The organism is Sporosarcina sp. YIM B06819 (assembly GCF_033485175.1).
Taxonomy (GTDB): domain Bacteria; phylum Bacillota; class Bacilli; order Bacillales_A; family Planococcaceae; genus Sporosarcina.
The window spans coordinates 1-57520 of the sequence record NZ_JAWLIQ010000024.1; the positions used below are offsets into that span (position 1 = coordinate 1).

At 43.1% G+C, this 57520-nt stretch carries 62 protein-coding genes, 1 tRNA gene and 2 pseudogenes (1 of these 65 cut by a window edge); 54 read left to right on the top strand and 11 right to left on the bottom strand.

All coding sequences use genetic code 11. The features are described from left to right. Window positions 1–243 precede the first annotated feature (243 nt). The 10 genes from R2B72_RS14815 to rsmI all read left to right on the top strand — a co-directional run bounded on the left by R2B72_RS14815 (window position 244) and on the right by rsmI (window position 7384). Window positions 244–1680 carry an aminotransferase class I/II-fold pyridoxal phosphate-dependent enzyme gene (locus R2B72_RS14815; protein ID WP_318617450.1) on the top strand — a complete coding sequence of 479 codons (1437 nt, stop codon included), beginning with the start codon at window positions 244–246 and terminating at the stop codon, window positions 1678–1680. 1 nt (window position 1681) lies between these two features. Beyond that, window positions 1682–2314, top strand: coding sequence for a dTMP kinase (gene tmk / locus R2B72_RS14820; protein ID WP_318617452.1), 633 nt, complete (start codon window positions 1682–1684; stop codon window positions 2312–2314). 51 nt (window positions 2315–2365) lie between these two features. Beyond that, complete coding sequence (locus tag R2B72_RS14825) at window positions 2366–2695, top strand: cyclic-di-AMP receptor (protein ID WP_203248937.1); 330 nt, start codon at window positions 2366–2368, stop codon at window positions 2693–2695. A gap of 19 nt (window positions 2696–2714) precedes the next feature. Beyond that, window positions 2715–3155 (top strand): YaaR family protein, encoded by a 441-nt coding sequence (locus R2B72_RS14830; RefSeq protein WP_318617453.1) that lies wholly within the window; start codon window positions 2715–2717, stop codon window positions 3153–3155. A 58-nt stretch (window positions 3156–3213) separates the two neighbouring features. Continuing rightward, complete coding sequence (holB, locus tag R2B72_RS14835) at window positions 3214–4221, top strand: DNA polymerase III subunit delta' (protein ID WP_318617455.1); 1008 nt, start codon at window positions 3214–3216, stop codon at window positions 4219–4221. After that, window positions 4214–5041, top strand: coding sequence for a stage 0 sporulation family protein (locus R2B72_RS14840; protein WP_318617456.1), 828 nt, complete (start codon window positions 4214–4216; stop codon window positions 5039–5041). Before holB ends, R2B72_RS14840 begins: the two co-directional genes overlap by 8 nt. Before the next feature lie 13 nt (window positions 5042–5054). Further along, window positions 5055–5414 (top strand): DNA replication initiation control protein YabA, encoded by a 360-nt coding sequence (yabA, locus tag R2B72_RS14845; RefSeq protein WP_318617457.1) that lies wholly within the window; start codon window positions 5055–5057, stop codon window positions 5412–5414. Between the two features lie 93 nt (window positions 5415–5507). After that, window positions 5508–6257 (top strand): tRNA1(Val) (adenine(37)-N6)-methyltransferase, encoded by a 750-nt coding sequence (locus R2B72_RS14850; protein WP_318617458.1) that lies wholly within the window; start codon window positions 5508–5510, stop codon window positions 6255–6257. Further along, window positions 6241–6528 (top strand): GIY-YIG nuclease family protein, encoded by a 288-nt coding sequence (locus tag R2B72_RS14855; RefSeq protein ID WP_318617459.1) that lies wholly within the window; start codon window positions 6241–6243, stop codon window positions 6526–6528. Before R2B72_RS14850 ends, R2B72_RS14855 begins: the two co-directional genes overlap by 17 nt. Beyond that, the gene (rsmI, locus tag R2B72_RS14860) at window positions 6506–7384 is read left to right on the top strand and encodes a 16S rRNA (cytidine(1402)-2'-O)-methyltransferase (protein WP_318617460.1); all 879 of its coding nucleotides are present in this window, start codon (window positions 6506–6508) and stop codon (window positions 7382–7384) included. Before R2B72_RS14855 ends, rsmI begins: the two co-directional genes overlap by 23 nt. 66 nt (window positions 7385–7450) lie before the next feature. Here rsmI and R2B72_RS14865 read toward each other — a convergent pair whose 3' ends face one another. Beyond that, window positions 7451–7729, bottom strand: a complete 279-nt coding sequence (locus R2B72_RS14865) for an AbrB/MazE/SpoVT family DNA-binding domain-containing protein (RefSeq protein WP_318617461.1) — start codon at window positions 7727–7729, stop codon at window positions 7451–7453. Window positions 7730–8000: 271 nt separating this feature from the next. On the opposite strand from R2B72_RS14865, the gene metG reads away from it, so the two are divergent. The 7 genes from metG to R2B72_RS14900 all read left to right on the top strand — a co-directional run bounded on the left by metG (window position 8001) and on the right by R2B72_RS14900 (window position 14679). Then, complete coding sequence (gene metG, locus R2B72_RS14870) at window positions 8001–9965, top strand: methionine--tRNA ligase (protein WP_318617462.1); 1965 nt, start codon at window positions 8001–8003, stop codon at window positions 9963–9965. A gap of 78 nt (window positions 9966–10043) precedes the next feature. Next, window positions 10044–10811 carry a TatD family hydrolase gene (locus R2B72_RS14875; protein ID WP_318617464.1) on the top strand — a complete coding sequence of 256 codons (768 nt, stop codon included), beginning with the start codon at window positions 10044–10046 and terminating at the stop codon, window positions 10809–10811. 134 nt (window positions 10812–10945) lie between these two features. Continuing rightward, a complete protein-coding gene (locus tag R2B72_RS14880; protein ID WP_318617465.1) occupies window positions 10946–12178 on the top strand; it encodes a ubiquitin-like domain-containing protein in 1233 nt (410 codons plus the stop codon). A gap of 327 nt (window positions 12179–12505) precedes the next feature. Beyond that, the gene (rnmV, locus tag R2B72_RS14885; RefSeq protein WP_318617467.1) at window positions 12506–13063 is read left to right on the top strand and encodes a ribonuclease M5; all 558 of its coding nucleotides are present in this window, start codon (window positions 12506–12508) and stop codon (window positions 13061–13063) included. Continuing rightward, complete coding sequence (gene rsmA, locus R2B72_RS14890) at window positions 13060–13953, top strand: 16S rRNA (adenine(1518)-N(6)/adenine(1519)-N(6))-dimethyltransferase RsmA (protein ID WP_318617468.1); 894 nt, start codon at window positions 13060–13062, stop codon at window positions 13951–13953. The genes rnmV and rsmA overlap by 4 nt, the downstream gene beginning before the upstream one ends. Before the next feature lie 145 nt (window positions 13954–14098). Beyond that, complete coding sequence (gene veg, locus R2B72_RS14895) at window positions 14099–14365, top strand: biofilm formation stimulator Veg (protein ID WP_318617470.1); 267 nt, start codon at window positions 14099–14101, stop codon at window positions 14363–14365. A gap of 134 nt (window positions 14366–14499) precedes the next feature. Continuing rightward, window positions 14500–14679: a small, acid-soluble spore protein, alpha/beta type gene (locus R2B72_RS14900; RefSeq protein WP_318617471.1), complete on the top strand. Its 180-nt coding sequence runs from the start codon at window positions 14500–14502 to the stop codon at window positions 14677–14679. Between the two features lie 99 nt (window positions 14680–14778). On the opposite strand, the gene R2B72_RS14905 is transcribed toward R2B72_RS14900, so the two are convergent. Continuing rightward, the gene (locus R2B72_RS14905) at window positions 14779–15033 is read right to left on the bottom strand and encodes a hypothetical protein (RefSeq protein WP_318617472.1); all 255 of its coding nucleotides are present in this window, start codon (window positions 15031–15033) and stop codon (window positions 14779–14781) included. A gap of 58 nt (window positions 15034–15091) precedes the next feature. Here R2B72_RS14905 and ispE point away from each other — a divergent pair, with 58 nt between their 5' ends. The 10 genes from ispE (at window position 15092) to spoVT (ending at window position 25472) form a co-directional block, all read left to right on the top strand. Then, window positions 15092–15958, top strand: a complete 867-nt coding sequence (gene ispE / locus R2B72_RS14910) for a 4-(cytidine 5'-diphospho)-2-C-methyl-D-erythritol kinase (protein WP_318617473.1) — start codon at window positions 15092–15094, stop codon at window positions 15956–15958. 56 nt (window positions 15959–16014) lie between these two features. Next, window positions 16015–16842: a pur operon repressor gene (purR, locus tag R2B72_RS14915; protein ID WP_318617474.1), complete on the top strand. Its 828-nt coding sequence runs from the start codon at window positions 16015–16017 to the stop codon at window positions 16840–16842. 1 nt (window position 16843) lies between these two features. Next, window positions 16844–17221, top strand: a complete 378-nt coding sequence (locus R2B72_RS14920) for a RidA family protein (RefSeq protein WP_318617475.1) — start codon at window positions 16844–16846, stop codon at window positions 17219–17221. A gap of 161 nt (window positions 17222–17382) precedes the next feature. Next, complete coding sequence (spoVG, locus tag R2B72_RS14925) at window positions 17383–17667, top strand: septation regulator SpoVG (protein WP_318617476.1); 285 nt, start codon at window positions 17383–17385, stop codon at window positions 17665–17667. A 234-nt stretch (window positions 17668–17901) separates the two neighbouring features. Continuing rightward, entirely contained in the window at window positions 17902–19299 is a 1398-nt protein-coding gene (gene glmU, locus R2B72_RS14930; protein ID WP_318617477.1) for a bifunctional UDP-N-acetylglucosamine diphosphorylase/glucosamine-1-phosphate N-acetyltransferase GlmU, read from the top strand. Beyond that, the gene (locus R2B72_RS14935) at window positions 19292–20251 is read left to right on the top strand and encodes a ribose-phosphate diphosphokinase (RefSeq protein WP_318617478.1); all 960 of its coding nucleotides are present in this window, start codon (window positions 19292–19294) and stop codon (window positions 20249–20251) included. Before glmU ends, R2B72_RS14935 begins: the two co-directional genes overlap by 8 nt. A gap of 75 nt (window positions 20252–20326) precedes the next feature. Then, the gene (gene pth, locus R2B72_RS14940; protein ID WP_318617479.1) at window positions 20327–20890 is read left to right on the top strand and encodes an aminoacyl-tRNA hydrolase; all 564 of its coding nucleotides are present in this window, start codon (window positions 20327–20329) and stop codon (window positions 20888–20890) included. 55 nt (window positions 20891–20945) lie between these two features. Further along, window positions 20946–21176: an anti-sigma-F factor Fin gene (locus R2B72_RS14945; protein WP_318617480.1), complete on the top strand. Its 231-nt coding sequence runs from the start codon at window positions 20946–20948 to the stop codon at window positions 21174–21176. Window positions 21177–21313: 137 nt separating this feature from the next. Continuing rightward, the gene (mfd, locus tag R2B72_RS14950) at window positions 21314–24844 is read left to right on the top strand and encodes a transcription-repair coupling factor (protein WP_318617482.1); all 3531 of its coding nucleotides are present in this window, start codon (window positions 21314–21316) and stop codon (window positions 24842–24844) included. A 91-nt stretch (window positions 24845–24935) separates the two neighbouring features. Beyond that, complete coding sequence (spoVT, locus tag R2B72_RS14955) at window positions 24936–25472, top strand: stage V sporulation protein T (protein WP_318617484.1); 537 nt, start codon at window positions 24936–24938, stop codon at window positions 25470–25472. 25 nt (window positions 25473–25497) lie between these two features. Here the strand turns inward: spoVT and R2B72_RS14960 are convergent. Further along, window positions 25498–25749 (bottom strand): annotated as a pseudogene (locus R2B72_RS14960) (ATP-binding cassette domain-containing protein); the annotation flags it as partial. Between the two features lie 369 nt (window positions 25750–26118). On the opposite strand from R2B72_RS14960, the gene splB reads away from it, so the two are divergent. Then, window positions 26119–27147 carry a spore photoproduct lyase gene (gene splB, locus R2B72_RS14965; RefSeq protein WP_318617485.1) on the top strand — a complete coding sequence of 343 codons (1029 nt, stop codon included), beginning with the start codon at window positions 26119–26121 and terminating at the stop codon, window positions 27145–27147. A 186-nt stretch (window positions 27148–27333) separates the two neighbouring features. Here splB and R2B72_RS14970 read toward each other — a convergent pair whose 3' ends face one another. The 7 genes from R2B72_RS14970 to R2B72_RS15000 form a co-directional block, all read right to left on the bottom strand. Further along, window positions 27334–28149, bottom strand: coding sequence for an ABC transporter ATP-binding protein (locus tag R2B72_RS14970; protein ID WP_318617487.1), 816 nt, complete (start codon window positions 28147–28149; stop codon window positions 27334–27336). Continuing rightward, a complete protein-coding gene (locus R2B72_RS14975; protein ID WP_318617488.1) occupies window positions 28149–29180 on the bottom strand; it encodes a FecCD family ABC transporter permease in 1032 nt (343 codons plus the stop codon). Before R2B72_RS14975 ends, R2B72_RS14970 begins: the two co-directional genes overlap by 1 nt. Then, window positions 29177–30211 (bottom strand): iron ABC transporter permease, encoded by a 1035-nt coding sequence (locus R2B72_RS14980; protein WP_318617490.1) that lies wholly within the window; start codon window positions 30209–30211, stop codon window positions 29177–29179. The genes R2B72_RS14975 and R2B72_RS14980 overlap by 4 nt, the downstream gene beginning before the upstream one ends. Further along, the gene (locus tag R2B72_RS14985) at window positions 30212–31258 is read right to left on the bottom strand and encodes an iron-siderophore ABC transporter substrate-binding protein (protein ID WP_318617491.1); all 1047 of its coding nucleotides are present in this window, start codon (window positions 31256–31258) and stop codon (window positions 30212–30214) included. Window positions 31259–31513: 255 nt separating this feature from the next. Then, a complete protein-coding gene (locus tag R2B72_RS14990; protein ID WP_318617492.1) occupies window positions 31514–32188 on the bottom strand; it encodes an ABC transporter ATP-binding protein in 675 nt (224 codons plus the stop codon). A 1-nt stretch (window position 32189) separates the two neighbouring features. Further along, complete coding sequence (locus R2B72_RS14995; protein ID WP_318617493.1) at window positions 32190–33224, bottom strand: ABC transporter permease; 1035 nt, start codon at window positions 33222–33224, stop codon at window positions 32190–32192. Between the two features lie 141 nt (window positions 33225–33365). Beyond that, on the bottom strand, window positions 33366–33536 hold the full coding sequence (locus tag R2B72_RS15000) for an aspartyl-phosphate phosphatase Spo0E family protein (RefSeq protein ID WP_318617494.1): 171 nt from the start codon (window positions 33534–33536) through the stop codon (window positions 33366–33368). A gap of 308 nt (window positions 33537–33844) precedes the next feature. Here R2B72_RS15000 and R2B72_RS15005 point away from each other — a divergent pair, with 308 nt between their 5' ends. From R2B72_RS15005 to R2B72_RS15055, 12 genes and pseudogenes are all read left to right on the top strand, one after another. After that, window positions 33845–35437, top strand: coding sequence for a polysaccharide biosynthesis protein (locus R2B72_RS15005; protein ID WP_318617524.1), 1593 nt, complete (start codon window positions 33845–33847; stop codon window positions 35435–35437). A gap of 5 nt (window positions 35438–35442) precedes the next feature. Then, complete coding sequence (mazG, locus tag R2B72_RS15010) at window positions 35443–36900, top strand: nucleoside triphosphate pyrophosphohydrolase (RefSeq protein WP_318617495.1); 1458 nt, start codon at window positions 35443–35445, stop codon at window positions 36898–36900. After that, window positions 36897–37187: an RNA-binding S4 domain-containing protein gene (locus tag R2B72_RS15015; protein WP_318617497.1), complete on the top strand. Its 291-nt coding sequence runs from the start codon at window positions 36897–36899 to the stop codon at window positions 37185–37187. The genes mazG and R2B72_RS15015 overlap by 4 nt, the downstream gene beginning before the upstream one ends. A gap of 216 nt (window positions 37188–37403) precedes the next feature. Next, entirely contained in the window at window positions 37404–38363 is a 960-nt protein-coding gene (locus R2B72_RS15020; protein ID WP_318617498.1) for a phosphotransferase enzyme family protein, read from the top strand. A gap of 247 nt (window positions 38364–38610) precedes the next feature. Further along, window positions 38611–39084 carry a DUF2975 domain-containing protein gene (locus R2B72_RS15025; protein WP_318617499.1) on the top strand — a complete coding sequence of 158 codons (474 nt, stop codon included), beginning with the start codon at window positions 38611–38613 and terminating at the stop codon, window positions 39082–39084. A 10-nt stretch (window positions 39085–39094) separates the two neighbouring features. Then, window positions 39095–39574, top strand: a complete 480-nt coding sequence (locus tag R2B72_RS15030) for a DUF2975 domain-containing protein (RefSeq protein ID WP_318617500.1) — start codon at window positions 39095–39097, stop codon at window positions 39572–39574. 1 nt (window position 39575) lies between these two features. Beyond that, window positions 39576–39653: pseudogene (locus R2B72_RS18700) on the top strand (transcriptional regulator); the annotation flags it as partial. A gap of 104 nt (window positions 39654–39757) precedes the next feature. Next, window positions 39758–39928, top strand: a complete 171-nt coding sequence (locus tag R2B72_RS15035; protein WP_318617501.1) for a hypothetical protein — start codon at window positions 39758–39760, stop codon at window positions 39926–39928. Window positions 39929–40104: 176 nt separating this feature from the next. Then, a complete protein-coding gene (yabP, locus tag R2B72_RS15040) occupies window positions 40105–40401 on the top strand; it encodes a sporulation protein YabP (RefSeq protein WP_318617502.1) in 297 nt (98 codons plus the stop codon). After that, window positions 40398–40940 (top strand): spore cortex biosynthesis protein YabQ, encoded by a 543-nt coding sequence (gene yabQ / locus R2B72_RS15045; RefSeq protein WP_318617503.1) that lies wholly within the window; start codon window positions 40398–40400, stop codon window positions 40938–40940. The genes yabP and yabQ overlap by 4 nt, the downstream gene beginning before the upstream one ends. A gap of 156 nt (window positions 40941–41096) precedes the next feature. Continuing rightward, on the top strand, window positions 41097–41525 hold the full coding sequence (locus tag R2B72_RS15050) for an FtsB family cell division protein (RefSeq protein ID WP_412177864.1): 429 nt from the start codon (window positions 41097–41099) through the stop codon (window positions 41523–41525). Window positions 41526–41652: 127 nt separating this feature from the next. Further along, window positions 41653–42081: a S1 domain-containing RNA-binding protein gene (locus tag R2B72_RS15055; protein ID WP_318617505.1), complete on the top strand. Its 429-nt coding sequence runs from the start codon at window positions 41653–41655 to the stop codon at window positions 42079–42081. 232 nt (window positions 42082–42313) lie between these two features. On the opposite strand, the gene R2B72_RS15060 is transcribed toward R2B72_RS15055, so the two are convergent. Continuing rightward, window positions 42314–42387 (bottom strand) — tRNA-Met (locus R2B72_RS15060). Window positions 42388–42589: 202 nt separating this feature from the next. Here R2B72_RS15060 and R2B72_RS15065 point away from each other — a divergent pair. The 14 genes from R2B72_RS15065 to lysS form a co-directional block, all read left to right on the top strand. Then, window positions 42590–44986 carry a SpoIIE family protein phosphatase gene (locus R2B72_RS15065; protein WP_318617506.1) on the top strand — a complete coding sequence of 799 codons (2397 nt, stop codon included), beginning with the start codon at window positions 42590–42592 and terminating at the stop codon, window positions 44984–44986. Between the two features lie 92 nt (window positions 44987–45078). Beyond that, a complete protein-coding gene (tilS, locus tag R2B72_RS15070) occupies window positions 45079–46482 on the top strand; it encodes a tRNA lysidine(34) synthetase TilS (RefSeq protein ID WP_318617507.1) in 1404 nt (467 codons plus the stop codon). Window positions 46483–46519: 37 nt separating this feature from the next. Continuing rightward, complete coding sequence (gene hpt, locus R2B72_RS15075; RefSeq protein ID WP_318617508.1) at window positions 46520–47062, top strand: hypoxanthine phosphoribosyltransferase; 543 nt, start codon at window positions 46520–46522, stop codon at window positions 47060–47062. A gap of 109 nt (window positions 47063–47171) precedes the next feature. Beyond that, the gene (gene ftsH / locus R2B72_RS15080) at window positions 47172–49196 is read left to right on the top strand and encodes an ATP-dependent zinc metalloprotease FtsH (protein ID WP_318617509.1); all 2025 of its coding nucleotides are present in this window, start codon (window positions 47172–47174) and stop codon (window positions 49194–49196) included. 107 nt (window positions 49197–49303) lie between these two features. Beyond that, complete coding sequence (locus R2B72_RS15085) at window positions 49304–50068, top strand: type III pantothenate kinase (RefSeq protein WP_318617510.1); 765 nt, start codon at window positions 49304–49306, stop codon at window positions 50066–50068. Window positions 50069–50083: 15 nt separating this feature from the next. Beyond that, window positions 50084–50971 carry an Hsp33 family molecular chaperone HslO gene (gene hslO / locus R2B72_RS15090; RefSeq protein ID WP_318617511.1) on the top strand — a complete coding sequence of 296 codons (888 nt, stop codon included), beginning with the start codon at window positions 50084–50086 and terminating at the stop codon, window positions 50969–50971. Further along, window positions 50949–51875, top strand: a complete 927-nt coding sequence (locus R2B72_RS15095) for a peptidyl-prolyl cis-trans isomerase (RefSeq protein ID WP_318617512.1) — start codon at window positions 50949–50951, stop codon at window positions 51873–51875. Before hslO ends, R2B72_RS15095 begins: the two co-directional genes overlap by 23 nt. A 168-nt stretch (window positions 51876–52043) precedes the next feature. Then, the gene (cysK, locus tag R2B72_RS15100; RefSeq protein WP_318617514.1) at window positions 52044–52970 is read left to right on the top strand and encodes a cysteine synthase A; all 927 of its coding nucleotides are present in this window, start codon (window positions 52044–52046) and stop codon (window positions 52968–52970) included. Between the two features lie 103 nt (window positions 52971–53073). Next, window positions 53074–54483, top strand: coding sequence for an anthranilate synthase component I family protein (locus tag R2B72_RS15105; protein ID WP_318617515.1), 1410 nt, complete (start codon window positions 53074–53076; stop codon window positions 54481–54483). A 16-nt stretch (window positions 54484–54499) separates the two neighbouring features. Continuing rightward, window positions 54500–55354, top strand: a complete 855-nt coding sequence (gene pabC / locus R2B72_RS15110) for an aminodeoxychorismate lyase (RefSeq protein WP_318617517.1) — start codon at window positions 54500–54502, stop codon at window positions 55352–55354. Then, window positions 55354–56205, top strand: a complete 852-nt coding sequence (gene folP, locus R2B72_RS15115; RefSeq protein ID WP_318617518.1) for a dihydropteroate synthase — start codon at window positions 55354–55356, stop codon at window positions 56203–56205. Before pabC ends, folP begins: the two co-directional genes overlap by 1 nt. Window positions 56206–56212: 7 nt before the next feature. After that, window positions 56213–56581: a dihydroneopterin aldolase gene (gene folB / locus R2B72_RS15120; protein ID WP_318617520.1), complete on the top strand. Its 369-nt coding sequence runs from the start codon at window positions 56213–56215 to the stop codon at window positions 56579–56581. After that, entirely contained in the window at window positions 56578–57099 is a 522-nt protein-coding gene (folK, locus tag R2B72_RS15125; RefSeq protein ID WP_318617521.1) for a 2-amino-4-hydroxy-6-hydroxymethyldihydropteridine diphosphokinase, read from the top strand. Before folB ends, folK begins: the two co-directional genes overlap by 4 nt. Before the next feature lie 144 nt (window positions 57100–57243). Further along, window positions 57244–57520, top strand: the 5' portion of a protein-coding gene (gene lysS / locus R2B72_RS15130; protein ID WP_318617523.1) for a lysine--tRNA ligase. Its footprint extends 1214 nt past the window's final position; the window shows 277 of its 1491 coding nt (coding positions 1–277); its start codon is at window positions 57244–57246; its stop codon lies off the right edge, out of view.

Consider the following 57520-nt stretch of genomic DNA (forward strand, 5'->3'; position numbering starts at 1 on the left):
TTCAGCGCCGATGGTAGTTGGGGGTTTCCCCCTGCAAGAGTAGGACGTCGCCGGGCACACGGTCATTACCAATAGGTAATGGCTTTTTTTGTGTTTAATAATAATTAGATTTATAGGTAATAAGTTAAGAAGTCGTTTGATTGTATGATAAAAATTCAAAGTAAAAGCTTTTTCGAGTGCACAGACTGAATAAATCGGGAGTATCCTCTATAATAGAAATAAGTAAAGGAAGTGTAATTGGCAATGGAAAGTCTTAAACGTCCGCTTGTGGAGGCGTTACTAAAATTCAATGAAGCAGACCCAATTTCATTTCATGTGCCGGGACATAAAGGGGGGATACTGTCGGGCTTACCGGCAGTATTACGCTCGGCGCTTCGCTATGACTTCACAGAGTTGACAGGGTTAGATGACCTTCACGAGCCCGGGGGGATTATAGAAGAAGCACAAGAAAGGCTTTCTTCATTCTACGGTTCGGATCAGAGCTTTTTTCTTGTGAATGGTTCGACAGTCGGGAATTTAGCAATGATCTATGCGACATGCTGTGCAGGCGATACAATTATTGTTCAGCGCAATGCGCATAAATCGGTGTTTCATGCGATTGAACTGGTAGATGCGAAGCCAGTGCTTGTTTCACCGGCATGGGACGAGGTCACGAAGACAGCCGGAACGATGACTATTACACAAATTAGCGAAGTGCTGGAAGCGTATCCAGATGCAAAGGCAGTTGTGATTACGCATCCAACTTATTATGGTACGACGGGGAATGACTTGGAGGAGACGATAAGGCTGTGCCATACATATGGAGTCCCGGTCTTAGTTGATGAGGCCCACGGTGCACATTTTGTTGTCGGTGATCCGTTTCCCCGCTCGGCATTGGAGATGGGCGCGGATGTTGTTGTCCATTCGGCACATAAAACTTTGCCGGCTATGACAATGGCTTCATTTCTGCATGTAAGATCTAATTTAGTTTCCTCTGAAAGGGTTGCGCATTATTTACAAATGTTACAGTCAAGTAGCCCATCATATGTATTAATGGCTTCACTTGATGATGCACGGGCCTTTGCGGAATCTTATCAAGAAGAAGATAAGATATTATTTATGCAGAGACGCACGGATTTTATGAAACGGTTAGCAACAATTTCAGGGCTACAAACGCTTGAGGTGGATGATCCGTTGAAGCTTCTCATACGAGTGGAGGGTTATTCTGGCTTTGAACTGCAAAGGGAGTTGGAAACGGAGGGTGTTTATGCGGAACTTGCGGATCCGTACCAAGTGCTTTTTGTTTTGCCGTTGTTGAAGAGGGGATTGAACTACGCGTTTGAGGAAATTGGAAGGAAAATTGAGTCTGCAATTATTCGTTTGAATCAAGCAGACCGAACTGCTAATCCAATAGAAGTACCTTTGTTAGGTGAAGGGGTCTCTTATCTCACATACACTGCTAGGCAACTTAGAGACATAGCGACGGAGTGGATTCCATATGAGATTGCAGTTGGGCGTGTGGCTGCTGCTACAATCATTCCTTACCCGCCTGGTATCCCGTTATTAATTGGCGGGGAAGAGGTCGGGGATGGGCATATTCAATCGTTGAAAAAGTTACTTCAGATGGGTGCAAAATTTCAAGGCGCTATTCGAATCAATGAAGGGCAGATAGTTGTCGTAAAGGAAGGGACGGAAGAATAACATGGTACAGAAAGGTGTTTTCATAACATTCGAAGGGCCTGAAGGTGCGGGCAAGACGACGGTTATTGCAAATTTGTATAATCGGTTGAAGGGTGAAGGGCGGAATGTTATGCTCACACGTGAACCGGGTGGTATTCGCATCGCCGAGAAAATTCGTGATGTAATTCTGGACAATAATCATCAAGAAATGGATGCTAAGACGGAAGCGCTTCTTTATGCCGCTGCGAGAAGGCAGCATCTTGCCGAGAAGGTTATGCCTGCACTACGTGATGGTTACATCGTGTTGTGTGATCGCTTTGTCGATAGTTCATTGGCTTACCAAGGGCATGGTAGAGGGCTTGGAATCGATGCGGTATTATCGATTAATGAGTTTGCAATTGGTGATACGATGCCAGATGCGACAATTTTCTTTGATATTGCCCCAGAGATAGGGTTGGCCCGTATTGCGAAGAATAATGAACGTGAACAAAATCGATTAGATAAAGAAAGTCTTGATTTTCATCGTAAGGTTTATGAAGGGTATCTTGAGATTATTCGTCGTTATCCAAATCGAATTATTAAGACGGATGCTTCACTTTCAGAAATAGAAGTAACGGAAAATGTTTGGAAAATTATATGCGCCCAAGTCATGTAATTTGCAAATTCATGATATAATAGTTGGAAAGCGGAAAAAGGGGAGATTACCGTGAAATTGATTGTGGCAGTTGTACAGGATCAGGATAGTAACCGGTTGTCGGCAGCGTTGACTAAAAATGATTTCCGGGCAACAAAGTTAGCCAGTACGGGAGGATTTCTAAGGTCAGGAAACACAACATTTCTTATTGGTACCGATGATAGCCTTATTCCAAAGGCACTTGAACTTATCCGAGAAAATTGCCGTTCACGGGATCAAATGGTAGCACCTGTTTCTCCAATGGGTGGTAATGCTGATTCCTACATTCCTTATCCGGTGGAAGTCGAAGTTGGCGGAGCGACGGTATTTGTTCTTCCAATCGAACATTTTCATCATTTTTGATGTACAGAGGTGAAGCGAAGTGAAAGTCAACGGTGATTACCGGGCCGGCCTTGATAAGATGAGAAATGACCCATTGCAAACACCGCAAGGCGGAGCAAGGTTCGGTCAAATGGTTGTCAAACAAGAGCAGCGCCTTCATGGTGAACAGATTACTAGGCTTCTCGGTGATATTTCATCAGCTGGAGATCGAATTGCACGATCACGTAATCTACGTGATATGGCTAAATATAAAATGCTTGTTCGACGTTTCCTCAAAGAAGCTGTCGAATCAGGAATGGGACTTAAGCAGTCACATACGTGGAATCGGTTTGGTGAGGGGCGTCGCTTGAAACTTGTCGAGACAATAGACGCGCGGCTGGTGGAGTTAGCAGAAGACTTGTTGAATGAAGAAAAAACATCCATCGATCTGCTAGCGAAAATTGGCGAGATTAAAGGTCTCCTCATTAATCTATACATGTAATCCCGTGTTTTCTGTCGTATAAGAAACGCGGGTTTTTTTAAAACGGGAGTGTGGATTCATGTCGGAAGAATTGAATCATCGGCTTTTTGAAGAACAGAAAATCGTGATGGAACGATTAAGTTCTTCTTATAAAAACGGACGAATCGGGCATGCGTATGTATTTGATGGTGAATTAGGGACGGGAAAAGAATTGGCAGCGCTTTTTTTTGCTAAACTTCTTCTGTGTAGCAATCCCGAAGATTATGTTCCATGTGAAACATGTCATTCTTGTCGACGCGTCACATCCAGTAATCACCCTAATGTAACCATTATTCGACCAGATGGACAAGATATAAAGAAAGACCAGATGTCTACCCTCATTTATAATATGACGAAAAAGGGCTACGAGTCTGGTAGAAAGATTTATATTATTTCAAGGGCAGACCGGATGAATGTTGCTGCAGCGAATACGCTTCTTAAATTCCTTGAGGAACCGGAAGGAGATATCACGGCCATTTTGTTAACGGACTCTTATCAATCGATTTTGCCGACGATTCAATCACGCTGTCAGCGAATTTCATTCCTGCCGCCATCTAGGGAAATGATGATAAAAAGGCTCGTTGAAAAAGGGATTACTTCTTCAATGGCAGCGACGGTTACGATGGTGACGGCTAATCCAGATGAAGCATTTCGTCTGGCCGGTGATGAGCAGTTTGCACACATACGAAAGACAGTGTTAAAATTGGTTGAAGCATCAGATCGACATGTCCATGAAGCGTTATTATTCATCCAATCAGAATGGTCTCCTTTATTGAAAGAGAAAGAAGAAGTTGAACGTGGGCTGGACTTATTACTATATGCTTATCGAGATGTAGTAGCATCGAAAGCGGGTTTGCAGTCAACGCCAGCATTTCCAGATCAACAAGAGCTTTTTAGTAGCCTTTCGATAAAGATGACATATAGCCGATTGTCTACCAATATGGAGGCAATTTTGCAGGCGAAAAAGCAACTGCATGGCAATATGAATCGAACGCTTTTAATGGAACAATTGGTGCTCAGCATGCAGGAGGGGTTACTTGTTGTATAAAGTTGTAGGAGTCCGTTTTAAAAAAGCGGGTAAAATATATTATTTTGACCCAGTAGATTTTATACTCAATGAGGGCGAGTATGTCATTGTTGAGACTGTGCGGGGAATTGAATATGGTAAAGTTGCGGGTCAGATAAGAGAAGTGGAAGAAAATGATGTTGTACTGCCCCTAAAGAAAATCATTCGTCCGGCACAGACGGAAGATCTTGAGAAGGTAGAGGAGAATCGTCTGGAAGCTGAACGAGCTTTTACGATGGGTGTAGACAAGATTCAGGAGCATAAATTAGAGATGAAGCTTGTGGATGTTGAATATACATTCGACCGCAACAAAATTGTCTTTTATTTTACAGCAGAAGGTCGTGTCGATTTCCGAAATCTTGTCAAAGACTTAGCGTCTATTTTCCGAACGCGTATCGAACTACGCCAAATTGGTGTGCGTGATGAGGCGAAAATGCTTGGTGGTATCGGACCATGTGGCAGAATGCTTTGCTGTTCGACATTTCTTGGTGATTTCGAGCCGGTATCGATTAAAATGGCGAAAGATCAGAATTTATCGCTCAATCCATCGAAAATTTCAGGCTTATGTGGTCGCCTCATGTGCTGTTTGAAGTATGAAAATGATGAGTATGAAGAAGCCAAAGCACTTATGCCGGATGTTGGAACGCATGTGAAAACACCTGAAGGGCCTGGTAGGGTAGTAGGCCTCAATCTTCTTGAACGCATACTCCAGGTGAGTTTGACAGATCAAGATCATGTGCTAGAGTACACGTTAGAAGAATTAATGGAGCAACAAAATAATATGGCTCAATTGATGAAATGATGAGGTGGGATAGTTGAAAGAAAGGAACTTTCTGGACAGGGTAATGGAATTTGAACAACAACTCGGCTCCATGCATAAGCAATTTCACGAATTGATTGGATTTGTCGCACAAATGACGGAAGAGAACCATTCACTTCAACTCGAAAACCATCATTTGCGAAAGCGGCTTGAAGAAATGGATGGGCAAACGCAAGCTGCAAACCAACGACAACATCGCAAAAAGCCAAATACAGTAGATATCGGAGAAGGTGTCGACAATTTGGCTCGCCTATATAACGAAGGGTTCCACGTCTGCAATGTCCATTATGGAGGAAGCAGAAAAGGAGAAGACTGTCTGTTCTGTCTATCTTTTTTAAATAAACAAAATGTGTAAAGTGAGCCGATCCTATTGCAATGTAGGCATCGGCTTTTTTATCTGAATTCAGTGGAATGAATGATAGGTAGTATTTATGAGGGGTGCAGGAATATGGAAGAAATTTTACGAGATGATGAGCGTCTCGATTTTTTATTGGCGGAAGACTTGCGTATTATTCAGAGTCCATCCGTTTTTTCGTTTTCGCTTGATGCGGTACTACTGGCAAGGTTTGCTTATGTACCCATCCGTTCAGGAAAGATTGTGGACCTATGTGCAGGGAATGGTGCAATTCCATTATTTTTAAGTGCACGGACGAAAGCTGAGATTACAGCCGTTGAATTACAGGAACGACTAGCGAATATGGCTGAAAGAAGTATTCTTTATAACGGATTGGAAAATAGGATTCAAATCGTTAATGACAATGTCATCGGGATTGCATCGAAAATAGGCTATGAGACATATGATACCGTGACATGTAATCCACCTTACTTTCCAGCAGAAGGGGCAAGTGAGAAGAATTTGTTAGAACATGTTGCCATTGCTCGACATGAGATCCATTTGACACTTGAACAAGCGGTTCAATCTGCAAGTGAATTGTTGAAACAAGGCGGAAAAGCGGCGTTCGTTCATCGACCTGGCCGTTTACTAGATATTGTTACAGCTATGCGTGCCAATCGACTGGAGCCGAAGCGAATTCGTTTTGTCTATCCGAAGGAAGGGAAAGAGGCCAATACACTGCTAATCGAGGGAATTAAGGACGGTAAGCCAGATCTGAAAGTATTGCCTCCCCTCTATGTGTATGGTGCAGACGGTGAATATACAGATGAAGTGAGGCTACTCCTTTATGGACAACAAGGCTAATCATCTGTTTTATGTACTGGAATGCAAGGATGGCTCCTATTACGCTGGTTATACGAATGATTTGGAGAAGCGTGTACGTGTCCATAATGAAGGCAAGGGTGCGAAATACACGCGTGCAAAGAGGCCTGTTCGTTGTATTCACCATGAAAGCTTTGAAACGAAACGGGAAGCGATGCAGGCGGAATATCAATTTAAACAATTAAAAAGAGAAGCCAAAGAGCGGTATATTGCAAAGGAGCAGATGGTAGATGAAGTCACAAAAGAGTGCTGAACCGGGCGGCGGCAAATTATTTCTTGTTGGAACACCAATTGGAAATTTAGAGGATATGACATTCCGTGCGATTCGTATCTTAAAAGAGGTTGATACGATTGCAGCAGAAGATACGCGCAATACAATTAGACTGTGTAATCATTTTGAAATTAAGACACCGCTGATGAGCTACCATGAACATAATATAGAAGTAGGCGGAGAAAAGATTTTGGCGATGCTCGCGGAGGGGAAGTCTGTAGCACTTGTCAGTGATGCGGGAATGCCGTGTATCTCGGATCCAGGCGCGGATATTGCAGCTAAAGCAATCGTAGAGGGGTACGATGTCGTCCCTGTCCCTGGAGCAAATGCAGCCATTAGTGCATTAGTTGCTTCAGGATTAATGCCGCAACCATTTTTATTTTTTGGATTCATCTCCCGCCAGAAAAAAGATCGGACAAGCCAATTGGATGCTTTAAAGCGACGTGAAGAGACGATTGTTCTGTATGAGGCACCTCACAGGCTGAAGGAGACCCTGCGGGCGTTAGAAGGTAGCTTTGGTGGAACACGTCGTGTGACCTTAGCAAGGGAGTTGACAAAACGTTTTGAGGAATTTCTTCGTGGCACGCTTGAAGAGGCAGTATTATGGGCAGAATCAAGTGAGATAAGGGGAGAGTTCTGTATTGTTATCGCAGGCAGCGATGGTGTTATTGAAGAGCAACAAGATGTGTGGTGGAGTGATCTAGATATTCGTGATCATGTCATCGAAGTAATGGCGAAAAAAGAGCTACGCTCAAAAGAGGCTATACGCGAAGTGGCGAAAGAGCGTGGAATGAGTAGACGTGATGTTTACAAGGAATATCATGTAGAGGATGAATGATAGTAACCTCTAAAACGTAAATAATATCCAGAACGGTGAATCGCTCTGGATATTATTGTTGCATAATTATTTTTGGAGGCTTTCTTCAATTTCTTGGATCAATTGTTTTGCGCCTGCTGGGCTTAAAATCAATTTTCCGTCAATTAGACGAAGGTTATCGTCAGACACATCGCCCGTAATTGAGCATGTCATATTTGGCATATACTTTTTCAAGATGATTTTGTCTTCATCAACGTAGATTTCCAACGCATCTTTCTGAGCAATACCAAGTGTACGGCGCAATTCGATTGGAATAACAACACGTCCGAGTTCGTCAACTTTTCTTACAATACCAGTAGATTTCATAATAAGAACTCCTTCCAGTTCAGTAGTTTTCGTCAAAATTCGACATAATTCTCTTGTCTGCTTTTTATCATACCAAGACTTCCAATTAACGTCAATATAACTTTCCCAAAACTATGATAAAAATAATAGTTTATTTACAGGGATAACTAAAAACTATATAAAAAACAATTTTAGTAGCGCTTAAAATACATAACGACTAGGAATATCATTGTATCGGCGGGGTGCATTCGATAGAATAGAAGGTATATTTAATTACACTGGAGGAATATTCGTGGCTGATCAGAAAAATACATTTTATATTACAACACCGATTTATTATCCAAGCGGAAAGTTCCATATTGGTACGGCTTATACGACTGTTGCTTCGGATGCAATGGCACGATACAAACGACTACGAGGTTTCGATGTTCGATTTTTAACAGGAATGGATGAGCACGGGAAAAAGATACAAGAAAAAGCGGAGGAAGCGGGACTCCCGCCGCAGGAATATGTCAATGGAATTGCTGATGTTGCGAAAAAGGTATGGGACATCATGGATATTTCTTATGATGACTTCATTCAGACGACGGAAGAACGCCATAAAGCGATTGTTGAAAAGATTTTTAAGACATTTCTCGACAATGGTGATATTTATAAAGGGGAATACGAGGGCTGGTATTGCGTACCTTGTGAAACGTATTACACAGAGGGCCAGCTTGAAGATAATAACTGTCCAGATTGTGGACGTTCTGTTCAAAAAGTGAAGGAAGAATCGTACTTCTTTAATATGAAGAAATACGCGGACAGGCTGTTGAAATATTACGAGGATCATCCGCAGTTTATCGAACCGGAGTCGCGTAAAAATGAGATGATTAATAACTTTATTAAACCGGGTCTAGAAGATTTGTCTGTTTCTCGTATGTCATTTGATTGGGGCATAAAAGTACCTGGTGATGCGAAGCATGTCATTTATGTATGGGTCGATGCATTGACGAACTATATTACAGCACTTGGTTATCAGTCTGGGGACGATTCGTTGTTCAATAAATATTGGCCTGCCGACGTCCATGTTGTTGGGAAAGATATTGTTCGTTTCCATACGATTTATTGGCCGATTTTCTTAATGGCACTGGATTTGCCGTTGCCGAAAAAGATCTTTGCACATGGCTTTATTATGATGAAGGATGGCAAGATGTCGAAGTCAAAAGGCAATGTTGTGTACCCTGAAATGCTTGTTGAGCGATATGGTCTGGATGCGACACGTTATTTCCTTCTTCGAGAATTACCATTTGGACAAGACGGTGTGTTTTCACCAGAATCCTTCATTGAACGAACGAATTACGATCTTGCCAATGATTTAGGAAACTTATTAAACCGAACGATTTCGATGATTAATAAATATTTCGATGGAGATATTCCGGCAGAGGGGCTTGTTTCGACAGAATTCGATACTAGCTTGACGGATTTCATCACAAAAACGGTGGACAAGTACGAAGCTTCGATGGAAAGTATGCAATTTAGTAATGCCTTGGCTGATTTGTGGGCGCTTGTGTCACGGACGAACAAATACATTGACGAGACATCTCCATGGGTATTAGCGAAAGAGGAGGCGGATAAAGGCAAGCTGGCGTCTGTAATGGCGCATTTGGCTTCATCGCTGCGTCATATTGCGGTTCTATTGCAGCCGTTTATGACGGAATCGCCGAAAAAGATTGTGTCACAGCTTGGTTTGGATGAGTCACAACTTGCTTGGGAGACACTTGGTAGCTTCGATGCCATTCCAGCAGGAACGAAAGTGGTAGACAAAGGTGTACCGATTTTCCCACGCTTGGATTCGGATGTTGAAGTCGTTTATATCCGCGATCAAATGGCTATTTCGGCTCCAGCTGAAAATAAGCCGGCGGAAAAGGCTGAAACGGAAGCTACTGAAGTAGATGAAATTACTTTTGAAGACTTCATGAAAGTCGATTTACGTGTAGCAACAGTGACTGCGTGTGAGAAAATCCCGAAAGCCGATAAATTGTTGAAACTGCAACTGGATCTTGGCTACGAGAAACGACAAGTTGTGTCAGGAATTGCAGAACATTACGAGCCACAGGCGTTAATCGGCCAAAAAGTAATTGTTGTTGCCAACTTGAAACCTGTAAAATTACGTGGTGAATTGTCTCAAGGTATGATTTTGGCAGGGAAATCCGAGGGTGTGTTGAAATTAGCGTCAGTGGACCAGGCATTGGAAAATGGAGCGCAGGTGAAGTAATAACAGATAAAAACGGCGTCCCTCATGGAAACGCCGTTTTTCTTTACAAATAAATGCATAGTGAGGCGAAAAAAATTTATGTTTATCGATACACATGTCCATTTAAATGCGGACCAATATGAAGAAGATATAGAGGAAGTTATCGGACGTGCCCTTGAGGCGGGTGTCGAAAAGATGGTAGTTGTTGGATTTGACCGCAAGACGATTGTAAAGGCGATGGAGCTAGCGGAACAACATGCATTTATTTACGCAGTTGTCGGCTGGCATCCTGTCGATGCGATTGATTGTACAGAGGAAGACTTAGCGTGGATTGAATCACTGGCCGCGCATCCCAAAGTTGTCGGCATTGGGGAAACAGGTCTTGATTATTATTGGGATAAATCACCGAAGGACATTCAGCAGGAATTGTTTAGAAAACAGATTCGACTGGCGCAGAAAGTGGGACTACCAATCATTATCCATAATCGGGATGCGACAGCGGATGTTGTTCGTATTTTGAGAGAGGAAGAGGCGGAGAAAACGGGTGGCATTATGCACTGTTTTGGCGGGAGTGTGGAAACTGCACAAGAGTGCATCGCCATGAACTTTATGATCTCACTTGGCGGACCTGTTACGTTTAAAAATGCAAGAATGCCAAAAGAAGTTGCAACGGAGATTTCACTTGATCATTTATTGATTGAAACGGATGCACCTTACTTGGCACCACATCCCTATCGGGGCAAGCGTAATGAGCCGGCCTGGGTGACACTAGTAGCCGAAGAAATTGCACGGTTAAAGGATTTGTCAGTCGAGGAGGTTGCACGAAGAACGACTGACAATGCGTTGAAAATATTTAATGTCGGATGAATAAATTACCAGGGGGCCTTCCATACTTTTCATGTGGAGGGCTTCTTGGTTATTTTCAAAATGTGTTCAGATGGGTTGACACGAGGGAAAGTAACCTCTATAATCAGCCGAGTGATAAAGGAGGAGTTTTTTTCATGTCAAAACGATTCATGGAAAACCTGTTCTTTCAGTCATTGAGGAGTAAACAAATAGCTGTAACCGTCGTATCACTTACACTATTTGTTGCTATTACGGCACTTGTCCTTTACGAAGGGACGCAAAAATCGGTCACGCTACAGGTGAACGGTGAAGAACTTGAAGTCAAGACGCACGCACATACAGTAGGTCATCTTCTTTCTGAACAGGAAATCGAAGTTACCGAGCATGATTTAGTAACACCCTCAGTGAATACATCTATCGAAGACGGTTTATCGATTAGATGGGAACAGTCGAAACAAGTTGCCATACAGGTCAATCGGGAGAGTGCATCCATTTGGACAACGAGTCGTACGGTAGAAGAAGCGTTGGTGGAAGCCGGCATTGAAATTACTGAATATGATGATGTAAGTCCTGGACTTTCGGAGCAACTTGGAAAAGATAACAACATTACCGTCCAAAAAGCGTTTGAAGTAACGCTGAATGACGGAGGAGAAGAGACGAAGGTCTGGTCTACTTCGACTACGGTCGCTGACTTTTTAAAGAGAGAGAACATTCAACTGAATGAAGACGACCGACTAAATAGAAAGGCAGATGGATATCTGAAGCCTGGTTCTTTGGTAGAGGTCGTACGAGTGGAAAAGGTCACCGATGTAGTGGAAGAGCCAGCGAACTTTGCAATTGAAACACGCAATGACCCATCTTTGCTAAAAGGACAACAAAAAATTGTTCAAGAAGGCAAGAAAGGGACGGTTTCACGGAAGTTCGAAATTGTGAAAGAAAACGGTAAAGAAGTTTCTCGTAAGTTGTTAGCAGAAAAAGTCATTGCAAAACCGCAAAAGAAAATCGTCACGGTCGGTTCTAAAGTAATGGTTGCTAGCGCATCAATGAAAAAATCTGGTGTAGGCGTATCCCGTAGTAATTCTGATGCACCTTCGGGCGGCCAGGAGTTTTATGTAACGGCTACGGCATATACGGCGTATTGTAATGGTTGTTCGGGCGTGACAAAGACAGGCATTAATTTGCGTTCAAATCCGGACTTAAAAGTAATTGCGGTAGATCCAAGTATTATTCCACTCGGTTCCAAAGTATGGGTGGAAGGGTATGGCTATGCAATTGCTGGAGATACGGGTGGTGCCATTAAGGGGATGAAGATTGATCTTCATGTTCCGACGAAAAATGCTGCTTATAAATTTGGACGACGCCAAGTGAAAATGAAAGTCATCGACTGACAATAATCCGTAGGACTGCAATTGGTCCTACGGATATTTACGTTATAGCTTGCTTCTGTCGAAGCAAGCTATGCCTCCGGCGGATGCCACAAATTTTGAAGGGAGCGGGAAGGCAACCTAAGTTCGCCGCGTCCTGCGGCAACGGTTGCGTACCCGCATCCTGCGGGCACGCAAGCGCAATTCAAAATTTGGGCGCAATTACGCCGAGGCGTAATTGATCACTGCTTCTGTAACTCGCTTTGATATAATTGATCATTTGCCTTTCTGTACATCCGCTAAGCCACGGAGTAGAATTGAAGAAAGAATGCAATGGGAAAGAGGATTTTTGTGAACATAAAAGAGATTATTGTTGTTGAAGGGAAATCCGATACAGTTGCCGTCAAACGTGCGACAGGTGCCGATACCATCGAAACAAATGGTTCTGCTATTGACGACAAGACGCTTGTACGTATTCAACATGCGCTAGAAACGCGCGGTGTGATTGTTTTTACCGACCCTGACTTTCCGGGTAGGCGAATTCGTGCAATCATTGAAGAGCGTGTCCCAGGCGTCAAGCATGCTTTTCTAAAAAAGGAATTGACGATTGCCAAAAATGGTCAAGGACTTGGCATTGAGCATGCAGATGACGAAGATATACGGCGAGCTATTAGCTCCGTTTATACGGTAGACGATCAGCCGGTTGTCGACATTCCACTTGCCGATTTGATGGCGGCTAGGCTCATTGGCCACCCTGATGCGAAGAGACGACGTGAACGGTTGAGTGAGCTTCTACAAATTGGACAGGTAAACGGTAAAGGCTTGAAGAAACGGCTTGAAATGTTCCGTATTGGACATGAACAATTAGCAGAAGTATTGAAAGTGCTCGATAAGGAGGAAATTAAATGAAGAAAGATATCGCAACCCCAGTTAGGACAAAAGAAATTCTTGATAAATACGGTTTTTCATTTAAAAAAAGTTTAGGTCAAAACTTCTTAATCGATCCGAATATTTTACGAAATATCGTGTCCCATGCGGAGTTGACAGAGAAAACAGGTGTCATTGAAATTGGGCCAGGCATTGGTGCATTGACGGAGCATATTGCGAGAAGTGCAGGCAAAGTCGTAGCTTTTGAAATTGATGGTCGTCTGTTACCGGTGCTGGAGGATACATTGTCACCTTACGATAACGTTACAATTGTTCATCAGGATATATTGGAAGCAGATCTTGCACAAGTCGTTACAGAACACTTTGCGGATTATGATGACGTTGTTGTTGTGGCAAATTTACCTTATTACGTGACGACGCCAATCATTATGAAATTCCTGCTTGGTAAAGTTCCAATCTCGGGAATGGTTATCATGATGCAGAAGGAAGTAGCAGACCGTATTACAGCCCTTCCTGGGACTAAAGCATACGGCTCGCTGTCTATCGCTATCCAGTACTATATGGATGCAGAAGTGGCAATGATTGTACCGAAGACAGTATTTATGCCACAGCCGAATGTTGAATCTGCTGTACTCCATCTTTCACGGAAAGAAACGGCACCTGCAGATGTAAAGGACGAAGATTTCCTATTTGAGGTATCCAGAGGGTCATTTGTTCAACGCAGGAAAACAATCTTAAACAACTTGCAGTCGTCGTTACCAGAAGGTAAAGCGAAAAAAGACCAAATTTTAAGTGCTTTCGAGAAAATAGGTATGGATCCTGGCAGACGCGGGGAAACGTTGACGATTGAAGAATTTGCAAATCTGTCCAACGCTTTATATGAAGACTTTTTTGTTGCGCGGAAAAAGTAGCGGTATTGGTACACTTTTCATAGAAAAGTGCTATTTTCAATAATAAAAGTATTGACAAAGTCGTTGCAGAATTGTTAAAATGAAACTTTTAATTGACAGAACCTTTTAAAAGTGTTATGCTTATACTTAGTGAGGTGTAAGCGACGTGACAAAAACATTAGCGGACATTAAGAAGTCATTGGATTCTCATCTGGGGAAACGTTTGCACTTAAAAGCAAACGGCGGTCGGAAGAAGACAATTGAACGAGCTGGAGTATTACGTGAAACATATCGCGCGGTATTCGTAGTTGAACTTGACCAGGACGAAAATGCATTTGAAAGAGTATCTTACAGCTACGCAGATATTTTAACCGAAGCGGTTGAAATAACAATTCTTGACGGCGTAGATTCTACAGAGTTTAGCGTCAAATAATTACAGCATTTATGATTGAATTCATTTTTAAAAAAGCATCTCTGACGTCATTCTAAAATAGAATAGATGTCAGGGGTGTTTTTTCTTCTAGGTAGCACATACTAGGTGCGTCAGCTACAAGGGAGGAAAACCGAATGGCGAAAAAACGTGGTATTATGTCTGAGCGCTTGAAGGAAGAAATTGCGAAAGAGCTTGGGTTTTACGATGTTGTGGAGCGAGAAGGTTGGGGCGGCATTAAGGCACGGGACGCTGGGAATATGGTGAAACGAGCAATTGAGAAGGCCGAACAAGGAGTAGCACAAAAAAACAAGTAGCTATCAATTGCGCCTTGGCGTAATTGCGTCCGGATTTTTTTCGAGCTCGGGGCCTACAGGAAGTAGGTCATGCAGTCGTTGCGACAGGATGTCGCGCACTTAGACTGCCTTCTTAAGCTCCCCTAAAAATCCGTGACATCCGCCGGAGGCTTTATCTGGATTCAGCGGGCGGTTTTCTGCTGAATTCAGATAAATGACCCTAAATTCCATTAAAGGCTGACAAAAGAAGAGTTGCATGTAGCGTCTATACGGCGTCTCATGCAGCTCTTTTTTTATCCAATTCGATGCGCTCATGCTTTTTTTGTCTAGACTCCGGGCATCTGAGCAGGCACCCTGCGCTTTTGTTCTAACCAAAACAAATCACCCTATGGTAAAATAGGGAACAATGACAAGCTGGAATGGAGGGAGCCGGATGCTGTATGAGAAGGCGCCAGCAAAAATCAATTTAACACTCGATGTGTTACATAAGCGACCGGATGGTTTTCATGAAGTTGAAATGATTATGACGACCGTTGACTTAGCGGATCGAATATGGATTCGTCCGATGGATAATGGACGAATTACCATCAAAACATCTGAACGATTTGTGCCAAATGACAGAAAAAATTTGGCCTATCAAGCAGCTGAACTGCTACAACGACAGTATGGTATTAAAGAAGGCGTAGAGATTACACTTGAAAAAAGTATTCCTGTGGCTGCAGGATTAGCGGGAGGCAGTTCAGATGCAGCAGCTACGTTGCGCGGCTTGAATAGGCTGTGGAACTTAGGGATAGAAGCGGACGAGCTTGCTACATTAGGATCACGCATTGGTTCGGATGTGTCATTTTGCGTCCATGGTGGAACAGCGCTTGCCACGGGACGTGGGGAGATGATTCAACATTTACCTGCACCGCCCAATTGCTGGGTGATTCTTGCAAAACCCGCTATTTCAGTTTCAACAGGCGATATTTATGGCAACCTTAACCTTAAGTCGGTGGATCATCCACAGACGTCGAGTATGATTGAAGCGCTTGTAGCGGGTGACTACGACAAGATGTGCAAATCAGTAGGCAATGTCCTTGAAGCGGTTACGATGGATTTACATCCGCAAGTGGTCATGCTAAAGGAGCAGATGAAGCGATTTGGCGCAGATGCAGTTCTGATGAGCGGCAGTGGGCCGACTGTTTTTGGCCTTGTTAAGCATGAATCTCGGGTACCGCGTATTTATAATGGACTGAAAGGATTCTGTCCAGAGGTCTATGCAGTTAGAATGATTGGAGAGCGTCACTTTCTTGATTAAACACGTATAATTGTGTTAATCTACGATTAAAACATTCGGGTTTTGGAGGCGGTACTATGAAGTGGAAGAGGAGTGAACGGCTTGTCGATATGACCCGACATCTGTTGGAATATCCACATGAACTCATACCACTGACCTTCTTTTCCGAACGTTACACAGCGGCAAAATCTTCGATTAGTGAAGATTTGACGATTGTAAAAGAAACGTTTGAGGAAAAAGGGACAGGAAAACTAGTGACGATGTCGGGGGCAACGGGAGGAGTGAAGTTCATTCCAAAAACGGCAGAATCAGATGTTCGTGAAGTGATGGCACTCCTTATGGAGAAACTCGGTCAGTCGGATCGATTGTTGCCCGGTGGCTATTTGTTTATGACAGACCTTCTCGGCAATCCACGCATCATGGACCGTGTCGGTAAAGTGTTTGCTTCGGCGTTTGCAGAAACGGATATCGATGTCATTATGACTGTGGCGACGAAAGGGATTCCGATTGCGCATGCGATCGCACGCCATCTCAACGTCCCAGTCGTTGTTGTCCGCCGTGATAGCAAAGTGACAGAAGGGCCAACTGTAAGCATTAATTATGTATCTGGTTCGACACGACGCATTCAGACAATGGTATTATCAAAGAGAAGCATGCAGAGTGGGCAGAAGGTGCTCATTACAGATGATTTCATGAAAGCCGGCGGCACAATGGTAGGCATGAAGAACTTGCTAGAGGAGTTCGGCTGTGAGCTTGCAGGTATTGCCGTTCTGGTGGAGGCCATTCATCCAGAAGAGGTGCTAGTGGATCATTATTTGTCCCTTGTGAAGCTTCATGCAGTGAACGAGAAAGATCGAACCATTGAGTTGGAAGAAGGCAATTACTTTTTGGAAGGTGGAAAATGATATGAATTATGTAGCGACAGAAAACGCACCACAAGCAATTGGACCTTATGCACAGGCCGTTAGCGTGAATGGATTCATCTATACATCTGGTCAAATTCCGTTGACTCCTGAAGGCTCACTTGTTGAGGGTTCTATTGAAGAGCAGACGCATCAAGTATTTGCTAATCTAAAAGCGGTTCTCGAAGAAGCTGGTTCTTCATTGGACAAGGTTGTGAAAGCAACCGTTTTCATTAAAGATATGAATGAATTTGCTGCTTTAAATGATATCTATGCACATCATTTTGGAGCGCACACACCCGCTCGGTCGACGGTGGAAGTGGCAAGATTGCCGAAAGACGTGAAAGTTGAAATTGAAGTGATTGCTTTAGCAGGGAAATAACCCGTGCCCGCCCGTTGAATTGGGCGGGTTTTTTTTATTTACTTAACTACAGACCCTACTATTCCTAATGTTAAAAAAATTAAGTTAGTAAAAAGAAGGAAATCGCTTACTTTTGTGGAATATAGTCGTCATGCGCTGTAAAGACAAAGGAGTGGTAAGGGATGGAAGTGACAGATGTGAGATTACGCAAGGTGGAGACTGACGGCAGAATGAAGGCCATCGCTTCAATTACGATTGACGATGAGTTTGTCGTCCATGATATTAGAGTAATAGATGGCAATGAAGGGTTGTTTGTTGCGATGCCAAGTAAACGGACGCCTGATGGAGAGTTCCGTGACGTGGCACATCCAATCAATTCGAATGCTCGTACAAAAATTCAAGATGCTGTGCTGAATGCGTACCATCTTTCTGTTGAAGAAGTGGCACTTGAAGTAGCTGGTGCATAATAGAGCTAAACGAAAACGTAAAAAACTGCCTGCAATAGGCAGTTTTTTTTATGTGTTAGGAATGAAAAAATTTAAATTGAATAGAATTTCGAAAATGAAAATAATAATAGTAAAAGATTATTATCTACTTGTCAAGTGAACGTGGTTGAAAAAAAGGGAGCTTTCGGATATAGTCAATAGTGAAAAACAATAATGGTCGTTTAGTTTTTATTTCTCATTGATGGGGGAAGTCAAATGGCGAATACATATGCTGTTGTACTTGCTGCTGGGCAAGGTACACGGATGAAGTCAAATTTATATAAAGTACTCCATCCGGTTTGCGGAAAGCCAATGGTCGAACATGTCATTGATCATATACGTGGACTTGGTGCAGACAAGATTGTAACAATTGTTGGTCATGGTGCAGGGCAGGTCGAAGAGACGCTTGGCGACAAGAGTGAATACGTGCTTCAAGCACAACAACTTGGAACTGCGCATGCCGTTCAGCAGGCAGAGCAGCTCATTGGTAGCCTCGATGGCACGACAATTGTTGTGTGTGGAGATACACCACTTATTCGCTCAGAAACGATGGAAGCGCTCGTTGCACATCACAATGAAAGCGGTGCGAAAGCTACAATCTTAACGGCTCATGCAGATGATCCGACAGGATACGGACGCATTATTCGGGGAGAAGACGGGCAAGTTCTTCGCAACGTCGAACAGAAGGATGCAACGCCAGAGGAGCAGAAAGTCATTGAAATCAATACAGGTACGTATTGCTTTGACAATCGGTTGCTTTTTGAAACGTTGAAAAAAGTAAAGAACGATAATGTACAAGGCGAGTATTATTTGCCAGATGTCGTTGGTATTTTGCAATCCGAGGGGGCACTCGTTTCAGCATATATGACAAGCGATTTCAGTGAAACGCTTGGTATTAATGATCGCGTTATTTTAGCGGAGGCAGAACGCGTTATGCGTGGTCGTATTGCTGACAAGCATATGCGAAATGGTGTAACAATCATCAGTCCTGAAAATACGTATATTAGTGCAGCGGCTGAAATTGGCCGTGATACATTATTGCAGCCAGGTACGATGATTGAAGGGCATACCATTATCGGAGAAAATTGTACGATTGGTCCCAACTGCCAAATTGTAGATAGTGTCATCGGTAACGATACAACTGTCCATTCATCGGTCGTGCTCGCTAGCAAAGTGGGCTCCGCTACAACGGTAGGACCGTTTGCGCATATTCGTCCAGATTCAAATCTCGGTGATAAAGTAAAAATCGGTAACTTCGTTGAAGTGAAAAAATCGACACTTGGTGAAGGTAGTAAAGTGTCTCATTTAAGCTATATTGGTGATACTACTGTCGGTTCACGTGTCAATGTTGGTTGCGGTACCATCACAGTCAACTATGACGGGAAGAATAAACATATTACAACAATTGAAGATGACGCCTTTATTGGCTGTAATTCAAATTTAATTGCACCGGTAACGGTTGAAAAAGGCGCTTATGTAGCGGCTGGATCAACAATTACGAAAAATGTCCCAGAAAGTTCACTTGCAATTGCGCGCGCGCGCCAAGAGAATAAAGAAGGCTATGTTAAAAAACTATACCCAAAATCAACTAACCAGGAGGGCCACGATGCCTAATCATTACCCGAACGATAAACTAAAGATCTTTTCTTTGAATTCTAACGAACCACTTGCGAAACAAGTCGCAGATGAAATTGGACGTCCGCTCGGTCAATGTTCTGTTAAACGATTCAGTGATGGAGAAGTTCAAATAAATATTGAAGAAAGCATCCGTGGTTGTGACGTATTCGTCATCCAGTCTACATCACAGCCAGTCAACGAACACTTGATGGAGCTATTGATCATGATTGATGCATTGAAGCGCGCATCTGCACGCGCCATTAATGTTGTTATGCCTTATTACGGTTATGCGCGCCAAGATAGAAAAGCACGTCCACGTGAACCAATTACTGCAAAACTCATTGCAAACTTGCTTGAAACTGCTGGAGCACATCGTGTGATTGCAATCGACTTGCACGCGCCACAAATTCAAGGTTTCTTTGATATTCCAATCGATCATCTTGTTGCGGAGCCAATTCTTACGGAATACTTTAAAGGCAAAGGGATTAGCAGTGACGAACTTGTTATTGTATCTCCAGACCACGGCGGTGTAACGCGTGCACGTAAGATGGCGGATCGCATGAAAGCACCGATTGCAATCATTGATAAGCGCCGTCCACGTCCGAATGTTGCTGAAGTAATGAACATCGTTGGGAATGTTGAAGGAAAAACAGCTATCTTAATTGATGATATTATCGATACAGCTGGCACGATTACGATTGCGGCAAGTGCTTTAATCGAAAGTGGAGCAAAAGAAGTGTATGCTTGTTGTACACACCCTGTATTGTCAGGTCCTGCAATTGAACGCATTGACAATTCACAAATTAAAGAATTGGTTATTACAAATTCAATCGAGCTTCCAGAAACGAAAAAGTCACCAAAAATACATGAGCTTTCTATTGCCAAACTTCTTGGCGATGCAATCGTTCGCGTATTCGAAGAAAAATCTGTTAGCACATTATTTGAGTAATAGGAAAACATGCGCATGGAAATCCGTGCGCATCTTTTCTGTTTCACCATCTACTGTAAAAAGGAAGAGAAAATTATGAAAATGATTATTGGACTCGGGAATCCGGGCAAACAATATGAAAAGACCCGCCATAACGTGGGTTTCCATGTCATTGATGAGCTTTGTGGCCGCCTGTCAGCACCAGCGATGCAAGCAAAATTCAATGGGATGTATACGGTTATTCATCGTCCAGAAGGAAAAGTGATGCTGGTCAAGCCGTTGACGTATATGAACTTGTCTGGCGAGTGTATCCGACCCTTGATGGATTATTTCGAGGTGGATGCGGACAATATAGTCGTGTTGTATGACGATCTTGATATTGCACCGGGGACGATTCGACTGCGCCAAAAAGGGAGTGCAGGTGGCCATAACGGCATGAAATCATTGATCGCGCATCTTGGGACAGACCAATTCAATAGGGTTCGTATTGGTGTGGGGCGTCCAACAGGTGGCATAAAAGTACCTGATTATGTGCTATCACCTTTTAGCAAAGATGAAGTTCCATTAATTGAGGAAATGGTACAAAAGAGCGCATCTGCTTGTGAAGCATGGATTACTAAACCTTTTCTTGATGTCATGAACACCTTTAATGGTGTGTGATGAATAACAGAGTCGTCTTTCGCCTATACTGAAGGTAAAAAGGGGCGGAGAATAGATGGCGATTCGTTATACATGCCGGCATTGCGCTACAGAAATTGGCACACTTCCGTTTGAATCTGTGAAGGACACCATCCTTCAACTACAAAAGGCGGATGAAGGGCAAGAGGAACAATTTTTGACGTATGAAAAAGATGGAGATTTGACAGTGCGTTGCATTTGCGAGCAGTGCCAGCAGTCACTCCAACGTTTCCCGGATTATTACACACTTAACAAGTGGCTTCAATAGGAGGTATGCTTTGGCGCTTGATGGCGTTCAAAGCTTTTTCTGTTTAACTTGACTCAGTGGGGTACCCCCACGCCGAGGCATGTTTGATTTTCTCTACTTCGACTGATTCATTTAATGAAAAGAAAGGATGTGTATGAATGAAAGCGCTTTTAGAATTATTTTTACAAGAAAAAGAGATTCGAAATCTAGTTGAAGAGTTGGAGATAGGGAAAGACCGCCAGCTAATTGCGGGACTTTCTGGAGGAGCGAAATCTGTCTTTTTCAAAACGCTCCAGCAATCTAGTAGCCAACCAATTCTAATTGTCTCTCCTAACCTATTGCAAGCGCAGCGTACATACGAAGACCTTGTTAAAATGTTGGGGGACTCACTCGTTCATTTGTATCCGGCAGAGGAGTTAATTGCGGCTGACTTTTCTATTTCTAGCTATGAACTTCGTGCCCAACGCATCGATACACTTGATCATATGGCCCGTGTAGGCAAAGGTATTTATATTACACCTATTGCAGGCATAAAAAAATTGTTACCGGCAAAAGAGCGTTGGCTGAGCAGTTCATTACTGACGAAAATAGGCGATACACTCGACATCACGAAATGGTTGGATCAGCTCGTGTCGATGGGGTATACAAGACAACCGATGGTAACGGCGCCAGGTGAATTTGCGTTGCGCGGAGGCATTTTAGATTTATACCCACTGAATATGGAAGACCCTGTTCGAATTGAATTATTTGATACGGAAGTCGACTCGATTCGTACGTTTTTTGCTGAAAATCAGCGTTCAACAGGCAAGCTTACAGAAATCACAATCCTTCCAGCATCAGAATTTGTTTGGGCAACTGAAGATTTAGTGGCTGTTGCGGGGAAATTAGAATTAGCACTTGGCGCTAGTTTGAAGAAGATGAAAGATGCGGAAGCGAAAGAACGGCTAACGTTAAATATGACGGGCGATATTGGCTTGTTGAAAGACGGTATTATTCCTGAGAATATGTTAAAATATGCATCGTTTTCAGCGGAAATTTCTTCTTTTGAAAGCTATTTCCCGGGCAATGGAACGATTTTATTCGATGAAATTGGGCGTATTCTTGAAGTCGCTGCATCACTGGAAGCGGAAGAAAAGGAATGGATGCTTGCTCTTCTGGAAGAAGGAAAGATTGTTCATGATGCGAAAATTTCTTGGTCATTTGATGAAATACACAGCATACTCAATCAACGAAAAGTGTATTTATCGTTATTTGTTCGTTCAATACCTGGCATTACCGTAAAAAAGACTGTGACGTTTTCGTGCAAACCGATGCAACAGTTTCATGGTCAGATGAATTTATTGAAAAATGAAATGGAACGTTGGCAACAAGGTCATTTCAATGTGTTCATTGTCGTGGATGGCGCGGAGCGCATGCAGAAAGTGCAGTCCATTTTACAAGACTATGACATGGCGTCAACCTTGGCGGGCAAAACATCGAATGCAGGGGCTGTGCTTGTTGTCGACGGAGATTTGTCTGCCGGATTTGAACTACCATTTCAACAAATCGCGGTCATAACAGATTCCGAATTGTTTAAAGGCAAACCGAAGCGTAAAGCCCGTCCGCAAAAGATGACCAATGCTGAGCGCATCAAAAGCTATTCAGAGATAAAGCCGGGGGACTATATTGTCCATGTGAATCACGGAATTGGTAAATACATTGGTATTGATAACTTAAGCCAAGGTGGTGTAGATAAAGACTTCCTCGTCATTCATTTCCGTGGGGAAGATAAGTTGTACGTTCCGACGGACAAGATTGATTTGATCCAGAAATATGTTGCGTCTGGTGAAAAAGAGCCGAAATTGCATAAGATGGGCAGTGCGGATTGGAAGAAAACGAAAAGTAAAGTATCGGCCGCTGTGCAGGATATCGCCGACGATCTCATCCTTCTATATGCTAAACGTGAGTCAGAAAAAGGCCATGCCTTTGCACCGGATGATGATTTGCAACGAGCATTTGAAAATGCATTCCCTTATGACGAGACGGATGATCAGCTACGCTCCATTCAGGAAGTGAAGCAGGACATGGAAAGAGAGCGCCCGATGGATCGATTGCTTTGTGGAGATGTTGGCTATGGTAAAACAGAAGTAGCTATCCGCGCAGCGTTCAAGGCCGTGGCAGACGGTAAACAGGCGGCATTCCTTGTACCGACGACAATTCTTGCCCAACAGCATTATGAAACGATGAAAGAGCGTTTTGCTGGTTTTCCAATAGAAGTATCGTTGTTAAATCGTTTCCGAACAAAAAAGCAACAAACAGAAACATTAAAAGGGGTAAAAGCCGGCACAATTGATATTGTTGTAGGTACACATCGTCTTCTATCAAAAGACGTCGTCTATCAAGATCTTGGTCTATTAATTGTGGATGAAGAGCAGCGATTTGGTGTGACGCATAAAGAGAAATTGAAGCAGTTGAAAACAAATGTGGACGTCTTGACCTTGACGGCGACGCCAATTCCACGGACGCTCCATATGTCGATGCTGGGTGTTCGAGATCTATCTGTCATCGAAACGCCTCCGGCAAACCGATTCCCTGTTCAGACCTATGTCATGGAACATAACTTCGGACTAGTTCGCGAAGCGATTGAACGAGAAATGGGGCGAGGTGGGCAAGTGTTCTACTTATACAATCGCGTGGAAGATATGACGCGAAAAGTGGATGAGATCAGGCAACTGGTCCCTGAAGCCAGGGTAGGATTTGCGCATGGACAAATGGGTGAGTCGGCACTTGAATCGGTTATTCTCAGCTTTCTTGAAGGCGAATATGATGTGCTGGTTACGACGACCATTATTGAAACGGGTATCGATATTCCAAACGTTAATACGCTAATTGTACATGATGCGGACCGTATGGGCTTATCACAGCTTTATCAGCTTCGTGGACGAGTTGGCCGTTCGAATCGTGTGGCATATGCTTATTTCCTTTATCAACGGGATAAGGTGTTGACAGAAGTAGCTGAAAATCGTCTACAAGCCATTAAAGAATTTACCGAACTCGGTTCCGGCTTTAAAATTGCGATGCGTGACTTGTCCATTCGTGGGGCAGGTAATTTGTTAGGCGCACAGCAGCACGGCTTTATTGATTCGGTTGGGTTCGATTTGTATTCGCAAATGCTACAGGAAGCGATTGAGGAGAAGCAAACAGGTATTGTAAAGGCAGATATTCAGGAAATGGAAATCTCATTACCCGTCAACGCTTATATTCCGGATACTTATGTCCGTGATGGCTTCCAAAAGATTCAAATGTACAAACGGGTAAAAGCAATTGATAGCGAAGCGGATTATAGCGAGCTGGTGGATGAAATGACAGACCGTTTCGGCGACATGCCATTGGAAGCCGATTTATTGCTCCGTGTTGCGCGCATTAAGGCGTGGGGACGACTTGCAGGAGTAGAATCAATCAAGAAAGTGAATACTCGTATTGAAGTGCGTATTTCCCCGCAAGGAACGGCGACAACAGACGGTGCTAAATTAGTATCTGAATCGATGAAGTTCGGTCGCGCGGTTGGGTTCACAATGGAGAATGGTCAGCTCATTATGAATGTCGATGAACGCCATACAGGACAACAAACAGCATTTGATGTGCTCGAGGAAATGATGAGGCTTCTTCAATCGGCTGTAAAGGAAGCAGTTGTTTCTGATTCCGTCTAAAGGACATGTTGCATATTTTGCCCAAATTTGATGCATACTACATTTGAAACAACGGTAAAGCTCAATTTTGTGGAAAGTGAGGCATCATGGTATGAAGGCAACGGGAATCGTCCGCAGAATCGACGATCTAGGAAGGATAGTCATTCCAAAGGAAATTAGGAGAACGCTCCGAATTCGTGAAGGGGATCCACTTGAAATTTTCACTGATCGAGATGGCGAAGTAATTTTGAAGAAATATTCACCGATATCGGAACTGGGAGAGTTTGCGAAAGAGTACGCGGAAACGCTGTATGAAACGCTTGGCACACCTACCCTCATTAGCGATCGAGATGAAATGATCGCGGTCTCTGGTTTATCGAAGAAGGATTATTTAAACCGCCAGCTATCTCCAGATATTGAGGAAATCCTAGCAGGCCGTAAACTCGTCATCGAAAAACTTGAAAAAGCAGTGGAATGGATACCAGGACACGTCGAACAGGTTAAATCCTATTGTATCGTGCCTATTGTAGCGGGCGGCGATACGATTGGTGCTGTTTACTTGCTATCGAAGGTCCATTTCATTGGTGAACCTGAACAAAAGGCAGCAGAAACAGCTGCACATTTTTTATCAAAACAGATGGAACAGTAAAAACAGCCCACATGGACCGAGAATTTGACGGTTTTTGTGGGTTGTTTTTTTTGAAAGATAGCTCTGCTAGCTGTTTTGCTACATCCTTCGTTTTCTGCTCATGAATGGATTTACCATCGAGGTAAACAATACCTTTTTGGGGTTTAAGCAGACGTGCCCTAATTAATAATATTGTTTATTTCCCAGAACCATTCGCCCCGACCAACGTTGAAGTTTTTCAATAGGGGATATGCAAGTGCAGTTCTTCTACAATGATGCGGATAGGTTGAGACCGCAATTTTCCGCTAACAGGCGGTGAAGCGTGGTCAATGTCCCAGTTGTCGTTAACATTAGAAGTACTTTCTACGGCGAAGTGGGTGTAGTAAGTAGAAATAGGTTGCGTAATAGGAGTAATTGAAAATGATTCAGTCCCCGAAGGTAACACAACCATGTTCCCTTTCCATAAAACCCTGTTAAATTAGATTTTGCCGAGGATAGTTTCATAGTATTGAGACGATTCGTTTCAAGGGTTGGCATAAATGATAAAAGCAGGAACTCATCTAAAAATAGATGAGTTCCTGTTCATAATTTCTTCGTTTTAAGACAAGCTATAAAAAAGAGGAGGGTGACGGAATGGATAATAATTATAGATTAGGTATTTGGCGATATGAATAAACCCTTTATACCGCAGCTTGTCTATTTTGAGCCCAATGCACTGGATTATCCGCTTGGAAAAGAACTAAAAGAAAAGTTCGTTAAAATGGGTATTGAAACGCGCTTTACGACTTCGCATAATCAAATTCGAGATTTGCCGGGTGATACGGACGCTCAGAAATATCGTATCGCCAAATCCACCCTAGTCGTAGGGATTCGAAAAACGCTGAAATTCGATACGTCCAAGCCTTCAGCTGAATATGCAATCCCTCTTGCGACAGGGTGTATGGGGCATTGTCATTATTGTTATTTGCAAACGACGATGGGCAGCAAACCATATATTCGAACTTACGTGAACGTGGAGGAGATTTTCGAAGCGGCTGACCGCTACATCGAAGAACGCGCACCTGAGATTACTCGATTCGAAGCGGCGTGTACATCCGATATTGTAGGAATTGACCATCTGACGCATTCGTTAAAAAAAGCAATTGAGTATATTGGTCAAACAGAACTAGGGAGGCTCCGATTTGTAACGAAATTCCATTTTGTCGACCATTTGCTGGATGCCAAGCATAATGGCAAGACGCGATTCAGATTTAGCGTAAACGCTGAGTATGTCATTAAAAATTTCGAGCCTGGCACGTCTCCTTTAAATAAAAGAATCGAGGCTGCAGGGAAAGTGGCAAGAGCTGGTTATCCACTAGGCTTTATCGTTGCTCCCATTTACCTTCATGAAGGCTGGGAGGAAGGCTACCGCCACATGTTTGAGCGACTTGACGAGGAATTACCGCAAGATGCAAGAGATGATATTACATTTGAATTCATTCAACACCGATTTACGAAACCCGCGAAAAAAGTAATTGAAAAGAACTATCCGAAGACAAAGTTGGAGTTAGATGAAGAAAAAAGACGCTACAAATGGGGCAAGTATGGCATTGGTAAGTATATATACCAAAAGGACGAAGAAGATGAAATAAAATCTTATCTTTATGGCTATATGGAAAAGTACTTTCCAAATGCGAAGTTGGAGTATTTTACTTGAGCAATCAAGAAAAGCGTAACGACCCGGACGAAACTGGGACTTTACGCTTTTTTATGATTGCTCAGATTTACACAGAACTCAACGTCTAGTCTCCACTCAACCAGCCATACCATAAGTAACGGTGGAAATTTTGTCAATAACCGCGACTCATGAGAAAAATTACTGAGCAGGAGAATTAGTCTTTATTTAATGAGTACATTCACTATTAACATGATATCTTCCTATTGGTACCACAGAAGGAGAGCCCGAAATAGGGTCTTTTATCACAGAGCAACGAAGCCCGAAAACGTCTTGAATCAAATCACTTGTAATGACATTTGAAGGTTTACCTTCTGCAACTAGCTTTCCTTGACGAAGCGCAAAAATATGGTCTGCGTAGCGTGCGGCCAAGTTGATATCATGAAGGACCATTACAATCGTTGTTCCGCGTTTTCGGTTAAGGTCAGTCAGCAGGTCAAGAATTTCAACTTGATACGTAATATCCAAAAAAGTCGTCGGTTCATCGAGAAATAAAATATCGGTTTGCTGCGCCAAAGCCATTGCAATCCAGACGCGCTGTCTTTGTCCACCGGATAGCTCGTCAATGTTCCGGTTTGCAAATTCGGTAATGTTCATAATGTACATCGCTTCAGCAACGGCTTCATAATCCTTTTTTGTCCAACCGGAGAACAGGGATTGGTGAGGGTACCTTCCTCGGCCAACCAAATCCGAGACGGATATTCCTTCTGGAACAATGGGGGATTGCGGCAGAAGCCCTAAAACGCGCGCCAATTGTTTCGGCGGAATTTTGCTGAGCGGTTTTCCGTCTAGTGTAATTTCTCCGGATGTCGGTTTGATAAGTCTCGCCAATGTTTTAAGAAGCGTAGACTTTCCGCAGCCGTTTGCGCCAATAATGACGCTGATTTTATTGCTCGGGATTAAAAGGTTTACGCCGTGGACAATGGTTTTATTATCATAGCCCGAAACGACTTGTTCAGCTTGAAAAATATGTGCCGGTTTCATTATAAATCTCCCTTTCGATTCATTCGGGTTAACAAGTAGATCAAGTAGGGAGCTCCTAGAATGCCTGTGATTACACCTACAGGGTATCTAGCAACAAATGCGAATTGCCCAATAAGATCTGATGCTAAGACTAAAACGATGCCGACAAGACCTGATGGAATAATGTTTGAAAACCCCACACCAACTAGTCTTTTTGAGATAGGGCCAGAAAGGAATGCGACAAATGCGATGGGTCCTGTTGTAGCAGTAGCTAACGCAATGATAAGTACAGAACTAATAGTAAGTGCAAGTCTAGTCTTATCCGTATCAATTCCAAGTGAAGTGGCTGCCTGCTCTCCCAGTTCCAACATATCCAATCGTTTCCCCAGTAATATGATGACAGGTGCGAAGATCAGAACTGTCAGGATCAAAGGGTAAAGATTTTCCAATTTAGCTCCATTTAGACTGCCACTTAGCCATCTCATTGCAGTAGGAATATCGTGTTGCTGACCAATAAGCAATAAGTAGGAAATGACGGCGTTAAATATTGCTTGAATGCCAATTCCGATTAATATTAATCTACCTATTGAAAAAGAAGTCCCTTTTGATAATAGAAAAATAACGATCACTGTGGCAAGTCCACCCACAACAGAAGCAATCGAAACAACCATATTGCTTGCATGAAGAATAATGATGCAAAAAACAGCCGCTGCACTTGAACCAGCTGTAATTCCGATGACATTGGGGTTTGCCAAAGGGTTTCGCAACATTGTTTGGAATACTGTACCGGCAATTCCAAAAGCGAATCCGGCAAAAATGCCTGCAATCATTCGTGGAAAACGGATTGTCCCCACTGCAAATGATGCGCCTTTAACTTGTTCGCCTAGAAGAACACGTATGACATCTTGAACGGGATAAATCGTGTTTCCTAGCATAAGCATAGCGCAGCAAAGTGCGGAAGCAGTGATTGCAAGCAAGGAAGTCACGAGTATAAAACGACGACGTCTCTTTGCTCTTCCAACTATAATAAGATTCATTGATTCATTTATCATAATGCACGCATCTTCGTTTTCATAGTTAGTATGATTAAAATAGGCGCCCCAATAAATGCTGTCACTACACCAACTTCAAGTTCACCTGGACTGCCGATAAGCCTACCGCATACATCTGATATCATTAATATTATTGCACCTGAAAGGGCTGCCATCGGTATAATATATCGTAAATCGGGACCAATAACGAGTCGAATCACGTGGGTGGCCAATAAACCGATAAAGCCAATAGGACCTGCTAGTGCTGTTGCCGCACCACATAATAGGACACCACCAAAAGCGGCAATAAGTCTAAGTGTGCCAGTTCGTACACCTAAGCCTGTAGCAACTTCATCGCCTAATGCTAATGCATTCAGAGCTGGAGCAGAGAATAACGCTATTAGTATTCCTACAAGAAGAAAAGGAATAAAAGTAGAGATAGTGCTCCAGTTTCCTGAACCCACACTGCCTACCTGCCAAAATCGAAATTGATCCATAACGTTTGAACGAGGAATCATAATTGCAATTACGAGGGATGATAATGCTGCACTTGTCGCAGCACCCGCTAAAACGAGTTTAAGGGGCGTGGCACCGCCACTCCCCATAGAACCAATTCCGAATACAAAAATCGCAGTTATGATTGCTCCCGCTAATGCAAACCAAATATATTGACTAGCGGTACTGATATTTAAAAAGGAAATTCCACAAACAACAAAGAGAGAAGCCCCTGTGTTTACTCCTAATATGCTTGGATCTGCAATAGGATTACGCGTGACCGATTGCATAAGAGCTCCTGAAACTCCTAATGCGGCACCACACATTAAACAAAATACAGTTCTAGCAATTCTTTGGCGCACAACATTTGCTCCATGGGACTGTACATCAGGCTGGAATAAACCAGCCATTAGTTCATCCCATCCAACAATACGAGAGCCAAAAGCAAGAGAAGCCAATACACATACACCGAGTAAAATAATGCAGAGTACAAGGACCCTTATAAAGTTTTTCGGAATAAGTAACTGCTTTTTTTCTGAAACGGATGTATTCATCATTTATTTTACCTTGTTAGCAGCTTCTGAAAGTAAATGTAAGTATTCATCAATTGAATATTCAATTGAAAGCGGGTTTGGATTTCCAGCTGCTGCAAGTGGCGTGTTATCTCCAATAATTACAACAGAACCTCTTTGAACTGCTGGGATTTTTCCGAGAATTGGATCAGCTTGCAGTGCTTTTAATGTATTGTCATCTCCGTATGATACGAAAAGATCAACATCGTTCAGTATATCTGCATTTTCAGCACTTAATTCTAAATAGAAACTATTTGGATCAGTAACTTGACTCGTAATACTTTCAGGGTACTCCATTCCTAACTCAGTCAGGAACTCACCACGAGGATCTGTTGGTGTGTAAATATAAAATTTAGATAGATCTGTAGCCGAAATGCTAACAAATGCGGCTTTTTTGCCTTTAATAACAGGGAATGAATTTGCTTTGTCCTGAATTAATTTCTCTGTATCAGCAATCAGTTGTTTACCTTCCTCTTCCATTCCCATACCGATTGAATTGAATGTAACTTGTTCACGCCATGAAGCTACCCAAGGGCTCGTTTGATAGGCAACAACTGGAGCGATTTCACTTAATGTGTCGTATTCTTCTTGTGTAATACCTGAGTATGCTGCAAGAATTACATCTGGGTTTGCATCTGAAATTGCCTCGAAGTCAAGTCCGTCTGTATCTTGGAAAATGGTGGGGCTATCCACACCGAGTTCCTTGAGCTTATCTGCTGTCCAAGGTAATAGTCCGCTGTCATCCTGAACGCCGTAATTCGCCGCCGAAAATCCTACAGGTACAACTCCAAGAGCGAGAGCAACGTCATGATTTGCCCATGAAATCGTAACAATGCGTTCAGGTTTCTCTTCAATTACAGTTTCGCCAAAAGCATGCTCGATTACTAGTGGGTATTCGGAAGTTGGTTCCTCCTTTTTTGTATCTACTTTGCCAGTAGAAGTGGAAGTAGGTTTATCAGCTGAACAGCCAAATAGCAGTATCATAGCTGAAATAAATAAAATACTTAATGAAATTTTTCGTTTTGCTTTCATCGATTAAGCTCCCCTTTAATTGATAATGATTATCAGTATCAATGATATATACATCTTTCCTGCTTGTCAATGAAAAGTTTGTGTTGATAGTGTGTTTGGTCAAACGGCCATAGCAGGAGTAAGGTACGTATTTCAAAAAAGGAGACACCTCCTGTTTGTGTTTATAAATATATATAATATAATTTACTCTCAAATGTATAATAAAAACACCCTACGTAAACCAGTTTTTTGCCGGTTTACGTAGGGTGTTTATCATCATAAAATTAACCCGTCCTTCATCGTAATCACATGATCCGCATAAACTAACATTTCCTCATCATGTGTCACCATTAACGTCGTGATATTCAACGTTTTTGTCAGTTCTCGAATCAATACCATCACGTCTTTCGATCTTTTCGAATCCAGGCTCGCTGTTGGCTCATCCGCAAACAACATCTTTGGTTTATGAATAATCGCGCGAGCAATAGCAACCCGCTGTTTTTCTCCGCCAGATAATGAAGCAGGGTAGGCATCTTTTCGGTGATGCATGTCGACTAGTTTTAGCGTTTTTGCAACTTCTTCTTTTTGTACACGTTTGCTCATAGTTGTTTCTGACACATCAAGCATCAGTAGTAGCTGCTCCTCCACTGTTAAAAAAGGGACGAGGTGGGAGGATTGAAAGACAAAGCCGAACTCGCTAGCTCTAATTTTTCGAATATCCTCTTGGCTCATGTCGGCCATATTTTTCCCCTCGAAAAGGATTTCCCCGCCAGATGCGCGTTGCAACCCTGCGGCAATGGTCAAAATGGTACTTTTACCAGATCCTGAAGCGCCGACTAATGCGGTGATTTCGCCTTCTTTAAGGGAAAGGTTAATGCCTTTCAACACTTGTTCTTCGACTTCGCCGTTCGTGAATGTTTTCGTTACTTCATCAATCGTGAAAATCGTCATATTATACCTCTCCTTGTTGGATAGCTTGTAGTGGTTCTACTTTTTTTATTTGCAGGCCGGAAAGTGTTGCGCCTACGAATCCGATGACTAGGAATAGTACGGACAATTGAATTGTTGTGGCAAGTGTTAAGCTAAAAGGCATTCCTTCAGGTGCAATCATTGCAAAGCCTTGGCTTAATGCAACGGATAGTCCGAGTGCAATGACGGTGATGACAATCATTTGGTACCACATCATGCCGAATAAGCGGCTTGTTTTTACGCCAAGTGCTTTCAAGATGCCGTACAAGCCAATCTTCTGGACGTTCATCATATAGAAGAATATCGCGAACAACATGCCGCTAATAGCAACTAAGAACCAAATAATCATATTGAGTGACATTTGTTCTGCACTGTAACTTGGAATGGTATTGAGAAACTCTTTATTTGAAAAGGCTTGTAAGGACGCGATGTCCTGTGCTGTGTCTTGCCCTGGGACGAACACTAATTGCATCTCAAGGACACGGTAAATTTCTTGGTAATTTATCATGCTAATGAAAGCCACAGGCGCATGGCTGTATTTCTGTTGATCGACAAAGCCTTTTACTTTGAATTCACCGCTAAACTGATTGTTCGTTAAGATATCCCCGACTTTGATACCGTCCTTTTCTAATGAACGATCAAGGACGATTTCTCCTGGAGCGACTGTTGGAAACAACTTTGAATCAGTTGATGTGACAAAAGCTACACTATACTGTTTGTCGTCCGTATCGTTGACAAAGCCCATTTGAATCGACATGGTTGTGGCATCCTTGTGCTCCTTCAATAGAGTAGCTTGTACGTCATCATCAATTCTCGATAGACTGTACTTTTCATTGGCATCAGCATTCATATAAAACTGGCCATTAGGCAAATCCTTTATTAACGCTGCATTATCCTGAGATAGTCCGTTGGATAATCCTGATATGATAAATGTTAAAAAGCTCACTAGGAAAATGATAGAGCCTAAAATCGTGAATTTTACTTTGTTCTTGCTAATTTCTTTCCATGCAATATTCATCTTTACACGCCTCCGTTTGTTGTTGATAACTAGAGTATAGGAGAGTTAGATGAACGGAGAGTGAACACAATATTACAGTTGCAGGCACGACAAAAAAACCGATTGTTAACATCCAATCAGTTCCTTTGTTTTAACATTCATTTATGCAGGGCGAAGCCCCTGATACTTATTTAGTAGCTGATCAAGTTCTTGACTGCAGGCAACAACAATTGGATGAGTAAAGCCAAAAAGACTAGCCTTGGCATACATATCTTGCTGTTTCAGTTTGATTTGTTTTGAAAGAATGCGTTTTCTAGGAACTTTTTGGACCATAATTACCCCTCCGTCTGCATTTAATTTAAATGATTATATTATGACATACCCCAAATCACTCCAAACTAAACGTACTTAAGTAAATAAAATGAAAAAAGAGTTAGGATTAGGCTACTCGCTATGTCAAGTATCCAAACCGTTCGCCAACAACACATCCTCCTGCGTACGTGAGCCAATGCCGAGAGTACTATATATTATCAAGTGGTGTTAATAAGATGGCGATAAAGAATTCGTTTTATAGAGCTTCATTCAGAAACTCTGCTAATGGTATACTTGCTTCATTAAACGTAAGCGAAAGTAGGTCGGGCATGTCTTCTGTGGATTGGAAAATGCAAACGTTCATGAAAGGTGCGTCGATCCTGACGATATCGGCAATTATTGTGAAATTGCTTGGTGCAGTGTATCGAATACCGTTTCAAAATCTTGTGGGCGATAAAGGGTTTTATATTTACCAACAGGTGTATCCGTTCATCGGCATTTTTATTGTTTGGACGTCGTATGGTTTCGCAGTAGCGGTGTCGAAGCTGCTGGCGGGCAGCGCGAGTCGTGGTGAGGCGAAGGCGATGATGCGGGTGGCGTTTAGCTATTTGCTTGTGTTATCGTTAACGTTTTTTGTAGTGTTGACAGTCTTTGCACCGTTTTTTGCACGTGCAATGGGAGATCCAGAACTGGTGACATTATTGCGCGCGGGTGCTTATATCGTGTTAGTCATGCCAGCGCTTGCGGTGTTGAAAGGTTCGTTTCAATCGGAGGGCCGGATGGTACCCGTTGCAGTGTCGGGCGTCGGTGAGCAGGCGTTTCGTGTAGCGGTTATTTTGGTTGGGACATGGATTGCTATGCGTACGGGTGCTTCGCTGTACGTAGCTGGCGAGGTAGCGATGTGGGGGGCGGTTGTTGGAGAAACTATGGGTGTTGTTATTTTGGCACTCTATTTCCGCAATACGTTTAAAGGGCCTCTGGAAAAGGTGGATACATGGGGCGTTGTCAAAGAATTGACGGTGGTCAGTTTAAGTGTCAGCGCCAGTTCGCTCATTCTTCTATTGTTTCAGCTTGTCGATTCATTTACCGTTTATAATATTTTGCTGACAAATGGTTTTACACAGGACGTAGCGATGGAGATGAAGGGCGTCTATGACCGCGGACAGCCGCTCGTGCAAATGGGGATTCTCATTGCCTCAACGCTGGCACTGGCAATCGTGCCGCTCATTGCCCATCATTCAACGAAAAAGGGTGGGAGTGGCGCATTACCATTCATACGACTGACGTTCCGGACGGCATTTTTGTTCGGCTGGGCAGCTGCAGCAGGGCTGGCACTTGTGTTACCGTATGTTAATGAAATGTTATTTGAAACACGCGATGGATCTATTGCACTCATTATTTTCTCGATACAAATTTTCTGGCTGTCACTGATTTTACCGCTAACCGCTATTTTGCAAGGAGCCGGAAAAGTAAAGGTTCCGACGCTGTTGTTGATGGGGGGGCTTATTGTAAAAGCGATTGCCAATCAACTGCTGGTCCCTGTGTGGGACGTTACGGGTGCGGCTGTTGCTGGCAATATCGGTTTTGCGGTCATTACGCTAGGACTTATTGTGTATTTTAAAAAAATCTATCCCATCCAGCTTGCACCACGTAGGTTCTACGTTTGGGTAATGGTGGCAACTGCACTTATGGTTGCAGCAATTTTACCATGGATGGCCGTGGCTGACGGTTTTTTATTTGACGGATTATCAAGTCGGATTGGGGCAACGCTTAATGCGCTAACGGCGGTCGTGTTAGGCGCGGGTGTTTTCCTCATTGTCGTCATGAAATCGCGTATAATGGCAGAGAAGGAATGGTATCTCTTGCCGTTCGGCAAACGTTTAGCTACATTGCAATTAAGACTGAATCTAAGAAAAAGGTGAACGATATGCATCCATTAACAATTATCGGTCTCGGCGCAGGTGACCTTGACCAATTAGCACTCGGGACATATAGGAAGTTGAAAGCAGCAAAATTTATCGTTGCGCGAACAGACCAACACCCAGCAATTGTCGAATTAAGAGCTGAGGGAGTGGAACTGACAAGCTTCGATGCGGTTTATGAAAAACATGATTCGTTTGAGTTAGTTTACGAAGAAATCGTTGCGCAGCTAATGATGATGTGTGCGGACCAACCGGTTACGTATGTTGTTCCGGGGCATCCGTTGGTGGCAGAACGGACAGTGCAATTATTAGTTGAAAAAGAGCGAGAAGGCATTGTTGAACTGAATATTGCCGGGGGGAATAGTTTTCTGGATCCGATTTTTGCGGCGCTCCGCATTGATCCGATTGAAGGATTTCAATTGCTCGACGGCACAGATATGAAACGTGATGATGTCCAGATGACGCAGCATGTTTTGATTGGACAAGTGTATGATGCGTTTGTGGCGTCTGAAGTGAAGTTATCACTGATGGAGAAATATGCATACGACCATCCCGTTACGATTGTGACGGCGGCAGGTTCAACGGGTGAAAAACTAAGTACAGTTCCGCTATTCGAGCTGGATCATGTGACAACAATCGATAACTTGACGACGGTTTACGTTCCACCTGTGCTTAAACGGGAGGGGCGATTGAAGGATTGGTCGACTTTCCGTGAAATCATTGCTGCGCTACGTGCGCCTGACGGTTGTCCATGGGATCGTGAACAGACCCATGTATCTTTGAAACGTTATTTGATAGAGGAAGCGCATGAACTGCTTGAAGCGATTGACCAACAGGATGATGACGCGGTCATTGAAGAACTTGGTGATGTTTTGCTACAAGTATTCCTGCACGCGCAAATTGGTGAGGATGATGGTTATTTTGCGATGGAGGATATTCTTGAGTCTGTCGGAGCGAAAATGATTCGCCGTCATCCGCATGTTTTCGGGGATAAAAGCGTAGAGAATTCCGAAGAAGTGTTGTCGAATTGGCAGGATATTAAAAAAAGTGAGAAGCCACATGTGGAATCGTTGTTGGATGGGCAAGACAGGCATTCATCTGCACTGTTAACGTCCTTTAATTTTCAAAAAGAGGCGGCGAAAGTTGGCTTTGATTGGCCGACGATTGACGGTGCTTTTGATAAGTTCGCAGAGGAATGGCAGGAATTCCAGGCAGAAGTGAAGAATGGTACAAAAGAAAGCCAAACCGACGAACTCGGTGATGTGCTATTCACTATCGTCAATATCTCCCGGTTTCTCAAGCTGTCTCCGGAAGAAGCGATGGTCCACGCCAACCACAAGTTCCGTACACGGTTTTTATTTGTCGAAACAAGTGTCAAAGAAGGTCGGGGGGAATTCGCCGACTACACACTCGATGAACTCGAAGCATTTTGGCAATTAGCGAAAGGTAGGGAACAACAATGAGACTCGATAAATTTTTAAAAGTATCCCGTCTAATCAAACGACGGACATTGGCAAAGCAAGTAGCTGACCAAGGCCGCATTACGATCAATGGAAAAGTGGCGAAAGCGTCATCTGTCATCAAAGAAAGTGATGAATTGGCCATCCGTTTCGGTCAAAAGATTGTCACGGTGAAGATTAACTTATTGAAAGAATCAACGAAAAAAGAAGACGCAGCTTCGATGTACACGATTTTGAAAGAAGAGAAGCTGGAAAAAGTGGAACTAGAATTTGTCGATGATGAAAATTGATCTTCTTAACTAGGTGCTATGTGTATAGCTGCTTTGGGATTGCATTGGATTGAACGATTTCTATACCAGTAACGAGATGTTTTGATTTGTAGGGATGCGGCCAAGTCGCATCCCTACAAATTTAATTAATGGAGCAAGATATTTTAAAACGGCAAGTGGTGTAATTTAGGTATATAAACTGCGATAAAGGTTTGAAATAACATTTTGGAGGTATAAATGACTGTTATAAAACCTATTATTGAAGAATCTACCCTGGTTACAATATTGTCTGATATCTATTGTTTAACTGAACCAATAAGTTGTAAATTTTTGCGAAGAAGTTTTAATGATCACTATTCAATAAAGTCAGGAACTAAACAATTTATATTAAGGGTGTATATTAATAACAAAAACTATATTCGTAGTATCAACGACTTCCGTTTTGAATTAGATTTTCTTGAATATCTATTTATTAATAAATTACCAGTCATACCACCAATTAAAAGTATAAATAACCAAAACCTGTGTAAGTTTAATTTGAACCAAGAGACTGTATATATTGCATTGTTTTCATTCGCAAAGGGTACTGCTATAGATATAAATCTGAACAAGGATCAAGCTACAAATTTTGGTGAAATAATTGCTAAACTCCATTTATCCTCTAAAAATTTTAAAAGTAAGTATTCACGTTATTGTCTAGATGTTCAAAGTCTTATAGAAGAACCATTACAACTCATCGGAAAATATGCTTATTCGTTTGGTTTAGGAAACCTCTCCTTTTTTGACAATCATTCAAAAAAACTCATAGACCGTATTAATGATCTACCTATTAACAATGAAACTTTTGGAATTGTTCATGGGGACCCAAATCCATCAAATTACCATTTTAGTAATGAAAATGGTTTTTCTCTCTTTGATTTTGACCACTGTGCTTATGGATATAGAATCCACGATTTAGCAGTCATAAGGTTATGCTTCCCCGAAAAGGTTTACGATGCCATTTTGGGTGGGTACGAACTAATTAGACCGCTACAGGATATTGAAAGAGATTGTCTAGAGGTTTATACGGATTTTCTTTTAATTAGAAAGTTCGGAGACATTCTTAATATGTTAGAGTTGACAGATAATGATGAAAGTAAAAAACAACTTGTTACTCAAAACGCATTATGCTTATTAAAAAATATGATTGAGACATGACAATAAATCTGTACTTGGAACTTGTTGAATTCTCATGAATCTAATCTAAATTACAGGTGGTTTAGTTGAATAAGTTGTAAATTCAACATTTTAAAGTAAGAGCATTTCTTTTTGATGAGAAATGCTTTTTATTTTTGTCGAAATTAAAAGGATATAATAATAAGATGAAAAAACGATATTAATTTATTGAATAACAATAAATTATGTGTTAAAGTCATTTTATCATTAAATTAGTGAGGTGCTTTAAATGGATGTAAAACAAGGTTCAACCACCTTCTTAAAGGTAATTATTTTCCTGATTGGAATTGCGATGCTTGCTTTATGTATCTTTTGGTTGCCTGAGATAGCCATTAAAGATGCAAAGGTACATCCAGATACGGCTTACTTCCTAATCCCCTTTGTAGTATGTGCATATGGATTCTGTATTACGTTTTCTGTTGCGTTGTATCAAGCATTTAAACTACTAACCTATATCGAAAAAAGCAATGCTTTCTCTGAATTATCCCTCCAATCTTTGGAAGTTATAAAAAAATGTGCTTTTACAATCATTTTCCTCATTCTGTTAGGAATAGTAAGCTTAATGGTACTTGCTAAAGTCACTGGAGATGATGCAGCAGGTCCTATATCATTAAGTCTAATGGGTATTTTAGTGACAAGTACCGTTGCAGCTTTTGTAAGTGTTATTCAAAGACCAATTAAAAATTTCCTAGAAAAAATGTGAGGTGTTTATTTTGAAAGAAGTCACAACATTGTTTTTAAAAATAGCTGTTTTTATTTTAGGACTACCGGTTCTTGCTTTATGTATATTTTTAGTGCCCCATATGGCGAATTTCGCAGCAAAATTGTATCCCAATATTGTCCTAATGAAATATCTCGTTTTCATCGTGATGTATGGAGCGGCTGTGCCTTTTTACTTTGCTCTCTATCGGGCTTTCAATCTTTTGCGGTACATTGACGAGAATGCGGCGTTATCTCAATTATCCGTAAAGTCGTTAAAGGACATAAAGTGCTGTGCGATTACAATCAGTGGTTTGTATGTATTAGGTTTGCCACTCTTTCATTTTATAGCGAAAGAAGTTGACCCCCCTATTGGATTAATGGGACTCATCATCATTTTTGCTTCGTTGGTTATCGCTTTTTTTGCTGCTATCCTCCAACAGCTTCTACAAGAAGTGATTAACATAAAATCAGAAAATGATTTGACGGTCTGAGGTGAATAACATGGCGATTATAATCAATATTGATATGATGTTAGCTAAAAGAAAAATGAGTGTATCCGCCTTTTCAAAGGGCGGTTTTCTTTTGGGCAAAAAACAACATTAAGATTTAATATAGCCTATTATAAAAAATGAGAATGACTTGGGAGCCGCTTATGTTCAAAAGGATTTGTTTGGATGGAAGGCAGATATACTTACTTGGAGCCGTTGGATAGCGAAAGAATTTATCATAGTGATTATCTGAATGGGATTCAAGGGCAGGATGAGAACTTGTTCTATGGTTTGATTAAGCATGGTGATGGCCGAATTGCTCAAGTTGGCGAAAGCGAACCGAAAATGATCCAATGAGAAAGGATTTTTCAATCCTTTCTAACCGGTATTGTAAGCAAGTAAATGGTTCATCAACAGATATGGAATCCCTTGATACCAACTTAACTAACATGACAGGATAATTCTCCTGTCATGTTTTTTTATGTCCCGGCATAAGATGGCTGTGAACATACAAGCAAAGGGGGAGGCACAATATGCAATTCCAGACGGACAGTCCTACGTACACAATCCCATCAGGTGACCATGTCGTAACAATGCGCAACAGAAAAAGGATGGATCTTACATCGGTAAAATCCATTGATCGCTTCGATCAGGAAGAATTTTTGATTCGGACATCACAAGGATTACTACAAATCCGCGGAGAGGAGCTTCGTATCGTCCATCTCGACGTCGATAAAGGACTTCTCACATTGGAAGGAACGGTTGCCACCATCCAATACGATGAAGAAGAAGCAGGTTCCAAGAACTTCCTCCATAAATTGTTTGGATGAGTCTATCCGTTCAGTTTCTTAGTCTACTTGCAATGATTGGGACAGGCGTTGTTGCCGGGGCATTCATGGATATGATTGGGACGGCAACTGCGCAGGCCGGAAAAAAAACATTTATCAGAAGGCATGCAGCCTGGTTTGAAGTCATTGGATGGATTGTCGTTGGATGTTGGACTTTTTATATCCTTTTTCTAGTTCGGGATGGGGCGTGGCGGATGTATGACCCAGTTGCCCAGATTAGTGGACTGCTGCTGTATGCTAGTTTTTTCTATAAGCCATTCCGTTTACTTGGGAGAATAGTCTTGCTGGTCGTAATCAAGCCGTTATGGTTCATTGTCCGGCTCGTCATCACGATTATTCGGCAAATCCTTCGCATCATTGTCAAGTTCGTTGTATTCCTATTCATGCCATTCGTTAAATTATATCGTATCATTTCGAGAAGGCTTACTAACTTAATTCAGCCGAAATCTTCCGCTTCTAAAAGTGGTAAGAAGAATACAAAAAAGGTTCGTAATTCAGGTGGAGGCTCAAACCCCAGCTGAATCGTGAAAATTCGGCGCAAGCCGCAGCCTTTTTTAGGGGAATTTATCGAGCAAGCTCGATAAATATCCGGGCCAAATACGCCTTGGCGTGTTTGATTAAGCAGGAGAATTGATATATAATTTATAGACAAACAATGGGTGATGTGAAGAGAGGAAGTGCAGGACTTGGAACAAAAGCAGCAGAGAAAGTCGCCGGCAACGGTTGCAACGATTCAAACTGAATATGTCCGTTCCCTGCAAAAGAAAGAAAGTCGCAAAAATGCACGGAAAGTGAAGTTGTATCGGAGACTGACTGTGTTTGCAGTTATTGCGGTAATTACTTTCGGTGGTTTAACGCAGATGTTGGTCAAACAGAAGCAAGTTTTGGCAGCAAAGGAAAAACAGCAAGTAGAGATGCTTTCTCAGCTTGAAGTTGTGCAAGAAGAGCAAGAAATGTTGAAAAGACAACTTGTCAAATTGAATGATGATGACTATATCGCAAAGCTTGCGCGGAAAGAATACTTTTTGTCTGAAAACGGCGAAATTATTTTCTCAGTTCCGGAAAATAAAAAGAAAAACGATAAAAAAGACGACGGAAAAGAGTAGTCTTATTGACACTCTTTTTTTGTTGGCTATAATAAGAGTAGGGATCTTGCATTTTGCGGGATCATTAATACGGTTGCAAGGCTTCTAAAAGGGGCCCGCTTAATTTCTAAGGAGGAGCATTTTTTTTATGTCAATTGAAGTAGGCAGCAAGTTAGAGGGTAAAATAACAGGGATCACAAACTTCGGAGCATTTGTTGAGCTACCGAGCGGTGCGACAGGTCTTGTCCATATTAGTGAAGTGGCAGACAACTATGTCAAAGACATTAACGAGCATTTAAAAGTAGGCGACATGGTTGAAGTGAAAGTGATGAATGTAGGAACAGACGGTAAGATTGGGTTATCGATTCGTAAAGCGAAGCCTGAGTCTGAGCAACGTCCAGAACGTCCTCAACGTCCGCAGCGTCCTCGTCAAGGTGGTCGTCCTAGTCCGGTTGATCGTCCGGAGAATTTTGAAACGAAGATGGCGAAGTTTATGAAAGATAGCGAAGAGCGTCTCTCAACTTTGAAAAGAGCAACAGAATCGAAACGCGGTGGCCGCGGCGCAAGAAGAGGATAACTTGCTAGCTGCTTCAATTCAAGAGAAAAGTGTGCGATAGATATAAAAGAAGCGACAGATAATGAGTTTTCTCATTGCCTGTCGCTTCTTTGTTTTAAGGTGTAAAGTTTTGAAAGCTAGTGTCTTGCTCCGACTCCCAGACTCTTGGGTCTAAACGGTCGTTGAGTTCACAAGAAGTAGGTCATGAAGCCGTTTCTAGACGTCGCGAACTAAGGCTTCGTTCCTTCGTTAATGGCGGCAGAGGGGATCGAACCCCCGACCTTACGGGTATGAACCGTACGCTCTAGCCAGCTGAGCTACGCCGCCGTGGTAATTAATTGTTGCGGTTGTTGAGAACAACAATACCCATATTACATGCGAACTTTCCTGGTGTCAACCCATCGTAGGAAAAAAGAAAAATAGACCGTAATGAGTCGAAACATTTTGTTTTCTTGTCGTCATGAACAGACAATTTCCTGCCAATTCACTATGTATACTGGGAGCATAGTAGGCATAGGGGGAATGGGATATGAAACTGATGGACAATGTGACGCATCCGGTGGGTCAGCCGATTCGTATGTATGTTGGGATGCTTGGTAAGCAAAAGATACACATACTCGTTGCAACCTTATTTTTGTTTGGCTCCTTTTTCTTGTCGCAGGCCGTGTTATTCGGCACGGCTGTACCGTTTTTCTTGCCAGTGTGGGCACTAGCGCGTGCACGCTTTAAAAAATATCTCATGTGGGTGTTTGTCGGAGGGATGTTAGGTAGTGCGTTTCTTGGAATTGGACAAGCGGTTATTCATCTTTTACTAATTGCTTTATTCAATGCGGTTGTTAGATTTCCATTCATCCGAAAATCGATACCATTGACAGTGGCTGGTTGCATCATCGTTGTACAGGTGTTGTGGCAGTTTGTTATGTATGCGGGGCAGCCACCTTTGAATGTCCAATTATCTATCGGCTTTGAAGCGGTGCTTGCGCTAATCATGACATTTTTTCTATTCATTGCTTTTCCACCTGTAGATCGGATCTTTTTTGGTAAATGGACACCAGAACGACTGGGGGCAGCTTGTCTCGTCGGGGCGATGGCAACGACGGGGATGAGTGGTATCATGCTTGGTCATGTTTCGGTCGCTGGAACGCTTATTCATATCACCATTTTGCTCGCGGCACTCGTCGGGGGATTGCCATTTTCGACGATAATCGCAATGATTATTGCTGCGATTATAGGGGTAGCGGAGTTGTCATTCACGGGTATGATGGCTGTATATGGCATGACGGGCTTTTTTGCAGGTGTACTTAGTCGCTTTGGAAAAGTGGGGATCGTCGTGGGGGCGTCTTCTGTGTCATTATTCTTCCTTCTTTATGATTTAACATTGCCATTGGATAGCTCATACTTTGTGACAATGGGCGTTGCGACTGTACTATTTTTATTGATTCCAGCTAAAAAACTAGAGCCAATTCGAAGCGTCTTTTATCCAGAAAATCAGGAGTCTTCGGAAAAACGTCAAAAGTGGTTAGCGGAGCGTCTTGATGAGCAACTGGCTGATTTCCAACAGTTTTCCGAATTCATGTCGACACTTGTTGGTGGACGACCCTCTAGCGGAGATAAGGAGGAACCAATCCCACAAGTGATTCCGAAGGCTTGTGCATCTTGTTTTCGCCATGCAAAATGTTGGGAATCGGCGGATGATGATATGGCTAGGCTGTTATATGAATGGGAATCGACATACTCCATGACAAAAAAAGCCTCGCGTCACCGCGTTGAAGAAAAGATTAAGTACAAATGTATTCGGTTTAATGGACTGGTAGCAGAACTCGAGGAACAAGCGACGGCTCGCTTGTTGACGGGACAACTTCAACATGGCCGGAAAATGCTTGCGCTTCAATTACGAGATATGAGTACACATTTGGATAAGATTATGAATGAAGTGAAAGAGGATTTGTCTATTTATAAGCCTGTTGAGGAGGAGCTTGCCAGACGATTGCAAGAGAAAGGTATTGAGTATTTTCAAATTGATATTTTATCAGGAGAACGGGGGGCGCGTCGAATTGTTTGTTGTATTCCCGAGAAAAGGTCTGATTTTGAAACGGATACAACGGTGGCGGAACGACTCATTCTACCGGTTTTGGAAGAAATGTATGAGGAGCCGTTTCAAGTCGCCAAATCGATTGTGCAACAACAGCCTTTCCCGCATATTCAACTAACATTCGGTTCGGCTGTTCGTTTTTCGCTTGATTATGGCATTGTGGCAACGGCGGGTAGTGAGTCGTTCCAAGCGGGAGATGCCTATGAGGTGTTTCCCATTCATGATGGACTAACGGCGGTGTTGTTGTCGGATGGAATGGGACAGGACTTGAATGCCTATCGCGAGAGCCGTAAGGTCATTCGACTGATGCGGGAATGCTTGGATCGTAAAATGGATCCGGAAACGGCTATGCATACGCTTCACTACATGATGTCGTTAAATGGGCTTGATGATATGTATGCCACGCTCGATTTGGCTTTGATTGATTTGCAGGATGGTCGGCTGTGGTCTTGGAAAGCAGGTTCGATGAGTACGTATATTAAACGAGGAGAGGACTTTTTAAGACTGGATAGTGAGTCTGTTCCTGTTGGATTTCTTCCTTCCTTTTCCGTGGAGGCTAAAAATGAGGAATTGAAGGCGGGAGATATTATTTTGATGATGACGGACGGTATGTTTAATGGGGATATTGCGCTTGAGAAACAGGAAAGGATTTTATATGGCACGCTTGATAAATATGGAGAGTCTGACTGTGATAAAATTGCAGATCGTATTGTCAGTGAAATGGAACGCAAGTTTGGCGCGGTAGCGGATGATCGAACGGTGTTGGTTATGAAGATTGATCATGTTCTTCCGGAATGGTCTAGCTTTACACCTTACTCGCGAATTATTTCCTGAAAAAGTGTCAGCCCTCACTGCGCATCACTTGAAGTGAGGGCATTCTATTTAGTAAAGTTTAAGGTAGGTTCTATACGAGGAGATTATGTGTAATGGATACATTTAGACAGGCGATTTTTCGATTTATCAAAGAGTGGTCACTGATAGCGCCAGGGGATCGTGTTCTTGTCGCCTGTTCCGGCGGCGTCGATTCGGTGGCGCTGTTACATTTCATGGCTTCCAATCAAGTCGGAATGGGAATTGAAGTTGCCGCTATTCACGTCGATCACATGCTACGGGGAGAAGAATCAGTAGCAGATGGGGCTTTTGTGGAAAGGTTATGTGCAACATATGGGATTCCTTTTTTCGGTGGCAGTGTCCCGGTTCCTGAATTGATGGAGCAAGATGGTGGCAATGTGCAAGCGGTGTGTCGTGCTGGAAGATATGCCTTGTTTGCGGAAATCATGCAACAACAAGGATACGGTGTCCTTGTCACCGCGCATCATGCAGAAGACCAGCTAGAAACTGTATTGATGCAAGTTGCCAAAGGTAGTCAGCCATCCGGCATACCAGTGAAGCGCGAGGTCGATGGTGGTGTTGTTATTCGCCCACTTCTCCCTGTCATGAAAGCTGATCTTTACTCGTACGCCCGGGAGTATGCTCTACAATACCGCGAAGACCCGAGTAATGAAAGTGATGCTTATATGCGCAATCGTTATCGTCATCATATTGCCCCGTTTATGCTAAAGGAAAACCCTGCCGCCGCTAAAAATGTAGTGAAAATGGCTGGTTGGCTTCAGCAAGATGAAGATCTATTCGAAACGTTGGCCGTGGAACAGTTTGAAAGAATCGTCGAATTCACGGAAGAAGGACTCCCTACTATTGACACTCGTGTTTTTTCTGATATGCACCCGGCTTTACAAAGGCGGGTGATTACACTACTATTGAAGTATCTTTACGATGGGGAGAGTATACCCGTAGAATACAATTCCACGCTTATTAGCCAGCTATTACACCACATTACATCGCAGAATGGAAATGTGTCCATCGACCTTCCACGCGGTTACCGATTTATGCGGGCGTATAGCAAGTTAACGTTTGTTCGAGATACACAACTTGAAGAAATGGCAATACGGAAAATGTTCCCGAAAGGTAGCTGGACTCGTTGGGGAAATGATGTAGAACTTTACTGGACTGAAGTGGATGATTCTATTGCAGGATTACTCATTGGTGTAGATGACATAATGTATTTTGATCTGCCTGATAGCGATTTTCCTTTATATATTAAACGAAGGGAAGATGGAGATCGGATTTTGTTACCGGGAATGGACCATCCAAAACGTTTGTCGAGATTATTTATCGATGACAAGGTGGACTTGGCTGTACGTGATCAATTACCGCTAATTGTCACCGCGCTAGGAGAGGTTTGTGCAGTTCCGGGATTGCGTTATGGCGCGGCGTTTTCACGCCGCAAGACAAAGCAGAGTCATTACATAGTTCTCACGAGAAAGTGTTAATCGACTTGGATACTTGGAAGAAAGAGGAGGAATTTCGATGTTAGAGAAAGATATCGAAGAAGTGCTAATTACAGAACAACAGATTGAAGAGAAAATCCATGAGCTTGGTGCAGTATTGACTGAGGAATATCAAGACAAGTTTCCACTTGCGATTGGTGTACTAAAAGGGGCTCTTCCTTTCATGAGCGATCTTATCAAGCGAGTTGACGCGTATATCGAACTAGATTTTATGGATGTGTCGAGTTACGGTAATGCAACGGTTTCATCAGGTGAAGTGAAAATCATCAAAGACTTGAATACAAGTGTCGAAGGACGCGATGTGCTCATCATTGAGGATATCATCGACAGTGGGAAAACATTAAGTTATCTCGTCGAACTCATGAAATATAGAAAAGCAAATTCCATTAAAATCGTCACACTACTTGATAAGCCGACAGGCCGAAAAGTAGATTTGAAAGCGGACTATGTTGGTTTTGTTGTACCAGACGCGTTCGTCGTAGGGTACGGACTTGATTACGCTGAAAAGTATAGGAATTTACCTTATATTGGTGTGTTGAAAAAGGAAATCTATTCTTTCTAAGCTTCCCGTGAAACTATCTTCCAAATAAGGCATTTTCTTTGTAGGTTGAATCAGACCTATGATAAGATTTACACTAGTTTTCTGTTTGAATGAAATGAGGAGGCTTGGGATGAATCGAATACTTCGATACTTTCTATTATACGGACTAATTTTCCTAGCAATTATGGGGATATTCAGTTCACTAAACAAAACAAATCCGAATACGCATGAGGTTCGGTACGATGAATTGGTTACTTCGTTAGAAAAAGGGCAAGTAAAGTGGTTAACTATACAGCCGCTTCAAAATGTTCTTCAAGTTAAAGGTGAATTGGAAGGCTATGAAAAAGGCGAGTCATTTATTACGAGTGTCTTGAGCGGCGAGGATATTAAAAGTGAGCTCAAAACGCTAGCAACAGAGACAAAGACTGAAATTACAGTTCTGCCTGCGCCAACAACGAGCGCGTGGGTATCCTTCTTTACAGGTCTTGTACCGTTCATCATTATCTTCATCTTGTTCTTCTTCTTGTTGAACCAAGCACAGGGTGGCGGCGGTGGCCGTGTGATGAATTTCGGTAAAAGTAAAGCGAAGCTGCATACAGATGATAAGAAAAAAGTTCGTTTCACAGATGTGGCGGGAGCAGACGAAGAAAAAGCGGAGCTTGTAGAAGTTGTTGACTTCTTAAAAGATGCACGTAAATTCGTTGAAGTTGGCGCGCGTATTCCGAAAGGGATTCTATTAGTAGGTCCTCCGGGTACAGGAAAAACGTTGCTGGCACGTGCGGTTGCAGGTGAAGCGGGTGTACCGTTCTTCTCAATCTCGGGTTCAGATTTCGTAGAAATGTTCGTAGGTGTCGGGGCATCCCGTGTACGTGACCTATTCGAAAATGCGAAAAAGAATGCACCATGTATCATTTTCATCGATGAAATCGACGCAGTCGGTCGCCAACGTGGCGCTGGCCTCGGCGGGGGACATGATGAGCGTGAACAAACGTTGAACCAACTTCTTGTTGAGATGGATGGTTTTGGTGAAAATGAAGGTATTATCATTGTGGCGGCAACAAACCGTCCGGATATCCTTGACCCTGCACTTCTTCGTCCGGGACGTTTTGACCGTCAAATTACAGTTGGTCGTCCGGATGTTAAAGGAAGAGAAGCGGTACTAAAAGTGCATGCGCGCAACAAGCCGCTTGATGACACTGTCAACTTGAAAGCACTTGCGCAACGTACACCTGGTTTTTCTGGCGCGGATCTTGAAAACTTGCTAAACGAAGCTGCGCTTGTCGCGGCGAGACGTAGCAAATTGAAAATCGATATGTCGGATATCGACGAGGCGACGGATCGCGTCATTGCGGGTCCTGCGAAGACGAGTCGTGTCATTTCGAAAAAAGAACGCAATATCGTTGCGTTCCACGAAGCAGGTCACGTTGTTGTTGGGCTTATGCTTGACGATGCCGAAATCGTTCATAAAGTAACAATCGTTCCACGTGGGCAGGCTGGCGGTTACGCTGTCATGCTTCCGAAAGAGGATCGTTACTTCATGACAAAACCGGAACTTTTGGATAAGATTTCGGGACTTCTAGGTGGTCGTGTAGCGGAGGAAATTGTTCTTGGTGAAGTCTCTACTGGGGCTCACAATGACTTCCAACGTGCAACGGGTATCGCACGCTCCATGGTCACGGAATACGGGATGAGTGATAAGCTCGGACCGATGCAATTTGGTCAGTCGCAGGGGCAAGTATTCCTTGGGCGTGACTTCAACTCTGAACAGAACTATTCTGAGTCGATTGCTTATGAAATCGACCAAGAAATGCAACGTATTATTAAAGAACAATATGCGCGTACAAAAGAAATTCTTACGGGGAACCGTGAGTTGCTTGATTTGATCGCAACGACGCTTCTTGAAGTAGAAACACTTGATGCGGAGCAAATTACTCATCTAAAAGAGCATGGTACATTACCTGATCGTCCATACGGCCGTTATGGCTTGGACAATTTAGATGAAGATGCTAAGAGTGTCGATATTTCTAAAAAAGAAGATGACGTAGTGATTTCTGATTCGACTGGCGCACCTAAAGATCCATCAATCGGCGATTTGCCGACGGAGTCTGAGCCGGTTGAGTTGCTTAAACCGATTGAAGAAAAACGCCAAGATTGAATGACGAATAAGAGCTGATTGCTTCTTTTGAAGCAGTCAGCTTTTTTCTATTGAACGGTCTGTGGTATGATGTGTTGGAAAACATCGAAGTTAGCGAGGAAACCATTATGATTTTAGTGTTGGATACTGGGAATACCAATATTGTCCTTGGGGTCTATGAGCAAGGGCAACTTAAACATCATTGGCGTATGGAAACATACAGACATAAGACAGAGGACGAATATGCGATGCAGGTTAAATCGCTGTTCTCTCACGTTGGACTCACTTTTGGGGATGTGACAGGCATTATCATTTCATCGGTTGTGCCACCGGTTATGTTTCCGCTTGAACAGATGTGTAGAAAGTATTTTAATCAGAAACCGTTGATTGTAGGTCCGGGTGTTAAAACTGGATTGAATATTAAGTATGAAAATCCGCGTGAAGTGGGTGCTGACCGTATCGTGAATGCCGTTGCGGCGACCCATGAATATGGCGATCCACTTATCATTGTCGATTTTGGAACAGCAACGACTTATTGTTATGTGAATGAAAAAGGGGAGTATATGGGTGGAGCAATTGCGCCTGGTATCGGAATTTCGATGGAAGCCTTATTTGACCGGGCATCTAAGTTACCGCGTATCGAACTGACAAAGCCTGATCATGTTGTGGGGAAAAGTACAGTAGCGGCTATGCAAGCAGGAATTGTCTATGGCTATGTTGGACAAGTCGAGGGAATCGTTGCCCGTATGAAAGCGCAAAGTAAAGTAACACCGAAAGTTATCGCTACGGGTGGACTAGCTGATTTAATTGCTAGTGAAACAACGGTTATTGATGTCGTCGATAACTTCCTCACGTTAAAAGGGCTTCATTTAATTTATGAACGAAACATGTAAAAGGAGAATTTGAATATGAATGATTACTTAGTAAAAGCACTAGCATTCGACGGGACGATTCGGGCGTATGCAGTCCGTTCAACGGAGACAGTTGCTGAAGTGCAACGCCGTCATGGGATGTGGCCGACAGCGACAGCTGCTTTAGGTCGCTCAATGACTGCAGCTGTCATGATGGGTGCAATGGTAAAAGGTGAAGACAAACTAACAATTAAAATCGATGGTGGTGGACCGATTGGTTCGATGATTATCGATGCGAATGCACATGGTGAGGTTCGTGGGTACGCAACGAATCCGCACACGCATTTCGAGTTAAATGACATAGGGAAACTAGATGTGAGACGTGCAGTTGGGACGGATGGTCTACTGACGATTGTTAAAGATCTTGGTTTGCGAGATTTCTTTACCGGGCAAGTTCCGATTGTTTCGGGTGAAATTGCAGAAGACTTCACGGAATACTTTGTTGTCTCAGAACAGGTTCCTTCTGCTGTTGGATTAGGGGTTCTCGTTAATCCGGATAACACGGCGAAAGCGGCTGGAGGATTCATCATCCAGGTGATGCCAGGGGCGACGGATGAAACGATTGGGAAATTGGAAGAACGCATTGCTAATGTCGAGCCGATTTCAAAACTGATTGACCGTGGTTTGACGCCGGAGGAGATTCTCGGCGAAGTGCTTGGTGCGGAAAATGTTGAAATACTAGATCGAATGGATGTTGCATTTACATGTAATTGCTCAAGGGAGCGGTTTGGTAATGCCATTATTGGTCTTGGGGAGCAAGAGATTTTAGAGATGATTAATGAGGATGGAAAAGCGGAAGCGCACTGTCATTTCTGTCTGGAGACATATGTATATCCGAAGGAAGAATTAGAAGGCTTTATCAATGAAATACGGTCGCAGTCTTGAATCAGGATCGGCTAGTTCGCAAAAGCGCAAACTAAAGACGAAACCGCTTCTTCTATTGATAGGAATCCTTTTTGCTTTCAATGTTTTTTGGTTCGTTGGCTGGCTACTACCAGACAAGAAGCCGAAACAAACGGGTGAAGAAGTGGCGTCTGTTGCTGGCGAGCCGATCACGAGAGAACAATGGATGACGGCGATGGAAAAAGAAGTCGGTCGTGAAGTCCTTCTGGACCTTGTCAATGGCAAGGTGATGGAGGCTGCCGCGAAACAATACGCGATTGATGTATCCGATAAGGAGATTAATCTCGAAGTGGCGCTGATTCGTTCGGTGGATGGGCGTTCTTATACCGGTTTGGATATGGAGAAAATGCGTCAAAAAATCCGTTCGAATTTAATTCTTGAAAAAGTATTGTCGAAAGATATCGTGGTTGAAGAAAAAGCGATTGGCAAGCATTACGAAGAAAATGCTACTCTTTATAATATTTCAACGGCCTATCGAACAGCTATGATTGTTGTTCCGACGAAAGAGGAAGCGAAACAAACGGTGGATGAGCTAGCGAAAGGATCGAGTTTCGATGTGCTGGCAAAGGAACGTTCAACAGATTTTGCTTCTGCTAGTCTTGGCGGAGACATCGGTTATATCAATACATCGACGGATGCGATTGACAAGAAGATTGTCGAAGCTGTCGTTGATATGGAAAACGATTCAACAAGTGGCGTCGTTGCTTTGAGTGATGGAACGTATGCAGTTCTCCATGTCAGTGAAGTGCTAGAGGGTCAGTCGTTTACATTTGATGACGTAAAAGATCATATCAGGCGCGAGCTTGCCCTCGAACAACTCCCTCAAACGGTTAACCCGGAAGCATTTTGGGATGAATTCGATGCGAAATGGTTTTATGGTAAATAACAATGCTGTTCAGAAACCGAAATTCATTGGTTAGTCTGGACAGCTTTTTCTATTGATGGAAAAAATAAAAAAGTTGTGAGGATTCAATTATTGACAATGAGCATAATATGGTAGTATTATTAATTAAACAAAGCATATCAAAATAGTAGGGATTAGGAGAGGGTAATAATGACGTTAGTTGGAAACTCTGTTGCAGACTTGGTTGGGAAAACACCGCTTGTTAAATTAAATAGATTAACGGGCCCAGAAGATGCAGATGTCTATTTGAAACTCGAATACTTCAATCCGGGTTCTAGTGTGAAAGACCGTATTGCGCTTGCGATGATTGAAGCGGCTGAAAAGTCCGGAGATCTTAAAGAAGGAAGTACAATTATTGAACCAACGAGTGGTAACACGGGTATTGGCCTTGCGATGATTGCTGCCGCTAAAGGTTATAAAGCTGTTTTGGTAATGCCGGACACAATGAGTACAGAGCGACGTAATTTATTGCGTGCATATGGTGCAGAACTTATTTTGACACCGGGTGCCGAAGGGATGAAAGGTGCTATTGCCAAAGCGGATGAACTAGCGAAGGAGAATGGCTGGTACGTTCCGCAGCAATTTAATAATGCAGCAAACCCTGAAATTCACCGTTTGACGACAGGTCCTGAAATTGCAGATGCGCTAGATCGTGTAGATGCATTCGTTTCTGGTATTGGAACAGGTGGTACAATTACAGGTGCGGGAAGTGTCTTGAAAGAACGTTTCCCTGATGTGAAAATTATTGCGGTTGAACCGACGGATTCTCCTGTGCTATCAGGTGGGAAACCAGGCCCGCATAGAATTCAGGGGATTGGTGCAGGGTTTGTACCAAAAGTCCTCAATACAGATATCTATGATGAAATCGCTTTGGTAACAAATGACGAAGCGTATGATACAGCAAGACGTGCGGCGCGTGAAGAAGGAATTCTGGGTGGAGTTTCATCTGGGGCGGCCATCTTTGTGGCATTGCAAGCGGCGAAAAAGCTTGGTAAAGGGAAAAAAGTTGTTGCGATTCTTCCATCCAATGGCGAACGCTACTTGAGTACACCACTTTATCAATTTGACGAAGAGTAATAGTTAAGCAAGAGGGGGCTGTGATGCCCCTTCTTTTTTTGTGGCGTAAAATACCTTTCGCGAGGTAAGATAAAGATACAAATTGTTAGCAGGGGGAAAAAGGATGCAAGGACAACAACCGATCTATACGAAATCAGCAATGACGAAAGAACAGTTTTTCTATGCTTATAAAGAATTAGCGCATAACAATGAACGCCATCTATTGTTGGAAAGTGGGCGGGACGGTGCTTTGTGCGTGGCTGGTGTTGATCCGCTTGTGACGTTGCAAGCGCTTGAAGGCGATAAATTACAGCTTGTTTGGCGAGATGGTACGCAAGAAGTAAGACAAGGCGAGCCGTTGGAGTTGTTGAACGAATTCGCACAATCATTCGAAATAGAGATGATTCCAGAGTTACCAGACTTTCAAGGGGGATTAACAGGCCTCATCAGCTACGATTATGTTCGTCGCTATGAACCGATTCCGGTTGATACGATTAATGACCTAGAGACGCCGGATTTGTATTTCTATTTATTTGATCGTTGGGCCGTGTTGGATGTGCAAACGGAAACGGTTTATTTCATGACGCTACCGAATCGTGAATTGGACGTTGCGGAGTTGGAAAATGAATGGCTAGCAGCGGCTTCAAGGGGATTGGAGAAGCAAGTGTTTGTGCCAGGAAAGGCTACGGAGGTTTCTTCGGCGTCTGATGATCTTGCGGTTGCCGTAACGGGTCCTCAATTTGAGCAGATGGTCCGTGATGTGCAAAGTTATATTGCTAGCAACGATGTTGTGCAAGTGAATCTTTCAGTGCGTCAATCAAAACCGCTTTCAGCACAGCCGCTTGATATGTATGAGGCGCTTCGTTCATTTAACCCATCACCTTATATGGCATCGATTGGTGCACCGGAATTTGCAGTTGTTTCAGGTTCACCTGAATTATTGCTTAAAAAGCGTGGAGAAGAATTGAGTACGCGTCCGATTGGTGGGACAAGACCTCGGGGTGCGACGGATAGTGAGGATGCTGCATTGAAGGCGGAATTACTAGCGAATGACAAAGAGACGGGCGAACATATTATGCTGGTCGATTTGGAGAAGGGAGACTTTGAGCGCGTTTGTGCACCTGGTACAGTAGAAACGAATGAATTTATGGTTGTGGAAAAGTATTCGCATGTTATGCATTTAGTGTCAAATGTTCGTGGAACTGCTGCGCCAGGAATATCGAATGCAGATATTATCAAAGGTGTTTTTCCAGGAGGTTCTATTACGGGTTCGCCGAAGCTTCGGACGATGGAGATTATCGAAGAGTTGGAGCCGACGCGTAGAGGTTTATATACAGGGTCAATCGGATGGCTTGGCTTTAATGGTGATATGGAATTGAATATCGTTATCCGCACGGCTTACATCAAAGATGGTATTGCGCATATTCAGGCGGGCGCCGGTTTGGTTGCAGATTCAGTGCCGAAAGCAGAGTATATTGAGTCTTTGAATAAAGCGAAAGCGTTATGGCAGGCAAAAGCGATGGCGGAAAACTAAGAACGGAGGCTGTGGTATGTGGTGTTGGATGAATGGTGAGTTCATGCGGGCGGAGGATTTGAAAATATCTCCGTTTGATCACGGTTTTCTCTATGGTGCCGGTTTTTTTGAAACATTCAGGACGTACGGTGGTAACGTGTTGCTGTTTGAGGAGCATATGGAGCGTTTGCATACTGCTCTCGAGGAGTACAGGATTGCGATGCCTTATACAAACGACGAAATTCAGGCCGTAGTTCGGGCTCTTGATGAAAAATCAGGGAATGCGGACGGCTATTTTCGACTTAATGTTTCAGCCGGCATTCACGATATAGGTCTAGCGCCATCATTATATGCAACGCCGAATGTTATTTTATTCAGAAAAGAATTGCCTCCTGTCGTTCGTGGCGCGGAGAAAAAAGCGATTTGGCTTGAAACGCCACGTAATCGACCGGAAAGTGCAGTGCGTCACAAATCACATAACTTCTTGAATAATGTGCGTGGTCGGTTGGAATTACCATCGTTAAAAGACATGGAAGGCCTTTTCCTGACAAATGAAGGATTTGTTGCGGAAGGTGTTACGTCGAACATCTTTTGGGTGAAAGATGGTGAATTGTTCACGCCGGCGATTGAAATGGGAATTTTGCCTGGGACGACGCGTGCTTTTATCATGGAGTTGGCGAGGTCTGCTGGGATTGTTGTTAATGAAGGGTGTTACGGCAAAGAACAGGTAGAATTTGCGGATGAGGTGTTCGTTACGAATGCCGTGCAGGAACTGGTACCGTTATCGGCAATTAGGGATATCTTGCTTCCGGGAGCTTCGGGGGTTTATTATCAACAGCTGCATGAATTATATAGACAGGCGATAGAGGATATGAAAGAAGGCGACAGTTGATGGAGTTGGCGAATGCGCGTGGTGTGTACACATTCGGCGAGACGGAAATGGATTTTCGTGAAGAAACGGTAATCATGGGTATTTTAAACGTGACACCTGATTCGTTTTCGGATGGTGGAAAGTTTGGACAAATCGATGCAGCGCTTCAACATGCGCAACAAATGCTTCGTGACGGGGCGAAAATTATCGATATTGGCGGAGAGTCTACACGTCCGGGGCATGTACCGGTTTCATTGGAACAGGAGTTGGAACGGACGGTACCGATTATCGAGGCGATTACCAAGGAATTTGGCTGTGTGGTGTCGATTGATACATACAAAGCAGGAGTGGCGGAAGAGGCCATTCAAGCAGGTGCGCGGATTATTAATGATATATGGGGAGCAAAACGCGAACCAGCCATTGCGGATGTTGCGGCGAAGTATAAGGTGCCCATTATTCTGATGCATAATCGCGACAAGGTGGAGTATGAGGGGCCTTTCATGGACGCGGTTCTTGCGGATTTAGAAGAGAGTGTTGGCATTGCGGTTGCTGCGGGTGTTGCGCATGATAATATCTGGTTGGATCCAGGTATCGGCTTTGCGCGGGATACAATACAAAATATATGGACAATGCAAGGGTTGCGCCGAATTTCGAATATGGGCTATCCAGTTTTACTAGGAACGTCGCGGAAATCATTGATTGGCAATGTGTTAAAGTTGCCTGTTGAGGAACGATTAGAAGGTACAGGCGCGACAGTTTGTTATGGAATTGAGCACGGTTGCCATATTATGCGTGTTCACGATGTGAAGGAAATTGCACGTATGGCAAAAATGATGGATGTTTTAACGGGGAAAACGGTATTTGAAGGGTAGGTTAAGTATGGATTATATTCATGTGAACGAAATGGAGTTTTACGGTTATCATGGGGCACTACCTGAAGAAACAAAGCTGGGACAGCGTTTTCGAGTGACGGTATCGCTTGCGACGGATCTTGCAGAAGCGGGGAAAACCGATAATCTGGATAAAACGGTGAACTATGCAGAAGTCTATCACGTATGCCGTTCGATTGTTGAAGGTGAGCCGGTGAAGCTGATTGAAGCAGTTGCAGAAAAAATTGCAGCGACTATAATGGATGAATTCGCCGCCAAAGTGACGGGAGTTCGCGTTGTCTTGATAAAACCGGACCCGCCAATCCCGGGTCATTATGCATCAGTGTCCGTTGATATTACTAGAGGGCGTTTTGTATGACTTTAGCGTATTTGTCGATTGGTTCGAATATTGGCGATCGGCTGCATCATTTGGTCGAGGCGGTGCGGGCACTTCATTCGCATGATGGGGTGGAGGTGCTTGCGGTTTCTTCTATCTATGAAACGGCGCCTGTTGGGTATACGGACCAGGCGGACTTTTTAAATGTGACGATCCGTGTGGAAACCGTTGTAGGTGCACAGGAGTTACTAGCAATTTGTCAACAAGTTGAACAAGTGCTTGGCAGGGAGAGGACAATTAGATGGGGCCCTCGAACTGTTGACCTTGATATTTTACTGTATGGTACTGACAATATTGAAGCAGAGAACTTAGTCGTACCGCATCCGCGTATGCACGAGCGGGCGTTTGTTCTTATACCGCTTTTAGAAATCGCTCCCTTAATCGCCCATCCGATGGCGCCTGGGAAGTTGTATTCAGAGGAAGTTGCTGTCCAAGATAGCGGTGTCCTGCTTTGGAAGAAAGTTGACGGTGTCGAACATTTCCTGCGATTAAAGGGATGAAGCACCGCCGAAAAATGCTGGACTGCCATGAATTGTGGCAGTCCTTTTTGTTACATATGTTAAGTAAAACGTGTCGGGGCGTCGCAAATTGTGTACAATAGGTGCATACTATCAAAAAGGGTAAATGATGAAGGAGTGAAAGAAATGTCCCATTTGGATGAATTAAATGATCAGTTACTGGTGAGACGCCAGAAGATGGAGGATATACGGGAGAGTGGGTTAGATCCATTCGGCTCGAGATTTGAACGGACGCATCTTTCCAATGAAATTTTGGAGAAATACGAAGGCTTTTCAAAGGAAGAACTTGATGGAACGCCACATGAAGTGAAAATTGCAGGACGTATCATGACGAAGCGTGGAAAAGGGAAAGCTGGCTTTGCGCACTTGCAAGACCTTGGCGGCCAAGTTCAAATCTATGTAA

Excerpts from the sequence above, each read along its gene's own strand:
- R2B72_RS14815 (WP_318617450.1), top strand. The coding sequence starts at position 244 with ATGGAAAGTCTTAAACGTCCGCTTGTGGAGGCGTTACTAAAATTCAAT.
- tmk (WP_318617452.1), top strand. The coding sequence starts at position 1,682 with ATGGTACAGAAAGGTGTTTTCATAACATTCGAAGGGCCTGAAGGTGCG.
- holB (WP_318617455.1), top strand. The coding sequence starts at position 3,214 with ATGTCGGAAGAATTGAATCATCGGCTTTTTGAAGAACAGAAAATCGTG.
- R2B72_RS14850 (WP_318617458.1), top strand. The coding sequence starts at position 5,508 with ATGGAAGAAATTTTACGAGATGATGAGCGTCTCGATTTTTTATTGGCG.
- R2B72_RS14855 (WP_318617459.1), top strand. The coding sequence starts at position 6,241 with ATGGACAACAAGGCTAATCATCTGTTTTATGTACTGGAATGCAAGGAT.
- rsmI (WP_318617460.1), top strand. The coding sequence starts at position 6,506 with ATGAAGTCACAAAAGAGTGCTGAACCGGGCGGCGGCAAATTATTTCTT.
- R2B72_RS14865 (WP_318617461.1), bottom strand. The coding sequence starts at position 7,729 with ATGAAATCTACTGGTATTGTAAGAAAAGTTGACGAACTCGGACGTGTT.
- R2B72_RS14875 (WP_318617464.1), top strand. The coding sequence starts at position 10,044 with ATGTTTATCGATACACATGTCCATTTAAATGCGGACCAATATGAAGAA.
- R2B72_RS14880 (WP_318617465.1), top strand. The coding sequence starts at position 10,946 with ATGTCAAAACGATTCATGGAAAACCTGTTCTTTCAGTCATTGAGGAGT.
- rsmA (WP_318617468.1), top strand. The coding sequence starts at position 13,060 with ATGAAGAAAGATATCGCAACCCCAGTTAGGACAAAAGAAATTCTTGAT.
- R2B72_RS14900 (WP_318617471.1), top strand. The coding sequence starts at position 14,500 with ATGGCGAAAAAACGTGGTATTATGTCTGAGCGCTTGAAGGAAGAAATT.
- ispE (WP_318617473.1), top strand. The coding sequence starts at position 15,092 with ATGCTGTATGAGAAGGCGCCAGCAAAAATCAATTTAACACTCGATGTG.
- purR (WP_318617474.1), top strand. The coding sequence starts at position 16,015 with ATGAAGTGGAAGAGGAGTGAACGGCTTGTCGATATGACCCGACATCTG.
- R2B72_RS14920 (WP_318617475.1), top strand. The coding sequence starts at position 16,844 with ATGAATTATGTAGCGACAGAAAACGCACCACAAGCAATTGGACCTTAT.
- spoVG (WP_318617476.1), top strand. The coding sequence starts at position 17,383 with ATGGAAGTGACAGATGTGAGATTACGCAAGGTGGAGACTGACGGCAGA.
- glmU (WP_318617477.1), top strand. The coding sequence starts at position 17,902 with ATGGCGAATACATATGCTGTTGTACTTGCTGCTGGGCAAGGTACACGG.
- R2B72_RS14935 (WP_318617478.1), top strand. The coding sequence starts at position 19,292 with ATGCCTAATCATTACCCGAACGATAAACTAAAGATCTTTTCTTTGAAT.
- pth (WP_318617479.1), top strand. The coding sequence starts at position 20,327 with ATGAAAATGATTATTGGACTCGGGAATCCGGGCAAACAATATGAAAAG.
- R2B72_RS14945 (WP_318617480.1), top strand. The coding sequence starts at position 20,946 with ATGGCGATTCGTTATACATGCCGGCATTGCGCTACAGAAATTGGCACA.
- mfd (WP_318617482.1), top strand. The coding sequence starts at position 21,314 with ATGAAAGCGCTTTTAGAATTATTTTTACAAGAAAAAGAGATTCGAAAT.
- spoVT (WP_318617484.1), top strand. The coding sequence starts at position 24,936 with ATGAAGGCAACGGGAATCGTCCGCAGAATCGACGATCTAGGAAGGATA.
- splB (WP_318617485.1), top strand. The coding sequence starts at position 26,119 with ATGAATAAACCCTTTATACCGCAGCTTGTCTATTTTGAGCCCAATGCA.
- R2B72_RS14970 (WP_318617487.1), bottom strand. The coding sequence starts at position 28,149 with ATGAAACCGGCACATATTTTTCAAGCTGAACAAGTCGTTTCGGGCTAT.
- R2B72_RS14975 (WP_318617488.1), bottom strand. The coding sequence starts at position 29,180 with ATGATAAATGAATCAATGAATCTTATTATAGTTGGAAGAGCAAAGAGA.
- R2B72_RS14980 (WP_318617490.1), bottom strand. The coding sequence starts at position 30,211 with ATGATGAATACATCCGTTTCAGAAAAAAAGCAGTTACTTATTCCGAAA.
- R2B72_RS14985 (WP_318617491.1), bottom strand. The coding sequence starts at position 31,258 with ATGAAAGCAAAACGAAAAATTTCATTAAGTATTTTATTTATTTCAGCT.
- R2B72_RS14990 (WP_318617492.1), bottom strand. The coding sequence starts at position 32,188 with ATGACGATTTTCACGATTGATGAAGTAACGAAAACATTCACGAACGGC.
- R2B72_RS14995 (WP_318617493.1), bottom strand. The coding sequence starts at position 33,224 with ATGAATATTGCATGGAAAGAAATTAGCAAGAACAAAGTAAAATTCACG.
- R2B72_RS15000 (WP_318617494.1), bottom strand. The coding sequence starts at position 33,536 with ATGGTCCAAAAAGTTCCTAGAAAACGCATTCTTTCAAAACAAATCAAA.
- R2B72_RS15005 (WP_318617524.1), top strand. The coding sequence starts at position 33,845 with ATGTCTTCTGTGGATTGGAAAATGCAAACGTTCATGAAAGGTGCGTCG.
- mazG (WP_318617495.1), top strand. The coding sequence starts at position 35,443 with ATGCATCCATTAACAATTATCGGTCTCGGCGCAGGTGACCTTGACCAA.
- R2B72_RS15015 (WP_318617497.1), top strand. The coding sequence starts at position 36,897 with ATGAGACTCGATAAATTTTTAAAAGTATCCCGTCTAATCAAACGACGG.
- R2B72_RS15020 (WP_318617498.1), top strand. The coding sequence starts at position 37,404 with ATGACTGTTATAAAACCTATTATTGAAGAATCTACCCTGGTTACAATA.
- R2B72_RS15025 (WP_318617499.1), top strand. The coding sequence starts at position 38,611 with ATGGATGTAAAACAAGGTTCAACCACCTTCTTAAAGGTAATTATTTTC.
- R2B72_RS15035 (WP_318617501.1), top strand. The coding sequence starts at position 39,758 with ATGGAAGGCAGATATACTTACTTGGAGCCGTTGGATAGCGAAAGAATT.
- yabP (WP_318617502.1), top strand. The coding sequence starts at position 40,105 with ATGCAATTCCAGACGGACAGTCCTACGTACACAATCCCATCAGGTGAC.
- yabQ (WP_318617503.1), top strand. The coding sequence starts at position 40,398 with ATGAGTCTATCCGTTCAGTTTCTTAGTCTACTTGCAATGATTGGGACA.
- R2B72_RS15055 (WP_318617505.1), top strand. The coding sequence starts at position 41,653 with ATGTCAATTGAAGTAGGCAGCAAGTTAGAGGGTAAAATAACAGGGATC.
- R2B72_RS15065 (WP_318617506.1), top strand. The coding sequence starts at position 42,590 with ATGAAACTGATGGACAATGTGACGCATCCGGTGGGTCAGCCGATTCGT.
- tilS (WP_318617507.1), top strand. The coding sequence starts at position 45,079 with ATGGATACATTTAGACAGGCGATTTTTCGATTTATCAAAGAGTGGTCA.
- hpt (WP_318617508.1), top strand. The coding sequence starts at position 46,520 with ATGTTAGAGAAAGATATCGAAGAAGTGCTAATTACAGAACAACAGATT.
- ftsH (WP_318617509.1), top strand. The coding sequence starts at position 47,172 with ATGAATCGAATACTTCGATACTTTCTATTATACGGACTAATTTTCCTA.
- R2B72_RS15085 (WP_318617510.1), top strand. The coding sequence starts at position 49,304 with ATGATTTTAGTGTTGGATACTGGGAATACCAATATTGTCCTTGGGGTC.
- hslO (WP_318617511.1), top strand. The coding sequence starts at position 50,084 with ATGAATGATTACTTAGTAAAAGCACTAGCATTCGACGGGACGATTCGG.
- R2B72_RS15095 (WP_318617512.1), top strand. The coding sequence starts at position 50,949 with ATGAAATACGGTCGCAGTCTTGAATCAGGATCGGCTAGTTCGCAAAAG.
- cysK (WP_318617514.1), top strand. The coding sequence starts at position 52,044 with ATGACGTTAGTTGGAAACTCTGTTGCAGACTTGGTTGGGAAAACACCG.
- R2B72_RS15105 (WP_318617515.1), top strand. The coding sequence starts at position 53,074 with ATGCAAGGACAACAACCGATCTATACGAAATCAGCAATGACGAAAGAA.
- pabC (WP_318617517.1), top strand. The coding sequence starts at position 54,500 with ATGTGGTGTTGGATGAATGGTGAGTTCATGCGGGCGGAGGATTTGAAA.
- folP (WP_318617518.1), top strand. The coding sequence starts at position 55,354 with ATGGAGTTGGCGAATGCGCGTGGTGTGTACACATTCGGCGAGACGGAA.
- folB (WP_318617520.1), top strand. The coding sequence starts at position 56,213 with ATGGATTATATTCATGTGAACGAAATGGAGTTTTACGGTTATCATGGG.
- folK (WP_318617521.1), top strand. The coding sequence starts at position 56,578 with ATGACTTTAGCGTATTTGTCGATTGGTTCGAATATTGGCGATCGGCTG.